At 70.5% G+C, this 42,470-nt stretch carries 43 protein-coding genes, 1 rRNA gene and 1 pseudogene; 16 read left to right on the top strand and 29 right to left on the bottom strand.

Features of this window, described 5'->3' with window-relative positions; genetic code table 11:
• Positions 1 to 101: 101 nt before the first annotated feature.
• Both F0415_RS11765 and F0415_RS11760 read right to left on the bottom strand, forming a co-directional pair.
• Positions 102 to 470, bottom strand: a complete 369-nt coding sequence (locus F0415_RS11765; RefSeq protein ID WP_149861420.1) for a PIN domain-containing protein — start codon at positions 468 to 470, stop codon at positions 102 to 104.
• A complete protein-coding gene (locus F0415_RS11760) occupies positions 470 to 1,198 on the bottom strand; it encodes a hypothetical protein (RefSeq protein ID WP_149861419.1) in 729 nt (242 codons plus the stop codon). Before F0415_RS11760 ends, F0415_RS11765 begins: the two co-directional genes overlap by 1 nt.
• A gap of 214 nt (positions 1,199 to 1,412) precedes the next feature.
• Between F0415_RS11760 and F0415_RS12880 the strand changes: the two genes are divergently transcribed.
• On the top strand, positions 1,413 to 2,183 hold the full coding sequence (locus tag F0415_RS12880) for an SDR family oxidoreductase (RefSeq protein WP_425457848.1): 771 nt from the start codon (positions 1,413 to 1,415) through the stop codon (positions 2,181 to 2,183).
• A gap of 82 nt (positions 2,184 to 2,265) precedes the next feature.
• Here the strand turns inward: F0415_RS12880 and F0415_RS11750 are convergent, their stop codons facing one another.
• Both F0415_RS11750 and F0415_RS11745 read right to left on the bottom strand, forming a co-directional pair.
• The gene (locus tag F0415_RS11750) at positions 2,266 to 2,826 is read right to left on the bottom strand and encodes a hypothetical protein (protein ID WP_149861418.1); all 561 of its coding nucleotides are present in this window, start codon (positions 2,824 to 2,826) and stop codon (positions 2,266 to 2,268) included.
• Positions 2,827 to 2,881: 55 nt separating this feature from the next.
• Positions 2,882 to 3,346 (bottom strand): copper resistance protein NlpE, encoded by a 465-nt coding sequence (locus tag F0415_RS11745; RefSeq protein ID WP_149861417.1) that lies wholly within the window; start codon positions 3,344 to 3,346, stop codon positions 2,882 to 2,884.
• A gap of 110 nt (positions 3,347 to 3,456) precedes the next feature.
• On the opposite strand from F0415_RS11745, the gene F0415_RS11740 reads away from it, so the two are divergent.
• Both F0415_RS11740 and F0415_RS11735 read left to right on the top strand, forming a co-directional pair.
• Complete coding sequence (locus F0415_RS11740) at positions 3,457 to 4,113, top strand: energy transducer TonB (RefSeq protein WP_149861416.1); 657 nt, start codon at positions 3,457 to 3,459, stop codon at positions 4,111 to 4,113.
• Between the two features lie 115 nt (positions 4,114 to 4,228).
• On the top strand, positions 4,229 to 5,005 hold the full coding sequence (locus tag F0415_RS11735) for a MipA/OmpV family protein (protein ID WP_149861415.1): 777 nt from the start codon (positions 4,229 to 4,231) through the stop codon (positions 5,003 to 5,005).
• A gap of 16 nt (positions 5,006 to 5,021) precedes the next feature.
• Here F0415_RS11735 and F0415_RS11730 read toward each other — a convergent pair whose 3' ends face one another.
• The 6 genes from F0415_RS11730 to F0415_RS12625 form a co-directional block, all read right to left on the bottom strand.
• Positions 5,022 to 5,759 (bottom strand): HAD family hydrolase, encoded by a 738-nt coding sequence (locus F0415_RS11730; protein WP_149861414.1) that lies wholly within the window; start codon positions 5,757 to 5,759, stop codon positions 5,022 to 5,024.
• Positions 5,756 to 6,325, bottom strand: coding sequence for a hypothetical protein (locus tag F0415_RS11725; RefSeq protein WP_149861413.1), 570 nt, complete (start codon positions 6,323 to 6,325; stop codon positions 5,756 to 5,758). The genes F0415_RS11730 and F0415_RS11725 overlap by 4 nt, the downstream gene beginning before the upstream one ends.
• A 110-nt stretch (positions 6,326 to 6,435) precedes the next feature.
• The gene (locus tag F0415_RS11720) at positions 6,436 to 7,320 is read right to left on the bottom strand and encodes a DMT family transporter (protein ID WP_149861412.1); all 885 of its coding nucleotides are present in this window, start codon (positions 7,318 to 7,320) and stop codon (positions 6,436 to 6,438) included.
• Between the two features lie 92 nt (positions 7,321 to 7,412).
• Positions 7,413 to 7,874: a DUF4124 domain-containing protein gene (locus F0415_RS11715; RefSeq protein ID WP_149861411.1), complete on the bottom strand. Its 462-nt coding sequence runs from the start codon at positions 7,872 to 7,874 to the stop codon at positions 7,413 to 7,415.
• Positions 7,871 to 8,560: a GNAT family N-acetyltransferase gene (locus F0415_RS11710; RefSeq protein ID WP_149861410.1), complete on the bottom strand. Its 690-nt coding sequence runs from the start codon at positions 8,558 to 8,560 to the stop codon at positions 7,871 to 7,873. The genes F0415_RS11715 and F0415_RS11710 overlap by 4 nt, the downstream gene beginning before the upstream one ends.
• 47 nt (positions 8,561 to 8,607) lie before the next feature.
• Positions 8,608 to 8,955 (bottom strand): putative signal transducing protein, encoded by a 348-nt coding sequence (locus F0415_RS12625; protein WP_188310379.1) that lies wholly within the window; start codon positions 8,953 to 8,955, stop codon positions 8,608 to 8,610.
• A 270-nt stretch (positions 8,956 to 9,225) separates the two neighbouring features.
• Between F0415_RS12625 and F0415_RS11700 the strand changes: the two genes are divergently transcribed.
• Positions 9,226 to 9,597: an SH3 domain-containing protein gene (locus tag F0415_RS11700; protein ID WP_188310378.1), complete on the top strand. Its 372-nt coding sequence runs from the start codon at positions 9,226 to 9,228 to the stop codon at positions 9,595 to 9,597.
• Between the two features lie 7 nt (positions 9,598 to 9,604).
• Here the strand turns inward: F0415_RS11700 and F0415_RS11695 are convergent, their stop codons facing one another.
• The 4 genes from F0415_RS11695 to F0415_RS11680 all read right to left on the bottom strand — a co-directional run bounded on the left by F0415_RS11695 (position 9,605) and on the right by F0415_RS11680 (position 15,085).
• A complete protein-coding gene (locus F0415_RS11695) occupies positions 9,605 to 10,318 on the bottom strand; it encodes a hypothetical protein (RefSeq protein WP_149861407.1) in 714 nt (237 codons plus the stop codon).
• Positions 10,319 to 10,405: 87 nt separating this feature from the next.
• Positions 10,406 to 11,158, bottom strand: coding sequence for a TSCPD domain-containing protein (locus F0415_RS11690; protein ID WP_149861406.1), 753 nt, complete (start codon positions 11,156 to 11,158; stop codon positions 10,406 to 10,408).
• Between the two features lie 105 nt (positions 11,159 to 11,263).
• The gene (locus tag F0415_RS12875) at positions 11,264 to 11,767 is read right to left on the bottom strand and encodes a histone (protein WP_149861405.1); all 504 of its coding nucleotides are present in this window, start codon (positions 11,765 to 11,767) and stop codon (positions 11,264 to 11,266) included.
• A gap of 45 nt (positions 11,768 to 11,812) precedes the next feature.
• Positions 11,813 to 15,085, bottom strand: a complete 3,273-nt coding sequence (locus F0415_RS11680; RefSeq protein ID WP_149861404.1) for an LAGLIDADG family homing endonuclease — start codon at positions 15,083 to 15,085, stop codon at positions 11,813 to 11,815.
• A gap of 488 nt (positions 15,086 to 15,573) precedes the next feature.
• Here F0415_RS11680 and F0415_RS11675 point away from each other — a divergent pair, with 488 nt between their 5' ends.
• The 11 genes and pseudogenes from F0415_RS11675 to rarD form a co-directional block, all read left to right on the top strand.
• Positions 15,574 to 17,025, top strand: coding sequence for a Do family serine endopeptidase (locus tag F0415_RS11675; protein WP_149861403.1), 1,452 nt, complete (start codon positions 15,574 to 15,576; stop codon positions 17,023 to 17,025).
• 50 nt (positions 17,026 to 17,075) lie between these two features.
• Entirely contained in the window at positions 17,076 to 17,306 is a 231-nt protein-coding gene (locus F0415_RS11670) for a DUF883 family protein (protein WP_149861402.1), read from the top strand.
• A gap of 63 nt (positions 17,307 to 17,369) precedes the next feature.
• A complete protein-coding gene (locus F0415_RS11665) occupies positions 17,370 to 17,750 on the top strand; it encodes a hypothetical protein (protein ID WP_210244189.1) in 381 nt (126 codons plus the stop codon).
• Positions 17,747 to 18,178, top strand: a complete 432-nt coding sequence (locus tag F0415_RS11660; RefSeq protein WP_149861400.1) for a hypothetical protein — start codon at positions 17,747 to 17,749, stop codon at positions 18,176 to 18,178. Before F0415_RS11665 ends, F0415_RS11660 begins: the two co-directional genes overlap by 4 nt.
• Positions 18,179 to 18,213: 35 nt before the next feature.
• Positions 18,214 to 18,945 carry an HAD family hydrolase gene (locus F0415_RS11655; protein WP_425457847.1) on the top strand — a complete coding sequence of 244 codons (732 nt, stop codon included), beginning with the start codon at positions 18,214 to 18,216 and terminating at the stop codon, positions 18,943 to 18,945.
• Positions 18,942 to 20,339, top strand: a complete 1,398-nt coding sequence (locus F0415_RS11650; protein ID WP_149861399.1) for a leucyl aminopeptidase family protein — start codon at positions 18,942 to 18,944, stop codon at positions 20,337 to 20,339. Before F0415_RS11655 ends, F0415_RS11650 begins: the two co-directional genes overlap by 4 nt.
• Before the next feature lie 135 nt (positions 20,340 to 20,474).
• Positions 20,475 to 21,713, top strand: coding sequence for an efflux RND transporter periplasmic adaptor subunit (locus F0415_RS11645; protein ID WP_149861398.1), 1,239 nt, complete (start codon positions 20,475 to 20,477; stop codon positions 21,711 to 21,713).
• Positions 21,714 to 21,754: 41 nt separating this feature from the next.
• Positions 21,755 to 22,447 carry an ABC transporter ATP-binding protein gene (locus F0415_RS11640; RefSeq protein ID WP_149861397.1) on the top strand — a complete coding sequence of 231 codons (693 nt, stop codon included), beginning with the start codon at positions 21,755 to 21,757 and terminating at the stop codon, positions 22,445 to 22,447.
• Between the two features lie 12 nt (positions 22,448 to 22,459).
• Positions 22,460 to 23,620: an ABC transporter permease gene (locus F0415_RS11635; RefSeq protein WP_149861396.1), complete on the top strand. Its 1,161-nt coding sequence runs from the start codon at positions 22,460 to 22,462 to the stop codon at positions 23,618 to 23,620.
• A gap of 12 nt (positions 23,621 to 23,632) precedes the next feature.
• Positions 23,633 to 24,814 carry an ABC transporter permease gene (locus F0415_RS11630; protein WP_149861395.1) on the top strand — a complete coding sequence of 394 codons (1,182 nt, stop codon included), beginning with the start codon at positions 23,633 to 23,635 and terminating at the stop codon, positions 24,812 to 24,814.
• A 111-nt stretch (positions 24,815 to 24,925) separates the two neighbouring features.
• Positions 24,926 to 25,810: pseudogene (rarD, locus tag F0415_RS11625) on the top strand (EamA family transporter RarD); the annotation flags it as partial.
• Between the two features lie 138 nt (positions 25,811 to 25,948).
• Here the strand turns inward: rarD and yedA are convergent.
• The 14 genes from yedA to F0415_RS11555 form a co-directional block, all read right to left on the bottom strand.
• Positions 25,949 to 26,839 (bottom strand): drug/metabolite exporter YedA, encoded by an 891-nt coding sequence (yedA, locus tag F0415_RS11620; protein ID WP_149861393.1) that lies wholly within the window; start codon positions 26,837 to 26,839, stop codon positions 25,949 to 25,951.
• A complete protein-coding gene (locus tag F0415_RS11615) occupies positions 26,836 to 27,693 on the bottom strand; it encodes a methylated-DNA--[protein]-cysteine S-methyltransferase (RefSeq protein ID WP_149861392.1) in 858 nt (285 codons plus the stop codon). Before F0415_RS11615 ends, yedA begins: the two co-directional genes overlap by 4 nt.
• A gap of 55 nt (positions 27,694 to 27,748) precedes the next feature.
• On the bottom strand, positions 27,749 to 29,917 hold the full coding sequence (locus tag F0415_RS11610; protein WP_149861391.1) for a carboxy terminal-processing peptidase: 2,169 nt from the start codon (positions 29,915 to 29,917) through the stop codon (positions 27,749 to 27,751).
• Between the two features lie 100 nt (positions 29,918 to 30,017).
• Positions 30,018 to 31,022 (bottom strand): lipoyl synthase, encoded by a 1,005-nt coding sequence (gene lipA / locus F0415_RS11605; RefSeq protein WP_149861390.1) that lies wholly within the window; start codon positions 31,020 to 31,022, stop codon positions 30,018 to 30,020.
• A gap of 8 nt (positions 31,023 to 31,030) precedes the next feature.
• Positions 31,031 to 31,735, bottom strand: coding sequence for a lipoyl(octanoyl) transferase LipB (lipB, locus tag F0415_RS11600; RefSeq protein WP_149861389.1), 705 nt, complete (start codon positions 31,733 to 31,735; stop codon positions 31,031 to 31,033).
• The gene (locus tag F0415_RS11595; RefSeq protein WP_149861388.1) at positions 31,723 to 32,001 is read right to left on the bottom strand and encodes a DUF493 family protein; all 279 of its coding nucleotides are present in this window, start codon (positions 31,999 to 32,001) and stop codon (positions 31,723 to 31,725) included. The genes lipB and F0415_RS11595 overlap by 13 nt, the downstream gene beginning before the upstream one ends.
• A 79-nt stretch (positions 32,002 to 32,080) precedes the next feature.
• Positions 32,081 to 33,298 carry a D-alanyl-D-alanine carboxypeptidase family protein gene (locus tag F0415_RS11590; RefSeq protein WP_149861387.1) on the bottom strand — a complete coding sequence of 406 codons (1,218 nt, stop codon included), beginning with the start codon at positions 33,296 to 33,298 and terminating at the stop codon, positions 32,081 to 32,083.
• A gap of 76 nt (positions 33,299 to 33,374) precedes the next feature.
• A complete protein-coding gene (locus F0415_RS12805) occupies positions 33,375 to 34,307 on the bottom strand; it encodes a septal ring lytic transglycosylase RlpA family protein (RefSeq protein ID WP_149861386.1) in 933 nt (310 codons plus the stop codon).
• The gene (mltB, locus tag F0415_RS11580) at positions 34,304 to 35,338 is read right to left on the bottom strand and encodes a lytic murein transglycosylase B (protein ID WP_149861385.1); all 1,035 of its coding nucleotides are present in this window, start codon (positions 35,336 to 35,338) and stop codon (positions 34,304 to 34,306) included. Before mltB ends, F0415_RS12805 begins: the two co-directional genes overlap by 4 nt.
• Positions 35,339 to 35,399: 61 nt before the next feature.
• Complete coding sequence (gene rodA, locus F0415_RS11575; protein WP_149861384.1) at positions 35,400 to 36,506, bottom strand: rod shape-determining protein RodA; 1,107 nt, start codon at positions 36,504 to 36,506, stop codon at positions 35,400 to 35,402.
• Positions 36,503 to 38,362, bottom strand: a complete 1,860-nt coding sequence (gene mrdA / locus F0415_RS11570; RefSeq protein ID WP_149861383.1) for a penicillin-binding protein 2 — start codon at positions 38,360 to 38,362, stop codon at positions 36,503 to 36,505. The genes rodA and mrdA overlap by 4 nt, the downstream gene beginning before the upstream one ends.
• A gap of 3 nt (positions 38,363 to 38,365) precedes the next feature.
• Positions 38,366 to 38,854, bottom strand: a complete 489-nt coding sequence (gene mreD, locus F0415_RS11565; RefSeq protein ID WP_149861382.1) for a rod shape-determining protein MreD — start codon at positions 38,852 to 38,854, stop codon at positions 38,366 to 38,368.
• Positions 38,851 to 39,831, bottom strand: coding sequence for a rod shape-determining protein MreC (gene mreC, locus F0415_RS11560; protein ID WP_149861381.1), 981 nt, complete (start codon positions 39,829 to 39,831; stop codon positions 38,851 to 38,853). Before mreC ends, mreD begins: the two co-directional genes overlap by 4 nt.
• A 16-nt stretch (positions 39,832 to 39,847) precedes the next feature.
• On the bottom strand, positions 39,848 to 40,885 hold the full coding sequence (locus F0415_RS11555) for a rod shape-determining protein (RefSeq protein WP_149861380.1): 1,038 nt from the start codon (positions 40,883 to 40,885) through the stop codon (positions 39,848 to 39,850).
• Positions 40,886 to 41,052: 167 nt separating this feature from the next.
• On the opposite strand from F0415_RS11555, the gene F0415_RS11550 reads away from it, so the two are divergent.
• On the top strand, positions 41,053 to 41,991 hold the full coding sequence (locus F0415_RS11550; protein ID WP_149861379.1) for a carbohydrate kinase family protein: 939 nt from the start codon (positions 41,053 to 41,055) through the stop codon (positions 41,989 to 41,991).
• A 398-nt stretch (positions 41,992 to 42,389) separates the two neighbouring features.
• Here the strand turns inward: F0415_RS11550 and rrf are convergent.
• Positions 42,390 to 42,470: ribosomal RNA gene (gene rrf / locus F0415_RS12870) — 5S ribosomal RNA — on the bottom strand; the annotation flags it as partial.

Genomic DNA, 42,470 nt, shown 5'->3' with positions numbered 1-42,470 from the left:
ATCGAAGTCCGCGCCCGTCACCTGCCACGGCGGAGAGACCCCCAAGGCAGCCTCAAACAGCTTGTCAGTCATACCCGATCCCGTACCTGCTCAGGTCCAGCTTACCCACTCGAAATTGAAAAGAGGCCTTCTTTTTTGGCCGGCAAGAATGGCTTCTTGGCAGCCGCCGAGCGCCGAAGCATCGCATTCTCTATCGCTGCACGATCGTCGAACTCAGCGACAACCACAGACCGCTTGCCACTCAAGATTGCGATGACTTCCTGCTCTTTTCCAGACGACCTGATTAGAAGCTCAGAAAGCACCGGCGTAGGAACAATGACCTCTGTCCCGTCTTCATCGAGCGCTTCAAGAAGCCCTTCGATTCGCTCACGACAATGAGTGACCACACCAGTTCCCGTGGAATTCTTGGGGGCCGGCGCGTTGGGGTAGATCAAGTAGATGAGTACGCTTGCATCTACCACGACGCGCATCAGTGCCTCCCCCGGACCAACTGCCTCGCCAGCTCTGTAAGGGCATCTTCGTTCATCTCGCCTCGGAGGCTCGCGGCTACTTCAGAGAAACGAGCAAGACCTAGTTCGGCGATTGCTTCCAAACGAAACGACTTGGTCTCCCATCTCCCTTCGGCCGTCCGTATCAGCCGCGCGGTCCCCTTTAGCTCAATCACTTCGCCCCAAAGATAATCCTTGAGCCTGTTCGCGAGTCCTTCGTCTACGATTTCAGCCGAGAACTCTCGCTGGGTTCCGTACTCTTCAACGCGAGCATGTTTGGTCCGATCTTTTCCTTCGAGGCCAAGGATCCGCCCACGAACCGACACGGACTGCGCAATTGGCCCGATTCGCGCAGCATCCCCAATGCGGTAGCCGAACAACTGGAGGATCTTCGTGCGACCTGTGAGTACCTCAGCGGTGACCTGGTCGGCGCTGATCATCGTTTCAAGTTCAACTGCCGCCCTAGCTGCTTTTGGGTCGGCTAATTGTGGATTCTTGGCTTGCCCAACCCGGTACACGACGGCGGGATAGTTCGCAGCCGGGACCTCTAGGGCGAAATTAACGCTGCCTCGACCAATTTTCTGAAGACGCACGCCGTCGTCCCCGACAAGTGCCGAGACTGCGCGCAGGTACTGGGCGATTCGTTCAATGCTGAAGTCGCTGGGGAACTTCCCCTTCAGCCGGAACGTGACGGTTCGCTTGTTGTCCATGTTGGGTTCACTACGCACTGCGGAGAGGGAATGGTCAAGTGAGCCCTCCTCAGGGGTTGCGACAGCCACGGTGCACCACGGATGCTACATGTAACTAAATAATTAACGTAAGTTATTGCTTTACAGAGGAAAATGTCTCTTGTTTGTCCAGTCCATCATCGGGGCGACCGACAGGCGCCACTGGCCGGCAGCGCCGGCGTCGGGGGTCGTATGCATGGGCCCTAGGATGCCATGCCCCGACGCCAGGCAGGCGTGTTCCGGGCGCCGCGGTACCGGCGAGCGGAGCGCCACCGGCCCGGCCTCGGGCCCGGTGGCGTCGTGTCAGCGCCGGAACGGCCCGGACGCCGCCACCCCCGCGAACCTGACCTCGATCAAGGCTCCCGGCACCTCCCGGACGCAGACTGCCCTCACCCTCCGACCGGAGCACGGCCATGAACCGGGTCAAAGGCAAGGTCTGCATCGTTACCGGCGGCGCGCTCGGCATCGGCCGCGCCTGCGCCGAGCGGCTGGCGGAAGAATCAGCGAGGAAGAGTGGGACCGCGTGCAGGCGGTAAACGTCAAGGGCGTCCTGTTCTGCAGCAAGCACGCCATCCCGCACATGCGACGGGCCGGCCACGGCAGCATCATCCACCTGTCCTCGATCTACGGCCTGGTCGGCGCGCCGGACGTGCCGGCCTACCACGCCAGCAAGGGCGCGGTGCGGCTGATGGCCAAGACCGACGCCATGATCTACGCCCCCGACCGCATCCGGGTGAACTCGGTGCACCCGGGTTACATCTGGACGCCGATGGTGGAAAACCACCTCAAGGCCAGCGGCGCCACCGACCTGGACGCGGCCCGCGCCGAGGTCGGCCGCCTGCATCCGCTGGGCCACATGGGCGAACCCGACGACATTGCCTGGGGCGTGGTCTACCTGGCCAGCGACGAGAGCAAGTTCGTCACCGGCGCCGAGCTGGTCATAGACGGCGGCTACACCGCCCGCTGAGCGCCGCCACGGGCGCGGAAACGGAAGCGGCGGCCCGATGGCCGCCGCTTCGTTCGCCACCTGGAAAGGTGCCGCGCGAGGCTCAGCCGCGGCCGTTGCCCTTGCCCTTGCCGCCCTTTTCCTGGCCCTTGCCCGGAGGCGGGCCACCGGCGGGCTTGCCGCCCTTGCCCGAGGCCGCCGGCGGACCGCCGCGCCCGGCATTGCCCTGCATCCGGCCATGGCCCTTGCCGACATGGCCCTTGAGCGCGTGGAAGGCCGGCGAGCCCGGCTTGATGCCCAGCCGCTGGGCGATCACGCCCCAGCCCTGCGCATGGTCGCGCTCGTAGATGCGCAGGATGTCCAGGCAGGGCCGGCCCAGGTGGTAGGCGATGGCGCAGGCGTAATAGATGTCGCCCGGCGCCCAGCGGCGGTCGTAGTAGTACTCGCGCACCAGGTAACGTGGCGCACCGAAGCCGACCACCACCTCGTCGATGAATCCGTCGGTATTGCCGGCGGCGAACACGTTGATGTCGCCGAGCTGCGCGTCCACGAAGGCGTCGCCGGTGCGCGGGCTGAAGCCGAAGACGAAGTTGTCGATGGCCTGCGCGCCGGCCGACCAGGCCAGGCCCAGACCCAGCACGATTCCGATGATTCCGGTTTTCATGGGCTCGCTCCAGAAGATCCCGCCGGCAGTCTGGCGGAGGCGGGTGAATCCTGGCTTAAAGTCGGCCCAGGCGGTACTCCGGGCCTTGCGACAGCGGCTCGCCATCCGGGCCCAACAGCTCCAGGCTGCCGTCCTCCAGCGGGCGCAGCCGTAGGCGGGCACCCTCGGGGTCGAGCAGGTATTCGGGCCGGCCCCCACGTTCCTGTTCCTGCCACCGGCCCTGCTGGCTGAAGGCGGGCGCCACATCGTCGCCGAGGTAACGCTCTTCGAGCTCGAACCGGTGCTCGCCGTCCTCGCGCAGCAGCCGCAGCCGGGTCTGGATGCCGTCGCAATCGGCGCAGGGCAGCACCCCGAACCACTGGCGATCGAAATCGCCGCCCTGCGCCAGTGCCGGTGCATCGCCCGGCACGCCTGCGGCAGCCTCTTCCTGCCCGGCCTGCTCGCGCCCGCACGCTGCCAGCAGGAGCGCCAGCAACAGCGGCCGAAGAACACGGGAACGCGATGTCGGAACGGGGCTCATCAGCCGCCCATGCTAGCCCCATCCCGGCACCGGCACGAGCGGCGCGGCTCAAACCCCGTTCAGTGCCGCTACGCGTTCATGGAGATGCCCGCCACGCCAGGAGGTGTCCCATGGTCCGCAACCTCGCCCAGCCTTCTCCCTTCGCCGGACTCGACGGCAAGCGCATCGCCGGCACCAGTCTGGTGATCGCCCTGCACGCCCTGGCCTTCGGCGTGCTGATGACGCCCAGCGCCTGGTCGCCGCCGGAACGCCCGATCCGCGAGATGAGCGTGGTGCCGGTCGAGCTGCGGCCGGCGGCGCTGCCCAGGCCACCGCAGCCGCCGCCGGAACAGATACCGCGGCGGCCGGTGCCACGGCCGAGCCCGGGGCCGGCACCGGTGCTGGCGCCGGTGCAGACCGACCCGGCACCGGTGTTCGAGAGCGGTGAGATCCTCGGCGAAGCCGGCGAGGAGGCCACGCCGGCGGCCGACACTTACGATCCCGGCCCGCCGCAACTGGCCCAGCTGGCCTACGATGTCGCGCCGGCGCCGCGTTATCCGCGTTCATCCCTGCGCGCCGGCCACGAAGGCACGGTCTGGCTGCGGGTCCTGGTGGACGAACACGGCCAGCCGCAGTCGGTGGAGATCGAGCGCAGCAGCGGCCATCGCGAGCTCGACCGCGCCGCCCGCGAGCAGGTGCTGAACCGCTGGCGATTCCATCCGGCCCGGCATCAGGGCCGCGCCATCGCCGCCTATGCCCTGGTGCCGATCCGGTTCAGCCTGCCCTGATCGCCCTGAGCGCCTCCCGGGCGCCGAGGGCTTGCGGCCGGCGCCCGGGACGCTCACGCTGACCACACGGGCAGGCCCTTAGGCTGGGGCATCCCGGATCCCTCCAGGAACGTCCATGCGTAGCATCGCCCTCGGCTGCCTGATCGCTGCGATCGCCCTCGCCGCCCCGCCTGTCGCGGCGCAGGACGGCGGCCGCGGGGAAGACCGCAAGGGGCCGCCGCGCTGGACCTTCGGCGGCCTGCTGATCGATCGCGCCGATCCCTACGCCGACATCGATCGCGACCCCTTGCTGGTGCCGCTGGTCCGCTTCGAGGGCGAGCGCGCCTACCTGCGCGGCTTGCGCGCCGGCTGGCGCTTCGTGGACAGGGACGATTTCGAACTGGCCGGTCTCGCCCAGGCCCGCCTCAACGGCTACGAAGCCAAGGATTCGCCGGCGCTGGCCGGCATGGCCCGGCGCAGGTCCAGCCTGGACCTGGGCCTGGCGGCGACCTGGCGCACGCCGCTGGGCGGCATCGAGCTGGCCCTGCTGCAGGATGCGCTCGACCGCAGCGGCGGCCGCGAGGCCAGCCTGACCTGGGGCCTGCCGTTCCGCCGCGGTGGCTGGGGCTTCCTGCCGGCGCTGGCCCTGCGCTGGCAGGATGCCGACCTGGTGGACTACTACTACGGCGTGCGTCCCGGCGAGGCCCTGCCCGACCGGCCCGCCTACGAAGGCGATACTGCCCTGGTAGCCGAACTCTCGCTGCTGGTGGAACGCAGGCTGGGCCCGCGCTGGAGCCTGTTCGCACGTATCGGCCACAGCCGCTATCCCGGCGAGATCGCCGACAGCCCGATCGTCGAACGCGATCACGCCAGCTCGGTGATGATCGGCCTGGGCTGGTCCCCGGCCGACTGAGGGCGCCGCGCCCGCCTCAGCCGCGGCCGCGCAGCCGGGCCAGGGCGCGCTGGTGCAGTTCGCCGATCGCAGCGGGAATCGCCGCGGCGCTGTCCACCCGCACCATGCGGCCGGCATCGGCGTCGGTCACGCCATGTTCCTGCTCGTGCGCCCAGGTGACGTGGTAGGGCATGTGCACGCCCCAGCCGCCCAGTCGCAGCACCGGCTCGATGTCCGAGCGCAGCGAGTTGCCGACCATGACGAAACCCTCCGGCTGCACGCCGAACTCGGCGAACAGGCGGGTGTAGGTCGCCCGGTCCTTCTCCGAAACGATCTCGATGCGGCGGAACAGGTCGGACAGGCCGGAAGCGGCGACTTTGGCTTCCTGATGGAAAAGGTCACCCTTGGTGATCAGCACCACCGGATGACTCTGCGCCACCTCCTCCACCGCGGCGCGGATGTCCGGCAGCAGCTCCACCGGATGCGCCAGCACGCCCTTGCCGATGCCTACGATCCGGTGCAGGTCGGTAGCGCTGATCTTCTCGTGCGTGACCGCCACCGCTGCCTCGATCATGGACAGGGCCATGCCCTTGGCGCCGTAGCCGAACAGCTTGAGGTTGCTGCGTTCGACCTGCAGCAGGCGCTCGTGCAGGTTGGCGTCGGCCAGGTCCACGTACTTGCCGACGATGGCCTCGAACTCGGCCTGGGCCTGCCGGTAATAGCCCTCGCTGTGCCAGAGCGTGTCGTCGCCGTCGAAACCGACCAGGCGGATCATCGCGCCTCCAGCAGTTCCGGCGTCGCCTCGGTGCTGCCGATCACCACGCTACCCACGCGCATGCGGTAGTACGCGTCCGGCACGCGCCCGAACACCTGCCGGGCCGCCTCCGCCACGGCCGGGCCGGGCCCCTCGGCCATCCAGTGCCGGCCGCAGTCGTCGCCCAGATCCTGCGAGCGTTCCATGCGGTGCTCGCCCAGGCCGGCACCGGTGATGCGCTGGCTGCCGGCGCCGCTGGCGAAGATGGCCACGACCTCGGTTTCCGGCCAGGGCCGAACGTGCCAGGCGGTCGCATGCGAGGCGGTCAGCAGCAACGAAACCTGGCCCGGCACCATCACGTCCACCCGGCGGATGGTCTCGCGGCCGGGCTCGCTGTCTTCCAGCGGCGCGCCGGCATCCACCACGAACAGCCGGCCCGGCACCGGCAGGCGCAGGTTCTGGAAACGGCAGGTGCTCCAGTCCGTCCCGACCGGTGCCGCCAGCACCGGCACTTCGGGCTCGGCCGCCGCCGGCGCCGGCGCCTCCTCGGCCGCGCAAGCCGCCAGCAGAACGACCAGCCCAGCCATCCCCGGCACAGCCACCTTCCCCATTCGCCGCCCACCTCCAACCGTGACCGGCGAAGCATACCGCCTTGACGCGGATTTACGCGGATGGACACCAACAGCGCAAAAGCACTTCAAGGAATGGCCCTGGAATCGGTGGAAACCACGCGCTCGCGATGGATCAGGTAGAGGCCGGAGGCAATGACGATGCCGGCGCCGGCGAAAGTCCATCCGTCCGGCAGCGTGTTCCAGACCACCAGATCCAGACCCAGGCCCCAGGCCAGGGCGCTGTATTCGAAAGGGGCCACCACCGAGGCCTCGCCGGACCGGAAAGCCTCGGTGATCGCCACCTGGCCCAGGAAGCCTGTCAGGCCGACGCCCGCCAGCACCCAGGCGTCGTCGCCGCGCAGCGGGACCCAGCCCGGCAGTGACAGCAGGCTGGCGAACAGCGCGGTCATGGCGATCATCCAGAACACCAGGCTGTGCGAACTGTCGGTGCGATGCAGGATCCGCACCATGATCGCCGAGAGCGCATAGCCGGCGGCGGCGGCCAGCACCGCCAGGCCGGCCAGGCTGGCCACGCCCTCGCCGCCCGGCCGCAGTGCCACCAGCACGCCGGCCAGGCCGGCGCCGATGGCGGCCCAGCGCCGCAGGCCGACCTTCTCGCCCAGCAGCGGCACCGACAGCGCGGTGATCAGCAGCGGCGCCACGAAGAACAGCGCGTAGGCGCTGGTCAGCGGCATGCGGTGGATGGCGTAGGCGAAGGCGGCGAGCATGCCGATGGACAGGCCCGCGCGCAGCAGGTGCAGGCCCCAGCGCACCCGCCACAGGGTGTGGAAGCGGCCGCTGGCCAGCACCCACAGGCTCACCAGCGGCAGCGCCGACAGGCCGCGCAGCGCCGCCACCTGCAGTGGCGGGTAATGCCCGGCCAGATGCTTTAGCCCGCCGTCCATCAGCGAGAAGCAGCCGACCGCCAGCAGCATCGCGACGATGCCGCGAAGGTTCCGGGAGGATTCCATCGCGGCATTGTCGCCCAGGGCGAACGGCCCAGACAGTGGGGCGTGCCGCCTGGGACGGGCGCTGCCGATCCGGGCGGCGCCGGCCCGGCTACTCAAGGCCGGGCGCGCGGTGCGTCCGGGTCGCGGCAGGTCTCGACGACCCAGTCGCGCAGGCGTTGCTTCTGCGCCTCGCCCAACACCAGGATGTCGTCCAGGGCCAGGGCCTGGTCCTGGAAATCGTGCGCCAGGTGGCATTGGCTCTTGCGTTCCTCGCGCCGGCGCTCCTGTTCGCGCGCCTGCGCCTCCGCTTCGGCCTGCGCTTGTCGCCGCGCCTGCTCGGCGGCGCGCTCGGCTTCGGCCTGGGCGGCGGCGCGCGCCGCCAGTTCTTCCGGGCCCGGCTCGGGTTCGGGCCTGACCTCGCGTTTCCAGACCTGGCGTGTGCCGCGCGGGCAAGGCTCGTGCTGGATGCTCACCGCGCCCTTCTCGCCCTCGCACTTGTACAGCGAAGCGGCCGGCGACGCGGCCGGCACCGCCCCGAGCAGGACCAGGCACGTCAGCGACCGCACGGCGCTCATGCGGCTTGCTCCGATGCCGGCCGGCACAGGCGATGGAAAGGAATCCGGGCGCGCAGGCGGTAGCCGTTGCGCTCGTAGAGCTCCAGAGCCCGGCGATTCTCCGGGCTAACGTGCAGGAAGGGCGTCAGCCCGCCCTCCAGCAGGTCGTTGGACAGGAAGGCCATCAGCCGGCGCGCCAGGCCGCGGCCGAGGAAATCCGGATGGGTGCAGATGGCGCTGAGCTCCCGGAACCCGGCCGGGCCCATGCGTTCGCCGGCCATGGCCGCCAGCCGGCCATCCAGGTAGATGCCGAAGTAGCGGCCCAGGGCGGTGGTCCGCGAGCGGAAGTAGTGCGGATAGACCAGGGCCACCAGCGCATGGATGTCGCCCTGATGGGCGTCGCCCAGTTCGACGATGTCCGGGCCCGGCTGAGCGGGCAGCGGCGCCGGGCAGTGCATCTGCACCAGCTCGATGATCGGCTCCAGCCGCCAGCCCGCCGGCGCCTGCGGCAAGGGGCCCAGCAGCAGGGTTTCCTCGCCCGGTGCCACCAGCTCGTGCAGGGCATCGTCCACCCTCAGGCCCGGCTCGCGCACCCCCAGGAAGGGAGCGATCCCGGCCGGGTAACGCAATACGCCGTCGCGGCCCAGGGCCAGCGGCGAATGCCGGCCGGCAAGGGATTCCCAGACCGGATTGTCGAGCGGGTGCATGGCGCGAGTCTGCCGCGCCGGCGCCTGGCCCGGAAGGGCCGGCAGGCTCAGTCGGTTCCGTCCAGGCTCAGCAGGTCGTCCGGGTCCGCCAGCAGGTCCAGTTCGATGGCCTCGTCGTCCGGCAGGCGCAGGTCGGCGGTGCCGTCGGCGGCATCCAGGGCCGCCGCCTCGACCTCGGCCTCGTCCGGCGCCGACTCCCAGTCCCGGATCAGGGCCTGGGCCTGTTCGGCCTCGGCCTCCTCCACCACCACCCGGATCAGGCCGGTCCCTGGCACTTCGGGGATGGCGCCGGCCACGTTCGGGCCGAACACGTGGGCGTGGATACCGGCCCCCGTCAGCAGGTCGCGGACCAGCTGGGCGTCGAGGGCGCTCTGGGCGATGTAGACGGGGACCATGACCTCTCCAAAGCCCGCCCGGGGCGGCGGGCCGAATGCCTGCTCGCCGCCCATTGGGCCGGGCCGGCCCGCCCATGAACTGTGATGCAGTTCACACTTTTCCCGGATTTCGGGCACTCGGTCACGGTTTGCTGACGAGCGGAGGCCGTCTCGCCAGCGACCGGAAGGCGCCGGCAGCGCGAACCCGGGGGTGGCCGCTGCGGGTGTCCTGGCCGCTGCGGGTATCCTTGGCGGGCGCTCCTGCAGGGGGAGCAGGAAATCCACGCCTCCATGTCCACGCTCAAGTCCATCCATGCGCGGGTGATCGCGCCCCAGGACAGCCCCGACGCCATCCCGCTGACGCTCAGGCCCGGCGACGTGGTGCAGGTGCGCCACGCCCATCCCGACCGGCCGGGCTATGTCTGGGTGGAGGACGGCCAGCTCAGCGCCGGCTGGGTGCCGATGGACCTGATCGACACCAACGCCGGCCGGCCCACGGCCAAGGCCGAGTACTGCAGTGCCGAACTCAGCGTGCAGCCCGGCGACAGCGTCCGCCTGATCTGGGAGGATCCCGCCCACGGCGCCTGCTGGTGCGAGGACCGGCACAGCGAGCGGGGCTGGGTGCGGAACGAGTGCTTGCGGTTCGAGTCGTCCGAAGGCTGATCGGCGACTACCTGCACGCCTCGTGGATCGCGTCTCCGTGACGGCGCAGGCCGTCGTGGGTGATCTGATTCAGAGGCCTTCGCCGGTACGCCGCATCCGCCGCCCTTGCTGTCCTGCAGGCAGCGCTGCGTTCGCCCTTCTCCGGCGCGCGCGGTTGGTCCCACGACCATGACGCCTGCGAGGGTGGCGTCCGTTCGTCGCCGCCAAGGGTAGTGCGCCTGCCCCGGAGCGGCTCGGCTTCCGGCGTGGCATCACGCTCCCACACCTGCCGGCTGCCTGGAGGACAGGACTGCGACTGGATGCTGACCTGCCCGTCCGCCGCCACGCACTTGTAAAGCAGGTGCACCCGGCGTCGGACGGGCCTGGGCGCCGACGGCGGTACGCGATCATTAGCCGGCGGGCGCGAAAGGTGAACGGGCTCGCCGACAGATGCCGGCGCTGGCACCGAGGTGGTGGTCACCGCGACATACGCCGCCGCCGACAGGATCGCCGCCGCGCCAAACGAAGCGACGATGTTGGACAGCGGGAATTCCCGGGAATGACGCGACTTGTCGCGGCCCTGTTTCCAGGCGGAAACACCCGCGAACAACGCGAACGCTGCCGTGATGACGGCCAGCAGGACAAAGGCCAGGGCAAGATTCCGATCCCCATGCCCGGCCATCACGCCGGCGATGGCCAGATCGGCGAAAGCCAGGCCAAGCAGCAGCCAGAAGCTCCTCACGATCTCCTCCCCTGTTTCACCAAGGAGGATACACGCGGACGCAAAGGCCCTCCGGCCGTCGCCGGAGGGCCTTTTCGCGCGATCAGCTCAACCGCACTTGCTGTAGCCGCAGTTCAGGCAGGTGGCGCAGCCGTCCATGATCACGGTGGCCTTGGTGTTGCACTTGCTGCACATGGTGGCGCTGGGCGGGAAGCTGGTGCCCTCGCCGGTGACGGCCACGGACTCGTTGCTGCCCGGTTCCGGGCCGGCCTTGGACTTGCCCTTGGCGCGGGCCTCGTAGGCGGCGCGCTTCTCGGCGATCAGGCGCTTCTGTTCCTCGCCCAGCTCCGGGTCGACGATCATGCCGATGGACTTCAGGTGCTCCTCCACCACCGAGCCGATCTCGGCGACGATGGACGGCATGTAGACGCCGCCGGCCTTGAAATAGCCGCCGCGCGGATCGAACACCGCCTTCATCTCGTCCACCAGGAAGGTGACGTCGCCGCCCTTGCGGAACACCGCGCTCATGATCCGGGTCAGGGCCACGATCCACTGGAAGTGGTCCATGTTTTTGGAGTTGATGAACACCTCGAACGGACGGCGCAGCTCGTGTTCGGTGCCCGGGTTGAGCACGATGTCGTTGATGGTCACGTACATCGCGTGCTCGACCAGGGGCGACTTGATCTTGTAGGTCGAGCCGACCAGGACGTCGGGCCGCTCCACCTTCTCGTGCATCTGGATGATGTTGGAATCCGGCTCGGCGCGGGCGACGGGTGCGGCAGCGGGAGCAGCCTCCTTGGCCTTGTCCTCCGGCTTCTGCACGCTGTAACCCTTGATTTTCTTGTTGATCTTGATGGCCATGCCTGGTTCCGTGGTGTGGATCTGCTGGGGAATTCCGGGGCCCGGAGCCCCCCGCCGCGCGGACGGCGGGGGGACGGGGTACGACAATCGGGACAGCCGTCGGCGTCAACGCTTCCTGGCAACCTTTCGGGCCGTCTTGCGGGCCGCCGGCTTGCGCGCGGCAGCCTTTTTCGCCGCCGCCTTCCTCGCGGCGGGTTTCCTGGCGGCGGCCTTGCGGGCCGGCGCCTTCTTCTTCACGACCTTGCGCGCTGCCGCCTTCTTGGCGGCGGGCTTGCGCACGGCCTTTTTCGTCGCCTTCTTCGCGGCGGTCTTTCCGGCCGCCTTCTTCGCGGCTTTCTTCGCCGGCTTTCTCTTGCCGGCCACCGCGCCCTCGACGGCCTTCACCGCGGCGGCGACCTTCTTCTTCGCCTTGCCGGCGGCCTTGCGAACCGCCTTGGCCGGAGCCGAGGCCCGGGCCTTGCGCACGCCCGCCTTCGCCTTGCGGATGACCGGGGCCGCCGCCTCGCGCGCCGCCTCGACCACCTCGCCGGCCCGGCTCGCGATCGCGCCGCCGATCTCGGAGGCCTTCTCGCCGACTGTTTCCGCGGCAGTGGAGATCGCCGCCGTCACGCCATTTCCATTGCTCATGACACAGTTCCTCGTCAGGGTCACCGCTCAGAACTTGCCGTAGTAGCCTTCCTTGAGCGCGTCGAAGAGATTGGCGGCGGTATGCACCTCGCCGTCGTACTCGATCTCCTCGTTGCCCTTGGCCTCCACCACGGTGCCGTCCTCGAGCTCGAAGCGGTAGGTCGTGTTCTCGAGGTCCTGCTCCTTCACCAGCACGCCCTGGAAGGCGGCCGGGTTGAAGCGGAAGGTCGTGCAGCCTTTCAGGCCCTGCCTGTAGGCGTACATGTAGATGTCCTTGAAGTCCTCGTACGGGTAGTCGGTCGGGACGTTGGCGGTCTTGGAAATGGAGCTGTCCACCCACTTCTGCGCCGCCGCCTGGATGTCCACGTGCTCCTTCGGGGTGATGTCGTCGGCCGAGACGAAGTAGTCCGGCAGACGGCTCTTCTCGTCGCTGGCGAAGGGCATCGCGTCCGGATTGACCAGGGTGCGGTAGGCCAGCAGCTCGTAGCTGTACACCTCGACCTTCTCCTTGGTCTTCTTGCCCTCGCGGATGACGTTGCGGCTGTAGTGGTGGGCGAAGCTGGGCTCGATGCCGTTGCTGGCGTTGTTGGCCAGCGACAGCGAGATGGTGCCGGTCGGGGCGATCGAGCTGTGGTGGGTGAAGCGCGCGCCCACCTCGCTCAGCTCCTTCACCAGGTCCGGCGCCACCTCGGCCACCCGCTGCATGTAGCGCGAATACAGCGCGTGCAGCTGCCGACCCTTGATCTTCTCGCCGACCTTCCAGCCGTCCCGCTTCATTTCCGGTCGCTTGCGAAGCATCTCGGCGGTGACGGTGAATTCCTCGTCCATGATCGGCGCCGGGCCCTTTTCCCTGGCCAGGCTCAGCGCGACCTCCCAGCCGGCCAGGGCCATCTCCCGGGACACGTCCTCGGTGAACTGCACCGACTCGCCGCTGCCGTACCTCATCCGCAGCATGGTCAGGGTGCTGCCCAGGCCGAGGAAGCCCATGCCATGCCGGCGCTTGCGCATGATCTCGTCGCGCTGCTGTTGCAGCGGCAGGCCGTTGATCTCCACCACGTTGTCGAGCATGCGGGTGAACACCCGCACCACCTCCCGGTACTCCTCCCAGTCGAAGTGGGCGTTGTCGGTGAACGGCTCGCGCACGAACTTGGTCAGGTTGACCGAGCCCAGCAGGCAGGCGCCGTAGGGCGGCAGCGGCTGCTCGCCGCAGTTGTGGGCATGCAGGCCATTGGCATCGAATGTGTTGATGCCGGGCACCTGGACGTCGAACACGTCCTCGACGCCGTCCTCCGCCACCGCCTCGACGGTGGCGACGAATCGCTCGCGGTTCAGCATGCGGCGATAACCGGACAGGGCGGCTTTCAGGCGCGCCGCCTTGGCGGCATCGGCGAAACCGACACGCTCGGCGAACACCGCCAGGTTGTCGCCGCTGATCACCAGCTCGTGCTGGGCCTCGGTGGGGTAGGCGCGGACGCCGCCGCGGCCGTCCGGCAGCATGGCCTGGCCGGCCGGACGGCGGTTGCGGTAGATGACCGAGGCGATGCCGAGCCGCAACAGCATGCGCTGCGCGGCCTCCAGGCGCGACAGGTCGGACTGCGCCAGGCGGACGCTGACACCCTTGTCCTGGCTGCCCTGGACACTGCCGTCGGCATCGAACAGGCCACGCAGGAAGCCGCGATGGAAATCGCTGGAGGTCTTCTCGAGCGCGGGGGTGATGGCCTTCTTGCCGGGCTCGAGGCCTAGCGAGAAGGCGAGATCGCGCAAGGCGGCCGACTTCAGACGGAACTCGCCGCGGCCGGCCACCGGACTCCAGCCGGCGAAATCGCTGCGATGCGGCAGGGCCCGGGCGCAGCGCAGCGCTTCCTCCATCAAGGCCACGGGCGCAGCCACACCGACGGCATTGGCCGCCGCGGCCGGCGTCCAGGCCGAGAGCACGGCGCCATCGGCCTTGAGCGTGCCGTCGCCGACCAGCAGGCCCAGCAGGAAGCCCTCGTCGTATCCGTGTGCGCCGGGCCATTCGGCGCCCCGGCGATGGTCGTTGAGCAGCACGCGGTCGCCGGGCTGCAGGCGCCCGGCCTCGCACCACTCGGTACGCACCGACCAGCGCGAAAGCTGGGTGACCCGGCGCACGCGGTGATCGGCGGTGAGACGCAGGGCATGGCCTTCGACCGTCTGCAGGCGCAGCACCGCCTTGGTCGCGGTACGGAAGAAACCCTCACTGCCGGTGGCATGGTCGCGACCGTCCACCCTCGCCAGGAAAGGCGTGCCGACCAGGTCGGCCACCTGACGCGGACCTTCGCCGGTCTGCACCCAGGTGTCGGCGGTCACGCACGGGTTGGTGGCGCGGATGTTCTCGCACCACCAGTTGTTGTTCATCTCGTTGACGCGGTCGATCAGGATGAAGCCCGGCTCGGCGTAGTCGTAGGTGGAGGCCATGATGCGGTTCCACAGCTGCCGCGCCTTGATGTGGCCGTAGATCCTGCAGGCCACCATGCCGTCCTCGCGCACCACGTAGTTGCTGGTGTGCGGCCAGTCGCGCCAGACCACCTGGGCCGGGTCCTTCAGGTCCACGTCGCCGGCTTCCTTGACGTTCACCGGGAACACCAGCGGCCAGTCGCCGTCGGCCTCGACCGCCTGCATGAACTCGTCGGTGACCAGCAGCGAGAGGTTGAACTGGCGCAGGCGGCCGTCCTCGCGCTTGGCGCCGATGAACTCCTTCACGTCCGGGTGGCTGACATCGAAGGTGCCCATCTGGGCGCCGCGGCGACCGCCGGCCGAGCTGACCGTGAAGCACATCTTGTCGTAGATGTCCATGAACGACAGCGGGCCCGAGGTGTAGGCGCCGGCGCCGGACACGTAGGCGCCGCGCGGGCGCAGGGTGCTGAACTCGTAGCCGATGCCACAGCCGGCCTTCAGGGTCAGGCCGGCCTCGTGCACCTTGGCCAGGATGTCGTCCATCGAGTCGGTGATGGTGCCCGACACGGTGCAGTTGATCGTGCTGGTGGCCGGCTTGTGCTCCAGGGCGCCGGCGTTGGAGGTGATGCGGCCGGCGGGGATGGCGCCGCGGCGCAGCGCCCAGAGGAAGCGCTCGTACCAGTACTTCTGCTTCTCGGCAGTGGGCTCGGCCTCGGACAGGGCCCTGGCGACGCGCTTGTAGGTGTCGTCAATGGTCGCGTCGACCGGTTCGCCCTTCTTGGTCTTCAGGCGGTACTTCTTGTCCCAGATGTCGTACGACGCCGGCTGCATCTCGATCTCTCGGGATGCCTTCTTCTTGACCGCCTCCAGGCGAACCGTGCTCATGTGTCCTTCCGTCCTCCCGGGTCGCCCCCTTCCGGCGGGGCGCCCTGTTCTGTGGTTATCCGCGTTGGCCGGGGCGGCGAACGGCGAGGAACGCCCCCGCCGCCGGGGCGCTGCCCCGCGGCAAAAGCCATGTCCTGTCCGGTTTCCGCATGCCGTTTCGCCGCCGCGTCGTGCAAGCCTGCCGACCCCAAAGCCTTGGGGTCGCCCCCCGCCGCCAGACACAAGATGTAGTGGCAGCGGAAGGCAAAGCTACCCCTCGGCACCGGGGCTGTCAACCGCCGGACACAGGCGACGGCGGAAGAAAAACTCCAATCCCATCAAGCCCCTGGAAAACACTTCCAGAATGTCCTGAAACCGCGGGGGATTGCGTTCCCGCCGGCCGGGGCGGCGGCGGACACGCCTTCCGGCCCTTGTCCAGCCCCGGTCCAGCGCCTATCTGGTATGGCATTCCGACACCGGCATCGCCCCTCCGGGGCCCAAGGAGAAACATGCGTCCGCTGATCGCCACCCTTTGCCTGCTGGTCGCCGCTGCGGGCGGGGCCGTCGGCCACCGCTGGCTGTCCGCGCCGCCAGACGCCGAAAGCCCGACCCCCGGCCGGGCCCGCGCCGCCCTGGACAGCGCCGCCGAACTGGCACTGCCGCGCGCCGCCCACGCCGCCCTGCCGGCGGAGGTGGACGGCCAGCCCCTGCCCTCCCTGGCCGACATGCTGGAACGGGTGACCCCGGCGGTGGTCAACATCTACACCCGCCAGGTGGTGCGGGTGCGGCATCCGCTGGAGGAGTTCTTCGGCATGCAGGGCGTGCCGCGGCAGCGGGTGCAGCAGTCACTGGGCTCGGGGGTGATCGTGGACGCCGAGCGCGGCCTGGTGCTGACCAACCACCACGTGATCGAGAACGCCGACGCCGTGTCGGTGACCCTGGCCGACGGCCGCACCTTCGAGGCCGAATTCATCGGCTCCGATCCCGATACCGACGTGGCGGTGATCCGGATCCCGGCCGAAAACCTGGTGGCGCTGCCGCTGGCCGATTCCAGCAAGCTGCGGGTGGGCGATTTCGTGGTCGCAGTGGGCAATCCCTTCGGGCTGGGGCAGACCGTCACCAGCGGCATCGTCTCGGCGGTGGGCCGCAGCGGTTTGCAGGGGCTTGGCTACCAGCACTTCATCCAGACCGACGCCTCGATCAACCCGGGCAACTCCGGCGGCGCGCTGGTGAACCTGCGCGGCGAGCTGGTCGGCATCAACACCGCCAGCTTCAATCCGCGTGGCAGCGCCGCCGGCAACATCGGCCTGGGTTTCGCCATCCCGGCCAACCTGGCCGACGAGGTCAAGCGCCAGCTGCTGGCCTACGGCGAGGTGCGGCGCGGCACCCTGGGACTGGACAGCGAAGACATGAACCCGCGCCTGGCCGAACACCTGGGTGTGCCGGCCGGGCAGCGCGGCGCCGTCGTGACGCGGGTCTACCGCGATTCCCCTGCCGAACAGGCCGGCGTGCGTCCGGGCGACCTCATCGTCGCCGCCAACGGCGAGCGCATCGATTCCGCCCAGGCCCTGCGCAACCTGGAAGGCCTGTTGCCGCTGGACGAGGTGGTGCGGCTGGACCTGCTGCGCGGCGAGCGCCGACTGCAGGTGCAGGCCAGGCTCAAGCCGCGCGCCACCGAAATCGACGGCGGTCGGATCGACGGCCGCCTCGCCGGCGCCACCCTGACCGAAGTGCCCGAGCGCTTCCGCCAGCGCGGCGTCACCGGCGTGATCGCCAGCAAGGTCGAGCCCGGCAGCCCGGCGGCGCTCGGCGGCTTGCGCGCCGGCGACCGCATCGCCCAGGTGAACCGCCGCGACGTCGAAAACCTGCAGGATTTCCGCGAGGCCCTGGCGCGCCCCCCACGCGACCTGGTGCTGAGCGTTGCCCGCGGCGGCCGCTTCGGCTACCTGATCATGCAGTGAGGGGTGGCGCGAAGGTGTAAGGTGGACCCGCCCCCCAGGAGGACACGCCCATGAGCCCCACCCCCGAGGACGCCAGCCACCTGTCCAAGGCCCGCGAGCACCTGAAGGAAGGCGCCGCCGAGGCCAGGGCCGAGCTGGACGAACGCCTGGAAGGCCTGCTCGACCAGGGCCGCGGCCTGCTCAGCCAGGCCGAGCTGCTGATCCGCGAGAAGCCGCTGGCGGCCTTCGGCATCGCCTTCGCTGCCGGCTACCTGATCGCCGCCCTGACCCGCCGCCGCTGAGTCGTGGAGGAACCCCGGCAGACACCGGAACCGGCCGGCCCGCTGGGCCAGGATGCCCGGGCCGTGCTGCAGGCGGCCCGGGAGACCGCCGGCGCGTGGTCGGAGGCGCTGCGGGCACTGCACGGCTTGTTCCTGGCCGAACTGGACCTGGCGCGCGCCGCCCTGTTGCGCAGCCTCTGGCTGGCCGCGCTGGCGCTGGGCCTGACCGTCGCCACCTGCCTGCTCCTGATCGTCCTGGCCGTGCTCGGGCTGCAGGCGCTGGGCCTGCCCTGGACCGCTTCGGTGGCCTTCTGCCTGCTGGCCAGTGCCCTGCTCACCGGCCTGACCGTGTGGCGCCTGCTGCGGACCCTGCGCCTGGCCCGCTTCGAAGCCACCCGCCGGCAGCTGGCGCGTGGCCGGACGGCCACGGAGTCCGGCCGGCCGCCGGAGGAGCCCCCGGCATGAGGCTTTCCACCGCCCGCGCCGCCGTCGCCGCCGCCGAAGCCGAATGCCGGCGTGCCCGGACCCGGGCCGAGCACTCCTGGGCCGGCCTGCGCAGCGAACTGGGCCGTGCCGCCACGCCCGGCCGCATCGTCGTCGGCGGCCTGGGCCTGGGCTTCGTGGCCGGCAAGGCCGGCCCCGAGGCCGTGGGCGCCGCCAGGCTGGCCGGGCCGATGTTCGAACTGCTCGGCCAGACCCTGCTGCCCGGCCTGATGGCCGGGCTGGCCGCTGCCACCGCCGACCTGGGCGAAGACGGCGGCGAAGAGGACGGGGAGTCCGCACCTGACCCGGACGAAGACGCGACCGAGGAAGCGGACGGCTGCCCCGGCGAGGGCACGGCCGGGGACGCGGACCGGGACGCCGGCGACAGCGGGCGCCGCCGCCCGCGTTGACGCGGCCGGCGGGAACGCAGCGGTAGAATCGCCGGGTGAACAGCCTGCCGCGCGCGCTCAGCCTCGATCTCGACGACACCCTCTGGCCGATCTGGCCGGCCATCGAGCGGGCCGAACAGGCCCTGGACGCCTTCCTGCGCCGGCATTGCCCGCGCACCGCCGCCCGTTTCCCGGTCGCGAAGATGCGCGAGCTACGGGCAAGGGTAGCGGCCGAACAGCCGCACATCGCCCACGATTTCACCCGCCAGCGCCTGGTGTCGCTGGAATGGGCCCTGTGCGAGGCCGGCGACGATGTGGCGATGGCCCGGGCCGCCTTCGATGTCTTCTACGAGGCGCGCAACCGGGTGGAGTTCTACCCGGATGCGCTGGACGCGCTGGAAAGGCTGGCGGCACGCGCGCCGGTGGCGGCCCTGACCAATGGCAACGCCGACCTGGCCCGGATCGGCATCCAGGGGCATTTCCGCGCCTACGTAAGCGCCCGGGACACGGGCGTGGCCAAGCCCGAGCCACCGATCTTCCTGGCCGCCTGCGAACGCCTGGGCGCCGCGCCGCACGAGGTGCTGCACGTCGGCGATGACCCGCACCTGGACGTCGCCGGCGCGCGCCGGGCCGGCCTGCGCACCTGCTGGATCAACCGCGGCAACGCCCACTGGCCGCGCGAACTGCCGCGGCCCGACCTCGAATTCGGTACGCTGGCCGGCCTGGCCGACTGGCTGGAGCGCCATACGCTTTCGCCGGACCAACCGCTGTCCCTGGAGACCCGATGAGCCTGCCCGACTGTTTCGCCCGCCCCGGGGACGCGCCCGGGGCCCTGCCCCTGGTGCTGCTGGACCGGGCCGGCCTGGCCGCCTGGTCGGCCGGGCAGCCGGAAGCGGTACGGACCTGGCTTCAGGCCTGCGGCTTCGACGGCCAGCCCGGCGCGCCGCTGCTGGTGCCGGGCGCCGACGGCCGGCCCGCCTTCGCCCTGGCCGGCATCGGCGACGTCGCCGATCCGCTGTCGGTGGCGCACCTGCCCAGCCAGCTGCCTCCGGGCAACTACCGGCTCGACCCGGGCTCGCCGCTGCGGCCCGACCCGGGCCGGCTGCTGTTGGGCTGGGGTCTGGGCGGATACCGCTTCCGCCGCTACCTCGGCGACAGGGACCGCGCACCGGCGCGACTGCTGCCGGAACCGGTCGCGGCCGACTCCGAGGCCGCCGCCGTGCTGGCCGCTTGCCTGCGCGTGCGCGACCTGGTGAACACGCCGACCGAGCACATGGGCCCGGACGAACTGGAAGCCACCGCCCTGGAGATCGCCCGCACGCACGGCGCCCGGGCGCGCGTGTTCCGCGGCGACGAACTGCTGGCGAACGGCTTCCCTGCCATCCATGCGGTCGGCCGCGCCAGCCACCGGGCGCCGCGCCTGCTTGAACTGGAATGGGGCGAGCCCGGCCACCCGCGCCTGGCGCTGGTCGGCAAGGGCGTGTGCTTCGACACCGGCGGCCTGGACCTGAAGCCGGCCGAGGGCATGCGCAACATGAAAAAGGACATGGGCGGCGCCGCCCACGCCCTGGCCCTGGCGGAACTGGTCATGACCCGGCGCCTGCCGGTGCACCTGCAGTTGCTGCTGCCACTGGTGGAAAACGCGGTCGGCCCGAACGCCTTCCGGCCCGGCGAGGTGCTGGCCACCCGCAAGGGCATCAGCGTCGAGGTGGACAACACCGATGCCGAAGGCCGGCTGGTGCTCTGCGACGCCCTGGCCTACGCCGCCGAATCCGCGCCGGACCTGCTGCTGGACTTCGCCACCCTCACTGGCGCGGCCCGCATCGCCCTGGGCCCGGACCTGCCGGCCCTGTACAGCAACGACGACGGCGTGGCCCAGGCCTGGCTGGCCGCCGGCGATGCCGAACGCGACCCGCTCTGGCGCATGCCGCTATGGCGCCCGTATCTCACCTACCTGCGTTCCGGCATCGCCGACCTGGCCAATTCCGGCGCCTCGCGCATGGCCGGCAGCATCACCGCCGCCCTGTTCCTCGACCGTTTCGTGCCCGAGGGGCAGACCTGGGCTCACGTGGACGTGTACGCCTGGAACGACAGCGACCGCCCCGGCAAGCCGGCCGGCGGCGAGGCCCAGGGCCTGCGCGCGGCCTTCGCCATGCTCAAGGCGCGTTACCCGACGGGCTGAGCCGTCGGCAGGACGTTTGTCACGCCGTCCCGCTGAGGACCGTCACTGTCCGCAAAAGGTTGCTTCCGGCACCTTGGTCCTCACCGGGCCCCGGGTACACTGGCCGCCCGCGAGAGAACCCGAGGAATCGCCAGGATGACGGCTCCGTCCGACCTGATCAGCCAGCTCCGCATCGATCGCGAGCGCCAGCCCGCTTCGCCGCCGTCCGGCCGGCACTGGCGCTGGATCGCGCCGACGGTGCTGGTGCTGGCCGCGCTGGCGCTGTTCCTGTTCACCCGCGAACCGGCCCGCGAGGTACGTGTGGCCACCGCCGAACTGCTGAGCGCCGAAAGCGGCGGCCCGGCCGCGACCTCGGTGCTGGACGCCTCCGGCTACGTCACCGCCCGCCGCATCGCCACCGTGTCCTCGAAGATCACCGGCAAGGTGGTCGAGGTGCTGATCGAGGAAGGCCAGGTGGTGCGCGAAGGCGAAGTGGTGGCCAGGCTCGAGGCCACCGATGCCCTGGCCCAGCGCGAGCTGTCGGCGGCCCAGTTGGCCGCCGCCCGCAGCGAAGTCGCCCGCGCCGAGGCGCAGCTGCGCCTGGCCGAGCAGACCCTGGCCCGCACCAGCGAGCTGGCCGGCCGCCAGCTGGTGGCGCAGTCCGCGCTCGACCAGGCCCGGGCCGAGCGCGACGCCCTGGCCGCCCAGCTCGAAGCCGCACGCCGCAACGTGCAGGTGGCGTCCGAGGCCCTGGACCTGGCCGAGATCGGCGTGGACAACACCATCGTGCGCGCGCCCTTCGACGGCGTGGTGACGGTGAAGGCGGCGCAGCCGGGCGAGATGATCTCGCCGATCTCCGCCGGCGGCGGCTTCACCCGCACCGGCATCGGCACCATCGTGGACATGGACTCGCTGGAGATCCAGGTGGACGTGAACGAGGCCAGCATAGGCCGCGTCCGCGCCGGCCAGAAGGTCGAGGCGGTGCTGAACGCCTACCCGGACTGGAAGGTCCCGGCCGAGGTCATCGCCATCGTGCCGACCGCCGACCGCAGCAAGGCCACGGTCAAGGTGCGCATCGCCTTCCTCGAGCGCGATCCGCGCATCGTCCCGGACATGGGCGTGCGGGTGTCCTTCCTCGGGGAAACCCCGGCCGTGGCCGATGGCGCGCCGGTGGTGCCGGGCGTGACGGTGCCGGCCGAGGCCGTCACCAGCCGCGACGGCCGTACCGTCGCCTTCGTGGTCAAGGACGGGCGCGCGCAGCTGCGTCAGATCGAGTCCGGCGAGGCCCGCGACGGCCGCCGCCGGGTCGGCCGCGGCCTGGCCGCCGGCGAACGGGTGGTGCTGTCGCCACCTGCGGAACTGGCCGACGGCGACGCCGTCACCGTGATCGAGTGATCTTCCCCTTTCCCTTTCCAGCGCGACAAGAGAGGCCCCCGATGTCCGAGCCCCTGGTCCAGATCCGCCAACTCACCAAGCACTACACCCGCGGCAAGCAGAAGGTCGAGGTGCTGCACGGTATCGACCTCGACATCGAGCGTGGCGCCTTTCTCGCCCTGATGGGCCCTTCGGGCTCGGGCAAGACCACCCTGCTGAACCTGATCGGCGGCCTGGACACGCCCACCGCCGGCAGCGTCAGCGTGGACGGCAAGCGCATCGACCAGCTCAAGGCCGGCGAGCTGGCGCGCTGGCGCGCCGAGCACGTCGGCTTCGTGTTCCAGTTCTACAACCTGCTGCCGGTGCTGAGCGCGCAAAAGAACGTCGAGTTGCCGCTGCTGCTGCGCAAGATGGGCGGCGCCGAACGGGCCCGCCGCGCACAGGTGGCGCTGAGCCTGGTCGGCCTGGCCGACCGCGCCGGACACAAGCCCAGCGAGCTCTCCGGCGGCCAGGAACAGCGCGTGGCCATCGCCCGCGCCCTGGTGACCGACCCCACCCTGCTGGTCTGCGACGAGCCGACCGGCGACCTCGACCGCAAGACCGCCGACGAGATCCTCGGCCTGCTGCAGGTGCTCAACCGCGAGCACGGAAAAACCATCATCATGGTCACCCACGACCCCAAGGCCGCCGAGTACGCCGCCCGCACCGTGCACCTGGACAAGGGTCTGCTGGTGGACGCGGCTCCGGTCCATTGAGGAGCGGCCGCCATGACACGGACCGGATTCGTCCTCGCCAACCTGTTCCACCGCAAGACCCGTACCGGCCTGACCCTGCTGTCGGTGGTGGCGGCCTTCGTGCTGTTCGGCCTGCTGCAGGCCCTGAACCTGGTGTTCAGCGCCGGCGCCGACTTCGTCGGCGCGACCCGGCTGGTGGTGCAGTCGCGGGTGTCCTTCACCCAGTCGCTGCCGCTGCGCATGGTCCCGGAGATGGATGCCATCCCCGGCGTGCAGGCGGTGATGTTCCAGCAGTGGTTCGGCGCCAAGTTCCGCGAGGACACCCAGATCTTCGCCTTCGTGGTGGAGCCCGAGCGCCTGCACAAGGTCTATCCGGAATGGGTGATGCCGGAAGAACAGTGGCGAGCCTTCAGGGACACCCGTACCGGCATGATTGCCGGCCGCCTGCTGGCCGACAAGTACGGCTGGAAGGTCGGCGACAAGATCCCGCTGCAGTCCACCATCTTCCCGCAGAAGGACGGCAGCAAGGACTGGACCTTCGACCTGGTCGGCATCTACGACGGCGTGGACGAACAGTGGCAGCGGCAGACCGCCGGCGGCATGTACGTCAACCATGCCTATTTCAAGGAGGCGGCGCAGTTCGGCGGCGGCCTGGCCGGCATCTTCGTGCTGCGGCTGGAGGACCCGGACATGGCCGAGTCCATCGCCACCCTGGTGGACAAACGCTACGAGAACTCGCCGGACGAGACCAAGACCCAGACCGAAAAGGACTTCAACGTCGGCTTCGTCAAGCAGCTCGGCGACATCGGCCTGATCGTGCGCTGGATCCTGTTCGCGGTGTTCTTCACCCTGCTGCTGGTGGTGGGCAACACCATGGCCCAGAGCGTGCGCGAGCGCATCCCGCAGCTGGCGGTGCTCAAGACCCTGGGCTTCACCGACAACGCCGTGCTCGGGCTGGTGCTGGCCGAGACCTTTGCCCTGTGCGCGATCGGCGGCCTGGTCGGCCTGGGCCTGGCCACGCTGCTGGGCATCCTGGTGGCGCAGGCGGCCGGACCGATGCTGCCGATCGCCATCGAGGGCCGGGTCTGGCTGGCCGGGCTGGCGGCGATCGTGCTGCTCAGCCTGGCCGTCGGCCTGCTGCCGGCGCTGCGCGCGCGCCGGCTGCGCATCGTCGACGCGCTGGCCGGCCGCTGAGGAGGAACCGACATGCTGGGACAGATATTCGCCATCACCGGCCTGAACCTGCGCAGCCTGCCGCAGCGCTGGGGCCCTTCCCTGGTCATCGTCATCGGCCTGGCCGGCGTGGTGGCCGTGTTCACCGCCCTGCTGGCCATGGCCCAGGGTTTCGCCAGCACGCTGCGCGAGGCCGGACGCGAGGACAACGCCCTGGTCATGCGCGGCGGCTCCGGCGCCGAGCTCAACTCCGGCCTGGGTGGCGACGCCGTCAACCTGATCAGGCTGGCGCCCGGCATCCGCAAGGGCGAGGACGGCGAGCCGCTGGCCGCCGGCGAGCTGATCGTGATCGCCGAGCTGTTCAAGAAGGGCGAGACGGTCAACGGCGCCAACGTCACCCTGCGCGGGGTCGAGGCCGCGTCGTTCGCCCTGCGGCCGCAGCTGCGCATCGTCGAGGGCAGGCGGTTCAAGGAGGGCCTGCGCGAGATCATCGTCGGCGCCGGCGTCGCCCGGCAGTTCGAAGGCGTGGCCCTGGGACAGGTGCTGCGCATGCGTGGCTCGGACTGGACCGTGGTCGGCGTGTTCGAGGCCGGCGATGCCAACGACAGCGAGATGTGGGCCGACCTGGGCGCCGCGCAATCGGCCTTCGGCCGCGGCAACTCGGTGTCGGCGGTGCGGGTGGGCCTGGAATCGCCCGAGGCCATCGAAACCCTGCGCACCGCCCTGGCCGCCGACCCGCGCCTGAGCACCGAAGTACTGCAGGAGCGCGCCTACTACAATTCGCAGACCCAGCAGTTCCGCGCCATGGTGACGGTGCTGGCCGGCGTGGTGACGCTGATCATGGCCCTGGGCGCGATCTTCGCTGCGCTCAACACCATGTACGCGGCCGTGGCCACCCGCACCCGCGAGATCGCCACGCTGCGGGCGATCGGCTTCGGCGGCTTCCCGGTGCTGGTCTCGGTGATGGTGGAGGCGGTGGTGCTGGCCCTGATCGGCGGCCTGCTCGGCGCCTTCCTGGCCTGGGCCCTGTTCGACAACCTGTCGGTGTCCACCCTGGGCCAGAGCTTCACCCAGGTGGTGTTCGCCTTCCAGGTCAGCCTGGGCCTGGTGCTGGCCGGCCTGGTGATCGCCGTGGTGATCGGCTTCATCGGCGGCCTGCTGCCGGCGGTGCGCGCGGCGCGCGTGCCGGTGACGACGGCGCTGCGCACGCAATGAGGCTTGCCCCTGACGCCACGGCCTGGCGCCGTGGTGTCGGGCCGGCACCACACCGTTGCATTCGGCGGCATGGATTCCGGCGGATAATCGCCTGCCCGCCGGAGCCTTCCCGTGACCCCCAGCCAACCCTCCCTCGACCGCCAGGGCCTGGCCGCGGCCATTGCCGCCTACGCGCTCTGGGGCGTGTTCCCGCTGTACTGGTACCTGCTGCGGCACGTGCCGGCGCTGGAGATCATCGCTCACCGCATCGTCTGGTGCGCGCTGTTCGTCGCCGGCTGGCTGTTCCTGCGCGAGGGGCCGGGCTGGCTGCGGGCGGCGCTGCGCCCGGGCGTCGGCCGCATGCTGCTGGTCTCCAGCGTGCTGATCAGCGGCAACTGGGGCCTGTACATCTGGGCGGTGACGCACGGCCACGTGGTCGAGTCCAGCCTGGGCTATTTCATCAATCCGCTGGTGAACGTGCTGCTGGGCGTGCTGGTGCTGCGCGAGCGGCTCAACCGGGCGCAGTGGACGGCGGTGGCGGTGGCCGGCGCCGGCGTGCTGTGGCTGGCCATCCAGCACGGGCAACCGCCGTGGATCGCCCTGGCCCTGGCCTTCAGCTTCGCCTTCTACGGCCTGATCCGGAAGGTGGCCAACGTGGACGCGGTACCGGGCCTGGCCATCGAGAGCCTGCTGATGCTGCTGCCGGCCCTAGGCCTGCTGGGCTGGATGCATGCGCAGGGCACGGCGCGTTTCCTCGGCGGCCAGCCCGGTAGCGACGCCCTGCTGATGCTCGGCGGCGTGCTGACGGCGCTGCCACTGATCGGCTTCGCCTTCGGCGCTCGCCGCATCCCCTACTCTCTGGTCGGCATCCTGCAGTACATCGCGCCCAGCCTGCAGCTGATCTGCGGCGTGCTGTTGCTGGGCGAGCCGTTCAGTGCCGTCCAGGCGGTCGGCTTCGGCTGCATCTGGCTGGCCCTGCTCATCTATGCCGGCGACGGCCTGCGCCGGGCCCGGCAGCGGCCGCTGCCGGTGCAGGACATCGCGGCGGAAACCGTGCCGGCCTGCGACGGCGCGGCGCCGCCGCCGGAGAACGAGCCGGCGCGTTGAGCCTGCCGACGATCCGTCCCGAGGATCCGTCGCCGGATCCGCCGGGCCTCAGCCGACCCGCGCCTTCGCCCGGCTGATGATCAATACACCGGCCAGGATCACCACCATGGCGCCGACGGCCTGCGCGCCAACCCGTTCCTGCATCAGCCAGGCGCCCAGCAACACCGCGATCGGCGGGTTGACGTAGGCATAGCTGGTGGCCAGGGCCGGGCGCACGTGGTGCAGCAGCCAGACATAGGCGCTGAAGGCCAGGATCGAACCGAACACGGCCAGATAGGCAACCGCCAGAGTGGCGCTGGGCGGCGGCACCTCGCCGATGCGTTCGCCCAGGCCCAGGCCCAGCACGGTCATGGCGACGCCGCCGCACAGCATCTGCGCCGCCGTGCTCATGAACGGGCCGGGCAGGTCGCGGCCGCGGCTCCAGATCGAGCCCCAGGCCCAGGCGACGGGTGCCACCAGCAGCGCCAGCAGGCCGACCGGGCTGGCGTTCAGCTCGCTGCCGATGTTCAGCCAGACCACGCCCAGGAATCCCACCGCCAGGCCCAGCCATTCCAGGCGGCCCGGGTGCTGGCCGCGCAAGGCGCCGAACAGGCCGGCCCATAGCGGCATCGAGGCCACCGCCACGGCGGCCAGGCCCGAGGACACGGTCTGTTCTGCCACGTTCACCAGGCCGTTGCCCAGCAGCATCATCAGCAGACCCATCACGGCCGCATTGCGCCACTGCGCACGGGTGGGCGCGGCATGGCCGCGCCAGCGCAGGAAGGCGTAGAAGACGGCGCCGGCGGCGACGAAGCGCAGGCCTCCCATCAGGAAAGGCGGATAGCCTTCCAGGCCGACACGGATCGCCAGGTAGGTGGAGCCCCAGACCAGGTAGACCGAGGCAAGCGCGGCCGCCACCGCCCACGGGGACGGCGCGACGGACGAAGCGGCAGGAGTCATGCGTGGCGGGCGGCTCCCTCGCGCGTAGGTTCGCGCCCGGCTTCACGGGCCAGAAGTTCGCGTTTGCGCGGCAGGCCCCAGCGGTAGCCCCCCAGGCTGCCGTCGCTGCGGATGACGCGGTGGCAGGGCACCAGCACCGCCACCCGGTTGCCGGCGCAGGCACGGGCGACGGCGCGGACCGCGCGCGGCTGGCCGAGTTCGGCGGCGATCTCGGCGTAACTGCGGGTCTGGCCAGGCGGAATCCGCATCAGGGCCTGCCACACGCGCTGCTGGAACGCGGTGCCGACCAGTTCCACCGGCACCGAAGCACGGCGTTGGGCCAGGGCCTGGGCGACGGCGCGCACACGCGGCGCCAGGAATTCGTCGCGACCGGCGTCCACCCGCTGCAAGCGGGCGCGCGGAAACTCGGCCTGCAGTCGCGCCGCCAGCTCCCCTTCGCTGTCGCCCAGCAGCACCGCGCAGACGCCACGCTCGGTCACCGCCACCAGGGCCAGGCCCAGGGCGGTGTCCACCAGCGACCAGCGGATCTCCATGCCTTCACCGCCGCGACGGTAGGCCAGCGGCGCCATGCCCAGGCGGGCGGCGCCGTCCTCGTAGACGCGGCTAGGCGAGCCGTAGCCGGCTTCGTACACGGCGCGGGTGACCTCGCTGCCGGCGCGCAGTTCGCGCTTGAAGGCCTGCAGCCGGCGTTGGGCCCGGTACTCCGCCGGGCTCAGGCCGTATTGGGCGCGGAAACGCCGCTGCAGATGCGAGGGACTCAGGCCGACCGCCCGGCCCAGGCCGGCCAGGTCCATGTCGTCCCGGTCGAGCAGGCAGCGGGCGCGTTCGAGGCGGGGATCGGGGGTGTTTTCCATGGTGGCAGGCTAATCGCCGCCGATGCGCCGGGCTATCCGGATCTTGCGACGCCGCTCACTCCGCCCAGACCCGGGGCTGGCGGGTCAGGGGCAGCACCTGGGCGGTGAGCTGACGGTCGGCTTCCAGCAGGTCCAGGGCGTCGGCCAGGATGGCGGCTGCCTCCCGCAGCAGCGGATCCGGCCGGGCCTTGGCCGCCTCCTCGCGCCGGGCCTGTTCCAGCACGCTGCGTTCGGACTCGTTCAGGCCGTCGTCGGCCTGGGCCAGGGCGTCGGCGTCCAGACCGGCAGCCTTGCGCTCGGCCTGGCGCTGCTGGCGCTTGGCTTCGAGCTGATCGCGCTCCTTGCGCCGTTCGTCCTCGTTGAGCGAGAGCGTCTTGCGCGCGCGCTCGGCCCGGTAGCTGGCCACATCCTCGGCCCACCACCGGTATTCCAGGTCGTCGGCGACCCTGGCCTCGTGGTTGGCCCGCAGCTGCGGCGCCAGGGCGGCCAGGTTGCCCAGGCTGGGGTGCGCCGCGCGGGCGATGCGGGTGGCCGGCAGGGCATTGTCGTAGGTGCTCTCGCCGAACTCGCTGGCATCCAGGGTGACCGGGAACTGCAGGTCCGGGGTGACGCCCGCATGCTGGGTGGTGCCGCCTTCGATACGGAAGAACTGCGCCACCGTCAGCTTGACCTGACCCAGCTTGACGTCGTCCTTGCGCGGGAAGCGGTCCAGATCGATCAGGCTCTGTACCGTGCCCTTGCCGAAGGTGGGCTCGCCGATGATCAGGCCGCGGCCGTAGTCCTGAATGGCGGCGGCGAAGATCTCCGAGGCCGAAGCCGAACTGCGGTTGACCAGTACGGCCAGCGGGCCGGACCAGGCCACGCCCGGCTCCTTGTCCGACTCGACACTGACCCGGCCGCCGGCCTCGCGTACCTGCACGACCGGGCCGCTGTCGATGAACAGGCCGGTCAGCTCCACGGCCTCCAGCAGGGAGCCGCCACCGTTGTCGCGCAGATCCACCACCACACCGTCCACGCCCTCGGCGCGCAGCTCGCGCAACAGCCGGGCCACGTCGCTGGTGGCCGAGCGGGCCTCGGGATCGCCGCGGCGACGCGCCTCGAAATCGGTGTAGAAGGTCGGCAGCTCGATCACGCCGATGCGGCGCCCGCCGACGTCGATGACCCGCTTCTGCGCGGCCTGCTGCTCCAGCTTGACCTTGTCGCGGACGATGGCTATCTGGCGCGGCCTGGCGTCCACGCCGGCTTCGGCCGGCAGCACGTCCAGGCGCACCATCGTGCCCTTCTTGCCGCGGATCAGCGCCACCACGTCGTCGATGCGCCAGCCGACCACGTCCACCATCGCCCCGTCCCTGCCCTGGCCGACCGCGACCACCCGGTCGCCGACCTTGAGTCGGCCGCCGTTGGCGGCCGGGCCGCCCGGGACGATGGTGCGCACCACCACGAATTCGTCCTGACGCTGCAGCACGGCGCCGATGCCTTCCAGCGACAGCCGCATCTGCATGTTGAAGTTCTCGGCCGTGCGCGGCGACATGTAGCTGGTGTGCGGGTCTATGGCGCCGGCATAGGCGTTCATGTAGTTCTCGAACACATCGTCGGCGCGAAGCTCGTGCACGCGCTCGGCGATGCCGGCGTAACGCTTGTCCAGGGTGGCGCGGATCTGTTCGTCGTCGCGGCCGGCCAGCTTCAGGCGCAGGGCGTCGTTCTTGACGTACTTGGCCCAGAGCGCATCCAGCTCGGCGGAATCGGCCGCCCAGTCGGCATCCTTGCGGTCGTAGTGCCAGGTCTCGTCGCCGCTGAAGTCGAAGGGCCGCTTCAGCAGCTCCCGGGCATGGGCGATGCGCTCGTCAACCCGCTGCACGTAGGTGGCGAAGATGTCGTAGGCCGGCTCCAGCTGCTGCTGGCGGATGGCCTCGTCGTGGCGGTTGCGGTAGGCCTCGAAGCGGGCGATGTCGGCGCGGGTGAAGAACAACTTCTGGCCGTCCAGCGACTCCAGGTAGCGGCGGTGGATGTCGGCCGACAGAACGTCGTCCAGGGGCTTGGGCCGGTACACGTAGCGGCTGTCGGACAGGATGCCGTAGACCCAGCGGGCGGCCGCCACCTGCTCGGGCCCGGGCTGGAACCCGACCGCCGCCGGCTCGGTCCGGGCCGGCGCGGAGCCGGCCGCCGCCAGGCCCAGGGCCAGCGGCAGGACGGCGGTGAAGGCGATCAGCTTGTGCTTGAGCATGGTGCGGTCCGTGGGTTCAGGGGCCCAGCTTGCGCCCGGAGTCCGGCCCCGGGCCTGTGCCGATGGTGGGGGCTTTCCGGGAGCATATCCTCGCCGCCGTTCAGGCGGGATCGGCGACGTAACCGGCTTCAGCCGCCATTCGGTCCGCATGGTAGGACGAACGGACCATCGGGCCGGAGGCCACGTGCGTGAAACCCATGTCGAGCCCGGCGCGCTCCAGCTCCTTGAATTCCTCCGGGGTCCAGTAACGCATCACCGGGTGATGGTGCGGGCTGGGCTGCAGGTACTGGCCGATGGTGATCATGTCCACCTCGTGCGCGCGCAGGTCACGCAGGGTGGCCAGCACCTGCTCCTTGGTCTCGCCCAGGCCGAGCATGATGCCGCTCTTGGTCGGCACCTCCGGATGCTGGGCCTTGAAGCGCTTGAGCAGGGTCAGCGACCACTGGTAGTCGGCGCCCGGCCGCACGTTCGGGTACAGCTCGGGCACCGTCTCGAGGTTGTGGTTGAACACGTCCGGCGGCGCCTGCGCCAGGATCTCCAGGGCCCGGTCCATGCGGCCCTTGCCGCGGAAGTCGGGCGTCAGGATCTCGATCTTCAGCGAGGGCGACAGCGCCCGCGCCGCGCGGATGCAGTCCACGAAATGCTGAGCGCCGCCGTCGCGCAGGTCGTCCCTGTCCACCGAGGTGATGACCACGTAGCGCAGGCCCATGTCGGCGATGGTGCGGGCCAGGTTGGCCGGCTCCTGCGGATCCGGCGGCCGGGGCCGGCCGTGGGCGACGTCGCAGAAGCTGCAGCGGCGGGTGCAGACCTCGCCCAGGATCATGAAGGTGGCGGTGCCATGGCCGAAACATTCATGGATGTTCGGGCAGCTCGCCTCCTCGCAGACCGTGACCAGGCGGTTCTCGCGCAGCTTGGCCTTGAGCTTCTGCACGGCGTTGCCGGAGGGAATGCGCACCCGGATCCAGCCGGGCTTGCGCAGCACGGGCGCATTCTCGTCGAACCTCACCGGGCTGCGGGCGATCTTGTCTGCGGCCACCTGCTTCTGCCCCTCGGCCAGCGGCGAGCCCAGCACCTGCAGCGGGATGGTCTTGGCGGGATCGGACATGGCGGCGCTCAGGGAGAAAGCCCGGGCGGCTCCGGCGAAAACCGGGCCTGCAGGCCAAGCTGGCGGGACAGGGCGGCGACCAGGACGGGCTTGACCGCGGCCAGGTCGCCAGGGCCGCCCAAGTCTAGCACCGAGGTCACCTCCAGCCCCCGGTAGCCGCAGGGGTTGATGCGCCGGAACGGTTCCAGGTCCATGCCGATGTTGAAGGCCAGACCGTGGAAACTGCAGCCGCGCCGCACCCGCAGGCCCAGGGCCATGACCTTGGCGCCGTCCACGTAGATGCCGGGCGCGCCCTCGCGGCGCTCGCCGCGGATGCCGTAAGCGGCCAGGACCTCGATTACGGCCTGCTCGATCCGGCAAACCAGCTCGCGCACGCCCAGGCCGAGCCGGCGCAGGTCCAGCATCGGGTAGGCGACGATCTGGCCCGGGCCGTGGTAGGTGACCTGGCCGCCGCGGTCCACCGGGATCACCGGAATGTCGCCCGGGGCCAGCACGTGTTCGGCCTTGCCGGCCTGGCCGAGGGTGAACACCGGCTCGTGCTCGACTAGCCAGAGCTCGTCGGGGGTGTCGGGGCCACGCGCGTCGGTGAAGCGCTGCATGGCCCGCCAGACCGGCTCGTAGGCCTGGCGTCCGAGCTCACGCACGATCCAGGCGCGGCCCGCGGCCTGGGGCGCGGCAGGCGCCGGGCAGGCTACGGCGCTCACAGAGTCCACCGCACCGCCGGGTGGTTGCGCAGGGCGCCGTGAGCGGCGTCGTAGTCCTCGCGCGAGTGCGCCTCGAACACCACCGTCACCGAGACGTAATTACCCTTGGCCGAGGGCCGGATCCGGGTGCGGTCGCGGTAGACGGTCAGGCCCAGGGCCTCCAGCACCGCCGGCACCACCGCCTGCAGTTCGGCCTCGACCGCGCCCATCGCGCTGAGCTCGAACACGCCCGGAAACTGGAAGCCGTGCTCGGGATTGTCGGAATGGATGGCCATGGCCGGCATTATCCCCCGGTGCCGGTCCCGGCCCAAGCGCGGCCGGGGCAACGGCGCGTCCCGGCCGCAACCACGTCCGTCACTCGCTTTCCCACCACAGCCAGAAGTCGTCGCTCAGACGCTTGAGGAAGCCACCCTCGGGCACCTCCTCCAGGGCCACCAGCGGCCGCTCGGCCAGCACCTCGCCGTCCAGGCTCAGGCGCAGCACGCCGATGGTCTGGCCCCGGGCGATCGGCGCGCTGAGCTGGCGCGGCACGTCCATGCTCGGCTTGAGCTCGCCGTAGCGGCCGCGCGGCAGCGTCACCCGCAGCGGTTCGGCCACGCCCAGGCCCACCTGGTCGGCCTCGCCGCGCCAGACCCTGTGTTCGGCGACCTCGGTGCCAGGTTCGTAGACCGTGTGGGTTTCGTAGAAGCGGAAGCCCCAGTTGAGCAGGGCCAGGTTGCCTTCCTCGCGCAGGCGGAAGCCGTCGCGGCGATTGTCGGCGTGCACGCCCAGCACCACGGAGATCAGGCGCTGGCCGTTGCGTTCGGCCGAGGCGGCCAGGCAATAGCCGGCGGCAGAGGTGTGGCCGGTCTTCAGGCCATCCACGCTGGCGTCCTTCCACAGCAGGCCGTTGCGGTTCCATTGCTGGATGCCGTTGAAGCTGAACTCCTTGATCCGGTAAAGCGCGTAGTGCTCCGGATAACGCGCTATCAACGCCCGCGAGAGGGTGGCGATGTCGCGCGCGGTCATCACATGGCCCGGCGCGGACAGGCCGTGCGAATTCTCGAAGTGGCTGCCGGTCATGCCCAGCTCGGCGGCATGCCGGTTCATCAGGTCCACGAAGGCGGCCTCGCTGCCGGCCACGTGCTCGGCCAGGGCGATGGCGGCATCGTTGCCGGACTGGATGACCAGGCCATGCAGGATGTCGTCCAGTTTCACCTGCGAGCCCACCGGCAGCGCGCTGAAGCTGCCGTCGGTGCCGGCGCCGCCCTGGCGCCAGGCGTTTTCGCTGATATTGACCATGTCCTCCGCGGACACGCGGCCGGCGGCCATCTCGGCGGCCACCACGTAGGAGGTCATCACCTTGGTGATGCTGGCCGGCTCCAGCGGCTCGTCGATGTTCTGGCCGGCCAGCACCTGGCCGGTGGCGTGGTCCATCAGGATCCAGGCCTTGGCGCCCTGCGGCACCGGCGCCTCGGGGATGGCGGTCGGCGCGGCCGGCTGGGCGGGCGCCGGCACAGGCGCCGGGGTCTGGGCCAGGGCGGCATCGGCCAGCAGGGCCAGGACGAGCGGGAACAGGCGGGTCGAACGCATGGGGCAGAACTCCGGGGCGGGGCCGGCCGGGGGCCGACCTGTCGGGTGAAACACGGGAAGGCCTAGAGGTTAGGCCTCATTCGCTGAACACTCTCGGGCTGGGCAGGCCCAGCGCCACCACGGCGCGCGCGACTTCCTCGGCGGCGGCGGCGGCCAGCGGCCCTACGCGCACACGCCACAGCTTGCGGCCGTCCACACGCACGCCGTCCACTTCCACGCCGCGGATGCCGGCGTCCTGAAGCCGCCGCGCGACCCGGCGGGCATTGTCCTTGTCGCCGTAGGCGCCGACCTGGACGATCCGGCGACCATCGCCGGCCGCGTCCGCGGTCAACACGGGCGGCCCGCCGTCCCCCGGGCTGAGCGCGCGCACTTCGACCCGGGCGGTGCCGGCGCGGTCCAGACCCAGGCGCACCGCCGCGGCGTAGCTGAGGTCGATGATGCGGCCGTCGTGGAAGGGGCCGCGATCGTTCACCCGCACCACGACGCTGCGACCGTTCTCCAGGTTGGTGACCCGCACATAGCTTGGCAGCGGCAGGGTCCGGTGCGCGGCGCTGAAGCTGCACATGTCATAGGGCTCGCGGCTGGAGGTCAGCCGGCCATGAAACTTCTGCCCGTACCAGGAGGCGACGCCGCGTTCGACGTAACCATCGGCGCTGTCGAGCACGCGATAGCTCCGGCCCAGCACGGTGTACGGCGAGCGGTTGCCATAGGCGGCACGCGGCTCGTGGCGCGGTTCCGGCTCGGGGATGCCGCTGACGTCGAGCGGATGTTCGGGGGCGCTGTCGCGCACGCCCGGAGCGTACAGGCCGCCGGCGGTGTAGTCCTCGTCGCGATGCTCCCGCACCTGCACGCAGGCCGGCGGCACCACCGGGGCGGGCGCCGCCGCCTCCGCCGCCATCCGGCGCGGGACGTCCGCTGCCGGCTCCTGCGCCATCGGCGGCCTGCTGGCCTGGCGACCGCCACAGGCTGCCAGCAGGATCACCAGCAGCACGCCGGTCGCCCACTTCATGGCGCGAGGGCCGCCTCCCGGGCCGCGGCGATCTCGCGCGAGAGCTGGTAAACCGCCAGCGCGTACATCGGCGAACGGTTGTAACGGGTGATCACGTAGAAGTTGCGGAAGCCCAGCCAGTGCTCGACGCCGGCGTCGCCCTCCAGCGTGACCAGGGTGGCGGGCCGATCCTCGCCCAGGGCCTGCGCGGGCCGGAACCCGGCCTCGCCCAGCTCGGCCAGGCTGTAGCGCGCTTCCAGGCCGTCCGGCTGGAAGCGGGCGCCTTCTCCGGCCACCGCCGGCATCGCCACCGGCGCGCCGGGCTCCCAGCCATGGGCGACGAAATAGTTGGCCACCGAGGCGAATACGTCGGGCAGGGAACGGAACAGGTCGCGGCGTCCGTCGCCGTCGCCGTCGCGGGCGTAGGCGCGGTAGCTTGAGGGCATGAACTGGCCCCAGCCCATCGCGCCGGCGTAGCTGCCGCGCAGGCTGGCCAGGTCCAGGCCCTCCTCGTCCGCCAGCCGCATCACCTGGGCCAGTTCGTCCCGGAAAAAGGCGCCGCGCCGGCGCTCGCGCTCGACCTGTTCGGGCTTGCCGCTGGCCGGATAGAAGAAGCCTAGCGTGTACAGCGCGTCCAGCACCGGGTAGCTGCCGGTGATGCTGCCATAGCTGGTTTCCACGCCGAGGATGGCGACGATCATCTCGGCCGGCACGCCGGTGTCGGCCTCCACCTTCGCCAGCGCCTCCCGGTGCCGGGCCAGGAACAGGCGGCCGTCGGCGATGCGTTTGCCGGTGAGGAAGATCGGCCGGTAGTCCTTCCAGGGCTTCACTGCCTCGGCCGGTCGGGCCATGGCGTCGACGATGGACTGCCGGTAGCTGGCCCGGGCCAGCCAGGCCTCCACTTCCCCGGCCGGCAGGCCGTACTTGCCGGTGGCCTGGGCCAGGAACTCGGCCCGGAGGCCGGGATCCGGGACCGGTCCGCTTTGCCCGAAGGCCGGGCCGGCCAGCAACGACAGGAAGGGCAGGAGGAGACGGAAACGGATACCGGGCATGGCGTCTGGACAGGCGGAAACGCCGCCAATCTACCACGCCGGAGCCGGCCGGCCGCGGCGCTCAACCCATGAACTTGCGGTGCGCGTACACCGACATGACCATGCCGAAGCCGGCCAGCAGGGTCACCGCCGAGGTGCCGCCGAAGCTGAGCAGGGGCATCGGTACGCCGACCACCGGCAGCAGGCCGGCCACCATGCCGCCGTTGACGATCACGTAGACCGAAAACGCCAGAGCCAGTGCGCCGGCCAGCAGGCGCGAATAGCCGTCGCGCGCCTGCGCCGCCATCCACAGGCAGCGGCCGATGACGAACAGGTACAGGGCCAACACCGTGACCACGCCGATCCAGCCCCATTCCTCGGCCAGCACGGAGAACACGAAGTCGGTGGTGTGCTCGGGCAGGAAATCCAGATGCGATTGGCTGCCCTGGCCCCAGCCCTTGCCGGCAAGCCCGCCGGAGCCGATCGCGATCTTGGACTGGATGATGTTCCAGCCGGCGCCCAGCGGGTCCGACTCCGGATCCAGGAAGGTGAGGATGCGATCGCGCTGGTAGGGCATCAGGAAGTTCCAGGCCACCGGCAGCGCCGCCAGGCCCAGGCCAACGAACAGGCCGATGCGCCACCAGGCCATGCCGGCCAGGAATACCGCGAACACACCCGAAGCGGCGACCAGCATGCCGGTGCCCAGATCCGGCTGCAGCACCACCATGCCCACCGGCAGGCCGATGATGCCGGCGCATACCGCCAGCGCACCCCAGCGTGGCGGCAGCACCACCGAGTGCAGGTACCAGGCCAGCATCATCGGCACGCTCAGCTTCAGCAGCTCGCCCGGCTGAAGGTAGAACAGCCCGAGGTTCAGCCAGAGGTTGGCGCTGCGCCCGGAACCGAACACGAACACCAACGACAACAGCGCCAGGCTGCCGGCATAGGCCAGGGGCGTCCAGAGCCGCAGTTTCGCCGGCGGAATCCGCGAAATCAGCACCAGCGCCGCAAGACCGAGCCCGAAACGCGCGCCCTGCGACAGCACCAGTCGCGCATTGCCCTCGGAGGCGCTGGACAGCACCACCAGGCTGATCGCCATCAATGCCAGCAGGGCCAGCAACAGCGGCAGGTCCAGCCTGTCGGTGAGGCGGGCCGCAAGATCGCGCAGCCAGCGCAGGAAGGCCATCATGGCGGCGACTCCTCCGGCGGCGACAGCCAGGCATCGAGAATGCGCCGGGCCACCGGCGCCGCCGCCCGCGAACCCGAACCGCCGTGCTCGACCAGGACGGCCACGGCGATGGTCGGGGCGTCGGCTGGCGCGAAGGCGATCGTCCAGGCCTGATGCCGCAGGTGGTAGGGCAGTTCGTTCGGGTCGGTGCGTTCGTCGCCGCGCCTGCTGGTGCGCTGGACGGTACCGGTCTTGGCAGCGATACGGTAGGCCGCGCCGGCGCCGATGGCGCGGGCGGTGCCGGTGGGTCCGTGCACCACCGCCACCATACCGTCGATCACCGGCGCCAGATGCCTCGGGTCGTCCACCACCCGCACGCCGGGCGGTTGCGGCTCCGGCACGCGCGGCTGGTCGAAACCGGACTGGCTGGCCCTGACCAGGTGCAATCGGTGCCGCACGCCGCCGTTGGCCAACGCCGCCGTGGCCTGGGCCAGCTGCAGCGGCGTGGTCACCCAGTAGCCTTGGCCGATGGCGGCGTTGACGGTGTCGCCGGGGTACCAGGGCTGGTTCAGCTGACGCCGCTTCCAGTCGCGCGAGGGACGCACCCCGGCCAGTTCGCCGGCCAGGTCGATGCCGGTGGGATGGCCGAAACCGAACCGGTCGAACCACGCATCCATGCGGTCCACGCCCATTTCCACCGCCAGCTCGAAGTAGTAACTGTTCACCGACTGCGCCAGCGACTCGCGCAGGTCCACCCTGCCGTGGCCACCGGGCCGCCAGTCGCGGTAGCCGCGGCTCTGGCCCGGCAGGAAGAACTCGCCGGTGGAGAACGTGGTGTCCTCCGGCCTGCGCAGGCCCAGCTCGAGACCGGCCAGGGCCATGAACGGCTTGATGGTGGAACCGGGCGGGAAGCCGCCCAGTACGTTGCGATTGAACAGCGGCCGGGCCGGACCCTGCAGCGCCTGCCAGTCCCTGTGGCTGATGCCGGTGACGAACAGGTTGGGGTCGTAGCCGGGCAGGCTGACCATCCCCAGGATTTCGCCGGTGCGCGGATCCACCGCCACCGCCGCGCCGTGCTGCCCCTCGAAGGCATCCACCATGGCCTGCTGCAGGCGTGCATCCACACTCAGATGAAGGTCGGTGCCCGGTCGGGCGCCGTGCCGGCGCAGCACACCCAAGGCGCGGCCCTCGACGTTGGTTTCCACTTCTTCGTAGCCGATCTCGCCGCGCAGGCGTTCTTCGTAGTAGCGCTCGATGCCGGCCTTGCCGATATGGGTGCGGGCGCTGTCGCGGCTGTCCCCCATCGCCTCCAGATCGGCGGCATCCACCCGCCCGACGTAGCCGATGACATGCGAAAACAGTTCGCCGTAGGGGTAGCGGCGGATCAGGTAGGGCACCACTTCGACGCCGGGGAAGCGGTGCCGGTTCACCGCCAGCCGCGATAGTTCGCCTTCGGTCAGGCGCAGTTTCAGCGGGATCGGCCGGAAGGCGCGGGTGGCACGCCGGGTGTCGTGGAAGCGGGCGATCTCTTCCTCGTCCAGGGCCACCAGCTGCGCGAGGTCCCGCAAGGTGGCGTCGAGGTCGCCGGCCTGCTCGGGCACGATCTCGAGCCGATATGCGGGCACGTTGTCGGCCAGCAGGCGACCGTTGCGATCGTAGATCAGGCCGCGCGCCGGGACGATCGGCCGGGGTTTGATGCGATTGGCCTCGGAGCGCAACCGGTACTCCTCGTGCTGCAGGACCTGCAGGCGGAAATAGCCGGCCGCCAGGCCGATCATCGCCAGCGCGACCAGCGCCGCCGCCACCGCGGCGCGACGCCGGAACTGTTCGGCTTCCGCGCGCAGGTTCTTCAGGCGTTGCCGGCGGAAGGAAAGCATGGCTCAGCCGCTGCGCTCGCGCTGGCGCAGCCGCAGTTCGTCCAGCAGCAGGAACAGCCAGGGCCAGATGGCGAAACCCAGCAGCGGCGATATCCAGGTGGCCCAGTGCGCCGGGGCCTGACCAGCCGACAGTTGGATCGCCAAGGCGACCAGGCGATCGTTGAGCAGCAAGGCCGTCACGGCCGCCGCCTGCTGCCAGAGCGGGAAGAAGCGCAGGCGGGCGCGGAAGCGCTGCACCAGGAAGGCCAGGATCACCAGCCGCATTGCCTGTTCGCCCAGCAAGGTGCCGGAAACCAGGTCGGCGGCAAGGCCGGCCAGGAAGGCCGTGCCCAGGCCCACCCGCTCCGGCAGCTCCAGCTGCCAGTACACCAGCAGCAAGGCCAGCAGGTAGGGGCGCGCCAGATCCATGCCCGCCGGCAGCGGCAGCACCATCGCAAGCAGGCCCAGGAACAGGCTGCCGTACAGGATCCAGGGGGACACCGCGCGATTCATGGCCGGCGCCCCCCGCCGCCGGGTCCGGGCGGATCGGCGGCGGCGCCCGGAGCGGTACGGGCGGGCGACGCGCTGGCATCGCCCTCGTCGGCCGGCGGGTTCACGGGCGCCGGCACCGGCGGGCCGTCGTCCACGCCCTCCAGGGTATTGGCGACCAGCAACACCTCCACGCCCCGATCCAGACGCGCCGTCGGCCTGGCCTCGGCCAGCATGAACAGGCCGGATTCGTCGGGCCGCACCGATGCCACCACCGCCACCGGGAAGCCGGCCGGGAAGCGACCGCCGATGCCCGAGGTCACCAGCCGGTCGCCGACCCGGATGTCGGCGCTCTGGGGAATATTGGGCAGCAGCAGGCGGTCCGCCCGGCCGGTGCCAAACGCGATCAGGCGCAACCCGCTGCGCGCCACCTGCACCGGCACGGCGTGATCGGGGTCGGTGAGCAACAGCGCGGTGGCGGTACGCGGGCCGACCTCGATCACCTGCCCGAGTACGCCTCCGGCATCTATCATCGCCTGCCCGACGGCGACGCCGTCCCGCTCGCCGGCATCGAGCAGGATGCGTTGCCGGGCGGGATCCAGGTCCACGTCGAGGATGCCGACCAGACGGGCCTGCAGGCGGTAGCCGCGGGTGCCGCCGAGCAGCTCGCGCAAGCGCTGGTTCTCTTCCGCCACCGCCAGCAGCCGGTGCAGGCGGGCATTGCTCAGTTCCAGTTCCCGGCGCAGGCGGAGGTTCTCCTCGCGCAGGCCGGCACGGGTGACGAAGTTCTCGCGCAGCGCACGGGCGACGCGGCTGGGCGCCGAAGCCAACCACCAGACCGGCTCCGCCGCCAGCGACATCTGCGCCCGCGCCCTGGCGCCGAAGTCGCCGCGGCTGTCGGCCACCATCAGCACCAGGGCGATGGCCAGGTAGGCCAGCAGCGGCAGAGTGCCGGCGGCGCTGTCGCTCAGTCGGGGTGCTGGGTTGCCGGTGTAGGCCACGGCGTCATGGTGCCTGTCACTCGGCGGAGAAGAACTCGTTGCCGTGCATGTCGATCAGCTCCAGGGCCCGACCGCCGCCGCGGGCGACACAGGTGAGCGGATCGTCGGCAACGTGCACGTGCAGGCCGGTTTCCTCGGAGATCAGCTTGTCGAGATCGCGCAGCAGGGCGCCGCCGCCGCTGAGCACGATGCCGCGCTCGGCCACGTCGGCGCACAGTTCCGGCGGGGTCTGCTCCAGCGCCTGCTTGACCGCGCTGACGATGCCGCTGAGCGGTTCGTGCAGGGCCTCGAGCACTTCGTTGGAGTTGATGGTGATCATGCGCGGCACACCCTCGGCGAGGTTGCGGCCGGACACCTCGAATTCCTTGACCTGCGCTTGCGGGAAGGCGCAGCCGATCTCCAGCTTGATCCGCTCGGCGGTGGTTTCGCCGATCAGCGTTCCGTGGTTGCGCCGCACGTAGTTGATGATGGCTTCGTCGAAGCGGTCACCGCCGATGCGCACCGATTGCGAGTAGACGATGCCATTGAGCGAGATCACCGCGACTTCCGAGGTGCCGCCGCCGATGTCGATCACCATCGAGCCGCGCGCCTCGTCGACGGGGATGCCGGCACCGATCGCCGCGGCCATGGGTTCCTCGATCAGGTAGACCTCGCGGGCGCCCGCTTCCTCGGCCGATTCCTTGATGGCGCGCCGTTCGACCTGGGTCGAGCCGCAGGGAACGCAGATCAGCACGCGCGGGCTCGGCCGCAGGAAGCGCGAGCGGTGCACCTTCTTGATGAACTGCTTGAGCATCTCCTCGGTATGGGTGAAGTCGGCGATGACGCCGTCCTTCATCGGGCGATGCGTGGTGATGTTGCCGGGGGTGCGGCCGAGCATGCGCTTGGCCTCGGTGCCGACGGCAGCGACCTCGCGACCGGCGGGTCCGTGGCGCACGGCGACGACCGAGGGCTCGTTCAGGACGATGCCCTGGCCGCGAACGAAGATCAGCGTGTTGGCGGTGCCGAGGTCGATCGAAAGGTCGTTCGAGAACAGCCCGCGGAGGTACTTGAACATTCGGGAATCCCGCTTTGGGATGGGGTTCGGGGGCTGGCTAGCGTAACAACGCCGGACCGGCCCCACAAGGAAAATTCCCGGGAATTCCGTGCCTTCCGGCGCCCTGCCGGGGTACCATGCGCGGGTTTGCCCGGGCGGCCGGCCGCCCCCTACCCGAGGCCCATGCAATGACCTCAGCGCTTATCTGCGGATCCCTGGCCTACGACACCATCATGGTGTTCCCGGACCAGTTCAAGAACCACATCCTGCCGGACAAGGTCCATATCCTGAACGTCTCCTTCCTGGTTCCGCGCATGCGGCGCGAGTTCGGCGGCTGTGCCGGCAACATCGCCTACAACCTGAAGCTGCTGGGAGGGGAACCGGTTCCCATGGCCACGGTCGGTCAGGACTTCGGTCCGTACCGGGAGCACTTCGAGGCGTGCGGCATCCGCCTGGACCATGTCAAGGAAATCCCCGACCTCTACACCGCCCAGGCCTTCATCACCACCGACCTGGACGACAACCAGATCACGGCCTTCCACCCGGGCGCCATGATGCGGTCCTACGAGAACCATGTCCGGGACGTCCAGGGAATCGGCTTCGGCATCGTCGGTCCGGACGGTTACGAGGCGATGCTTCAGAATTGTCGGGAGTTCGCCGAACTTGGCATCCCGTTCATCTTCGATCCGGGCCAGGCCATGCCGCTCTTCAATGGCGGCGAGCTGCGCCAGATGATCGAGCAGGCCACCTACGTGACGGTCAACGACTACGAGTCGAACCTGCTGCAGGACCGCACCGGCCTGAGCGAGAAGGACATCGCCGGGCGGGTGCGGGCCTACATCATCACCCGCGGCCCCAAGGGTTCGGAGGTCCATACCCGGACCGGGGTGATGAACATCCCGGCGGCGACCGCCATGCGGGTGGTGGATCCGACCGGCTGCGGTGACGCCTACCGGGCCGGGCTGATCTTCGGCCTGATGAACGACATGGACATGGCCACCACCGGCCGGATCGCCTCGCTGATGGGCGCACTGAAGATCGAGCACCTGGGGCCGCAGAACCAGCGCTTCGACTACGAGGAATTCGCCGAGCAGTTCCGCCAGCAGTTCGGTTACGCCCTGCGCTGATGCATTCCCGCCGGCGCGTTCGCGCCGGTGCAACCCCGGGATTCCCGCAAGCCCGCATCCCGTGTGCGCGCCGCCGCGCGGCCGGCATGGGCGATGAGGCGGGCGGCGGGCGGCCCCTTGTCGGCGCCTGTCCGGCGGTTCCCGGCCACGTGCTCTGGCCGCCCATCCGCTCGATGGAACGCTCTGCCGGCGCTGGCGACGGCGGCAACGGCGCCGGGGTCCTGGCGCTGCCCGGGAGACGGCCAGCCTGGTTCCTGGTGGCGCGAACGGCGAGCTCATGTCCCCCCGGTGGGGCGGGGGCGGTGTCCGGCCCTGGGCCATCCCGGCCTGGCCGGGGCGGGTTCGGGCGGGGCAAGAAAAAACCCCCGCCGGGGCCGGCGGGGGTTTGGGGGTAAAGCCCCTGGCGATGACCTACTCTTGCATGGCATGGGCCACACTACCATTGGCGCGGCTGCGTTTCACTTCCGAGTTCGGGAAGG

Source organism: Arenimonas fontis, assembly GCF_008386465.1.
Classification (GTDB): domain Bacteria; phylum Pseudomonadota; class Gammaproteobacteria; order Xanthomonadales; family Xanthomonadaceae; genus Arenimonas; species Arenimonas fontis.
The sequence above is the reverse complement of the archived record's forward strand: the minus strand, read 5'-3'. Positions and strand labels throughout refer to the sequence as shown.

Bases quoted from the DNA above. Each gene is read 5' to 3' on its own strand.
- F0415_RS11550 (WP_149861379.1), top strand. From the start codon at position 41,053: ATGACCTCAGCGCTTATCTGCGGATCCCTGGCCTACGACACCATCATG.
- F0415_RS11725 (WP_149861413.1), bottom strand. From the start codon at position 6,325: ATGGCTGGGCTGGTCGTTCTGCTGGCGGCTTGCGCGGCCGAGGAGGCG.
- F0415_RS11750 (WP_149861418.1), bottom strand. From the start codon at position 2,826: ATGAAAACCGGAATCATCGGAATCGTGCTGGGTCTGGGCCTGGCCTGG.
- lipA (WP_149861390.1), bottom strand. From the start codon at position 31,022: ATGTCCGATCCCGCCAAGACCATCCCGCTGCAGGTGCTGGGCTCGCCG.
- F0415_RS11555 (WP_149861380.1), bottom strand. From the start codon at position 40,885: ATGTTCAAGTACCTCCGCGGGCTGTTCTCGAACGACCTTTCGATCGAC.
- F0415_RS11765 (WP_149861420.1), bottom strand. From the start codon at position 470: ATGCGCGTCGTGGTAGATGCAAGCGTACTCATCTACTTGATCTACCCC.
- F0415_RS11675 (WP_149861403.1), top strand. From the start codon at position 15,574: ATGCGTCCGCTGATCGCCACCCTTTGCCTGCTGGTCGCCGCTGCGGGC.
- F0415_RS11760 (WP_149861419.1), bottom strand. From the start codon at position 1,198: ATGGACAACAAGCGAACCGTCACGTTCCGGCTGAAGGGGAAGTTCCCC.
- F0415_RS12625 (WP_188310379.1), bottom strand. From the start codon at position 8,955: ATGGTCCCCGTCTACATCGCCCAGAGCGCCCTCGACGCCCAGCTGGTC.
- F0415_RS11715 (WP_149861411.1), bottom strand. From the start codon at position 7,874: ATGAGCGCCGTGCGGTCGCTGACGTGCCTGGTCCTGCTCGGGGCGGTG.
- F0415_RS11610 (WP_149861391.1), bottom strand. From the start codon at position 29,917: ATGCTCAAGCACAAGCTGATCGCCTTCACCGCCGTCCTGCCGCTGGCC.
- F0415_RS11640 (WP_149861397.1), top strand. From the start codon at position 21,755: ATGTCCGAGCCCCTGGTCCAGATCCGCCAACTCACCAAGCACTACACC.
- F0415_RS11645 (WP_149861398.1), top strand. From the start codon at position 20,475: ATGACGGCTCCGTCCGACCTGATCAGCCAGCTCCGCATCGATCGCGAG.
- F0415_RS11635 (WP_149861396.1), top strand. From the start codon at position 22,460: ATGACACGGACCGGATTCGTCCTCGCCAACCTGTTCCACCGCAAGACC.
- F0415_RS11710 (WP_149861410.1), bottom strand. From the start codon at position 8,560: ATGCACCCGCTCGACAATCCGGTCTGGGAATCCCTTGCCGGCCGGCAT.
- mrdA (WP_149861383.1), bottom strand. From the start codon at position 38,362: ATGCTTTCCTTCCGCCGGCAACGCCTGAAGAACCTGCGCGCGGAAGCC.
- mltB (WP_149861385.1), bottom strand. From the start codon at position 35,338: ATGCCCGGTATCCGTTTCCGTCTCCTCCTGCCCTTCCTGTCGTTGCTG.
- F0415_RS12805 (WP_149861386.1), bottom strand. From the start codon at position 34,307: ATGAAGTGGGCGACCGGCGTGCTGCTGGTGATCCTGCTGGCAGCCTGT.
- F0415_RS11615 (WP_149861392.1), bottom strand. From the start codon at position 27,693: ATGGAAAACACCCCCGATCCCCGCCTCGAACGCGCCCGCTGCCTGCTC.
- F0415_RS11745 (WP_149861417.1), bottom strand. From the start codon at position 3,346: ATGAGCCCCGTTCCGACATCGCGTTCCCGTGTTCTTCGGCCGCTGTTG.
- F0415_RS11720 (WP_149861412.1), bottom strand. From the start codon at position 7,320: ATGGAATCCTCCCGGAACCTTCGCGGCATCGTCGCGATGCTGCTGGCG.
- F0415_RS11595 (WP_149861388.1), bottom strand. From the start codon at position 32,001: ATGGCCATCCATTCCGACAATCCCGAGCACGGCTTCCAGTTTCCGGGC.
- mreD (WP_149861382.1), bottom strand. From the start codon at position 38,854: ATGAATCGCGCGGTGTCCCCCTGGATCCTGTACGGCAGCCTGTTCCTG.
- F0415_RS11700 (WP_188310378.1), top strand. From the start codon at position 9,226: ATGTCCACGCTCAAGTCCATCCATGCGCGGGTGATCGCGCCCCAGGAC.
- F0415_RS11740 (WP_149861416.1), top strand. From the start codon at position 3,457: ATGGTCCGCAACCTCGCCCAGCCTTCTCCCTTCGCCGGACTCGACGGC.
- rodA (WP_149861384.1), bottom strand. From the start codon at position 36,506: ATGATGGCCTTCCTGCGCTGGCTGCGCGATCTTGCGGCCCGCCTCACC.
- F0415_RS11730 (WP_149861414.1), bottom strand. From the start codon at position 5,759: ATGATCCGCCTGGTCGGTTTCGACGGCGACGACACGCTCTGGCACAGC.
- yedA (WP_149861393.1), bottom strand. From the start codon at position 26,839: ATGACTCCTGCCGCTTCGTCCGTCGCGCCGTCCCCGTGGGCGGTGGCG.
- F0415_RS11650 (WP_149861399.1), top strand. From the start codon at position 18,942: ATGAGCCTGCCCGACTGTTTCGCCCGCCCCGGGGACGCGCCCGGGGCC.
- F0415_RS11660 (WP_149861400.1), top strand. From the start codon at position 17,747: ATGAGGCTTTCCACCGCCCGCGCCGCCGTCGCCGCCGCCGAAGCCGAA.
- F0415_RS11735 (WP_149861415.1), top strand. From the start codon at position 4,229: ATGCGTAGCATCGCCCTCGGCTGCCTGATCGCTGCGATCGCCCTCGCC.
- F0415_RS11630 (WP_149861395.1), top strand. From the start codon at position 23,633: ATGCTGGGACAGATATTCGCCATCACCGGCCTGAACCTGCGCAGCCTG.
- F0415_RS12880 (WP_425457848.1), top strand. From the start codon at position 1,413: ATGGGCCCTAGGATGCCATGCCCCGACGCCAGGCAGGCGTGTTCCGGG.
- F0415_RS11690 (WP_149861406.1), bottom strand. From the start codon at position 11,158: ATGGCCATCAAGATCAACAAGAAAATCAAGGGTTACAGCGTGCAGAAG.
- F0415_RS11670 (WP_149861402.1), top strand. From the start codon at position 17,076: ATGAGCCCCACCCCCGAGGACGCCAGCCACCTGTCCAAGGCCCGCGAG.
- F0415_RS11680 (WP_149861404.1), bottom strand. From the start codon at position 15,085: ATGAGCACGGTTCGCCTGGAGGCGGTCAAGAAGAAGGCATCCCGAGAG.
- F0415_RS11590 (WP_149861387.1), bottom strand. From the start codon at position 33,298: ATGCGTTCGACCCGCCTGTTCCCGCTCGTCCTGGCCCTGCTGGCCGAT.